Raw genomic sequence first — 55,162 nt, 5'->3', positions numbered from 1 at the left:
GCTGCGCGGGCACGAACGCCGCGATGCGGCCAGCGTGCACGAAGCCGCCCGGCTTGCCACGCGGCGCGCGGCGCAGCGCTGGTCGGGCAAGCGCCCGCAGGTGCGCGTGATCGTACCCAATTTGTAAGGAGCACGGCGCGATGCAGTGGACCAGTATCCTGGCGATCTATTTCCTGTTCTTTGTCTTCTGCGCCTTCGTGTTGCTACCCTTCGGCGTGCGCACACATGACGAAGCGGGCGTCGAGAAAGTGCCGGGACAGGCCGACAGCGCGCCGGTGGAATTCCGCGCGGGCAGGCTGGTGATGCGCGCCGCGATCCTCTCGGCGGTCGTGACCACGGTTTACGTGCTCAATTACATCAACGGATGGATTACCGTCGACGACCTCATTTTCTGGGGCCCGAGCTTCGAAAACTAATTACTGGCGCAGGCGTTCGAGAGCCTGCGCGAGTACCACGTAGAGCTTGCCCATATCGCTCGACAGCAGGGTTACGCTCATCGCGTTGCCATCGCGGGTGGACAGCATGGTCCGCAGCATCGCTTCGAAATCGTGGATGTATCGGCTGACGTGCTCACGGAAATCGTGGTCGCTGTCGTAAAGCTCGGCAATCTCGCGCGCTTCGGTGTTGTCGAGCAGGCGTACCGCGCGCCGGGTGAAGATCCCGCGGTCGCCGCGCAGATAGCTTGCCCAGGCCGTGTCGGTCACCTCGGTCGACAGCGCCTTGGCGATATCGATTGCGTTTGAATTGAGGCTTTCGGTGATCAGCGCAACGCGGCGGCTGAAGTCGTTGTCGACATTCTCCTCCGCCCGTTCACGCGCGTGCGCGATGCGGCTTTCGAGATTGCCGGTGAGCTCGTTGACCTTGGCCAGCTGGTCGCGCAGCTGGCGCGTGATTTCCCGTCCCGCTTCGCTGGAACGTTCGGTGGCCTTGTCCAGCGTGGCGATGGCCTCTTCGGTGTGTTCGCGCAGCGCCTTGTCGATGGCGGCAGCGCTTTGTTCGCCGACGGTGTCCGCGATCTTTGCGATGCGATCGGCCTGTTCGGTTTCGATAGCGGCGAGGGCGCTGCGGGCGCTGGTCTCCAGCACTTCGATCGCCTCGCGCAGTTCGCCCTGCGCGCGCTTCGATACCGCATCGCTTTCGTCGCCCAAGGCAGCCACGCTGGCGCGCAGGCGTTCGATCCCATCCACCTGAGCCGCGGCCGTCTCGCCGAAGCGAGCCTGGAAGTCGTCCACACCGGCCATTGCCTCGCGGCTACGTGCCTCGGCGTTGTCCATGCTCGCAGTGACCGCCTCTCCTGCTGTCTTCGCCTCTTCGAGGAGGCCTTTCACCTCTTCGGCGCGCCGCTCGATATCGGCGAGGCGCGATTCGCTCGCTTCCATGGCCACGGGGAGGTCATCGCGGCTGTGCTTCGCGCTGGCCTGGATCAGTTCGAGCAGGCGCACGCTGGCGTCGGTCAGGGCCGAGACCGCCATGTCCGTGCCGTCTAGCGCCTCGCGGCTCTCGATCAGCTTCGCGTTGAGCGCTTCGACCCCTTCGGAAAGAGCGCCGCGCGCTTCCTGGCCCTGGGCGGAGATAGTCTCGAAGGTCGTGCCAAGCGCGGCAATGCGTTCGCCCAGTTCGTCGCCTTCGGCGGCCATGGCCGAAAGCTGCTCGGCCTGCGCCGCGCGGCGTTCGGCGATGGCTTCGTCCAGCGCATCGAGCCGCTCCCGCAGGCGCGTCTGCGCGCTTTCCTCTGCTTCGGCGAATGCGCTCTGACGGCGCCCGGTTTCCTGATCAAACAGACGGTTGCGCTCGACCAGCTGGGCATCGACGCGTTGCGCCTCTTCGAACAGCGCTTTCAGCTTGGTCTGTGCAGACGCGAGGGCGGCTTCGTCGATCCGGGTGATCTCGGCGACCGCCTCGCTCAGCCGTTCCTGCATGGCTTCGACCTGGGAGTTCCAGGCGGTGAGGGCATGGGCTTCGCCATCGCGGATGGTCGTCGCGGCGGTTTCCGCTTCGGTGCGCACCGCATCAAGACGGCTGCGCAGGCTTTCGATTGCGGCATCGCGTTCGCGCGCGGCCGCGGCGTCGGTCTCGGCCAGTTCGGTGCGCAGGCTTTCGAAGCGCGTTCGGATCGAGGTGAGGGCTTCCACTTCGCGGCTGTCGAGGTCGCTGCGGAAGGCATCGCTTCCGGCGCGCAACTCGGCAAAGCGCTGTTCGGCCACATCGCCCAGCTTGTCCGCCTGCGCCGAGAAGGCTTCCAGAGCGGCATCGACCCGCTTGCGCAGTGAACCCACCTGCCGTTCGCTTGCCGCACCGAATTCGTTCAGGCGTTCGAAGCCGGAAATGAGGTCATCAAGCTGTGCCTGTGCCTCGCGGCCGGCGCCGCCGATCTGGTTCGACACATCCTTGGCGGAATTCGCCACCACGGGAAGGTTGTCCCGCAGTTTGTCCATGTTTTCCAACGCTGTAACGCTGACACTGGCGATGGCGTCGACCTGCTCTCCATTGGCGACAACCAGCGACTGCAAGCGGTCAGCGTGTTCGGAAAGGCGATCGGTGGCCGTGCGCCCGAGATAATCGAGCTCCTGCGTCTGCGTTGCCAGGAACTCGCGCGCGAGGCTCAGCTCGCGATTGACGGTCACGAGCCGCGTCTCGAGCTCGGCAGACTGTGCGGAGAGCGACTGCGCGACTTCGGCGTAGCGCTTTGCCTCGCGCGTGGAATTGCGCATGGCGAGCAGCCAAAGCGACACCACGAGCAGCACGGGAATAGCCCACTGCGTAACCAGGCCAGTCCATTCGGCAGGGGTGGGACGCGCAAGGATTTCGGCCTGATGGGCCCAGCCGTAGAAACCGGTCCAGCCCGCTATCGCGAGGATGGCAAGCGTCGGAACGACCCAACCAAACCGCCGTGCGGTCTGTGCATCTTCTTCCCATTCCTCTTCATAGACGAGTTCGTCCACTTCCGAGGTTTCTTTGATAACCTCTTCGGAAAAATCGATTTTCGCAGGTTCCTGGTCGGTCGAAGGATCGACAGCCTTGATAAGGGGACGCTTTCTCATAGCTGCAAAAACTACCACCAAACGCCTTGGGCTTAAACCACAATTAACCGCTTTGGTGCCAGTCTGTGGCCATGGCGTATCACTCTACCGGATTCGATGCCGCATTGGCGACCGCAGCGGGCGACGATCTGTCGCTCAAGAACGAACTGCGCGTGGCCTTTGCCGACAGCTGCGCACGCCAGCTCGATCTGCTTCGCCGCTCGCGCTGCGACGGGAACTGGGAATTGGCTGCTGGCAAACTGCACGCCATTGCTGCAAGCTTCCATGCCGACGAGCTCATTGAGCTTGCCGATGAAGCGCTGACTGCCGCACCGGGAGAGCCCACGGTTCTTAAGCGGATCGACGCGTTCGTAGGCGCGCTCGGCTGAGGGTAAACCCGCCGCAACGCTTGGCGATTGCGGCAACACGGCCCTAAAGCGGTAGGCGTCCCAACCGTTGCAACCGGAGTTCCGCGTGCGCGCCGCCCTGCTGTCCGTGCTCGATAGCCAAGCTGATACGCGCACCGTCCCCGCGCCGTACCGATCGATTGCCGGTGCGCGCCTGGTGGAACGCCAGCTCGACATGGCGCTGGCCGCCGGTTGCGAAACCATTGCCTGCCTTGCCAACACGGTCGGACGCGAGGTGATGGACCTCCAGCACCGCGCAGAGGCGGCCGGCGCGCGGTTCATTGCCCTTCGCGAAGCGCGCAAGCTGTCGGGGCTGGTGTCGGCGCAGGACGAGTTGCTGGTGCTGGCGCCCGGCGTCCTGCCCGACGAAGACGCGATCCTCAAACACCTAGCAAAGCCCTGCGTGCTGGTGTTTCCCGAGGACCCGGCGGTTGCACGTGGTTACGAGCGTATCGATGCGCACTTCGCATGGGCTGGAGCGCTGCTGGTGCGCGGCACTGCGGTCGAGCAACTCGCGCAGCTTCCCGAAGATGTCGACACGCCATCGGCACTGCTCCGCATTGCCCTCCAGTCGGGGGTGAGGACCCATCCGCTCGAAACGCGGTTGCTCGACGAGACCGTGTGGCTGCGTGACCCGTCCCCTGAGGAGCTGGCCACACGCGAACGCAGCTGGGTCGCCGGGCACGCCAATGTGGCGCCCTTTTCCGCGCCGGGCCTCGCGATAGCCGAGCGCATGGGCGCGCGGCTTGCGCAGGATACGATGGGCGGGAACCTGCCGCGCGTACTGTCGCTCTCCTCGGCGCTGGCGGGTCTTTCCGGTCTCTCGCTCGCATTGGGCGGATGGACATTGCCCGGCTTTGGCCTTGCCGGGCTCAGCGCCCTGCTGTTCGCCATGGAAGAGGTGGTCCGCCGTGTTTCAAGCGCCGGACAGGTGCGCCCACGCGTGCCAGCGCTGGCGCAGGCAATCGCGATCCTGCTCGACCCGCTGCTCCTTGTGCTGATCGCCCTCGCATCGCCTGAAGAGATGGGCTGGTTGCGCCTCTTCGTGCCCGCCGTCCTGCTGGGCTTGCTCCACCTCGGTGAACGGATCAGCGCCAGCAAATGGCGGCGCACCTACGCCGATCGCATTGCGCTGATTGCGCTCCTTATTCCGGCGGTTTTCTTCGGGGTCACGCAGCCTGTCGTGGCGGTTTTGTCGCTTGCCGTGCTGATTACGCTTTTTCTCACGGCAGAGCCGCGGGACTAACCGGCGATTAACCATGCCGATGCTACCACCGGACCATGCCGATGCCTGACGCTGCATCCCCTTCGGCCGAGGCCGACAAGGAAAGCCTTCGCGACGCGCTCGCGCGCGGGAACGCGACGCTTGCGCGCATCGGGCCGATCCTGTCGCATCTGCTCGCAACGCCCGACCATTCGTTGTTCAGCGACGAGATCGTCGCGCGCATCCGCGGCATGTGCCACCATCTGGCCTGGCAGGTCCTGCGCGCACAGGCAGAAGCCGCCGGCCAGGCCGGGCGCGAAGCCTTTGCCGACCGTCATGGCGAGGCGCTGGCGGAGCATTTCTTCGGCAGCCCGGCGCTGCTTGCCCATTGCCACGCGCTGGCGCTGGAATGGCAGCTGACTGAACGGCTCGAAGTCCAGTACGGCATCGATCCGGTGCTTTCGCCGGTTGTCCAGGAACTCATCGCGTCGGACGACAGCAGCCTTGCGAGCGCGGCTATGGCCTCGCTCACCGCGCAGGCCCGCTTCGCCCAGACCCAGCGGCGGATGGAATTGCCGCTGAGCGAGCTTCCCGGTGACCTGTTCCACTATTTGCTGATGGGTTGGCGCGCCTACAGCGGCCAGCTTCGCTCCGATGCGATGATCCGCGCCGAGGCCAAGCTGCGCAATGCCTATGACGAAGGCGCCGGGCGCCAGTCGCTGCTCGCGCGGGTCGTTGCCGGCATGGGCGGCGAGGGCCAGCGCGCGCTCGATATCGATCAGGCGGGCACGGCCCTGTTCCTTTCCGCGCTTGCGGCACGTTCGGGTCAATCGCGCGTCGCCGCAGTGCTCTCGACCCATCACCAGCAGACCGCCCGGCTAGCGCTGGGCCTCAGGGCTGCCGGGCTCGATACCGCAGCCGTGGAACGCCAGGTGCTACGCCTCAACCCGCAGGCCGTGCCCTTGCGTGAGATTGCAGGCATGCCGCTCGAAGAAGCCCGCCGGATGCTGGCCGAATCCACACCGGTAGGAGCCGCCTGATATGGCCAGCGTAGGAACCCGCTACCTGGCCAGCGCCACGGTCGATGCCGAAGGCAAGCTTGTCTCCGCTGACGAAGTTTTGGCACGCCTGCAGCACGCCTGTGGTGGTGCGATCGGTACACGCCTTGCCATCCCCGAGCTGCTTGCGCTGGTGGAGAAAGCGCAGCGTTTCGGCCTGCGGCTCGCCCGCCAGTTCGAAGCGGTCGACGGCGAGAACCGCATTACCGCCTGGGTGGAGATCACGCCCGACGCCGAGGGCAGCGACGAGGGGCGGGGCTGCTCGATCGACGTCGTGAGCTGGAATACCGAACCGCTTCCGCCGGAAAACGAGATCGAGACGGCGCGGCGGCGCGTGGAGATCAACCGCCACCTTGCCGATTGCACCGCGCGGCTCGATTCCAACCAGCGCCTGCTCTCGGTCGATACCGAGGCAAGCGACCTCGGCGAGTTTGCCGCCACGGCGCTTGCGAATGTCGGCAAGCCGTGGACGGACTTCGTGCGCCTGCCGGGCAACACGCACCAGCAACCGCTTCACTGGCGCCTGCTCGACGGGGCCAAGTGCGAGATCGACGGGTCGAGTCGCCAATGGACCGCGCATCTCGAACCGCTCGGCCAGCCGCAGCCCGGCAGCGCGGGCTTCGTGCTCTATCTCACGGCTGAAAGCCCGCTGTCGGGTTCGCCGGTGGAGGACCAGGACGAGCAGGGCGAAGGGCCTTCCTTCGGGCGCGATCTGACGCCGGTCCTGCGCCAGCCGATCAACCGCATCATCGCCAACGCCGAGACGATCCGCACCAAGCTCGCCGGACCGCTGGCGGACGAATACAGCTCCTACGCCGCCGACATCGCTACAGCTGCGCAGCACCTGCTCGCGCTGATCGACGACCTGTCCGATCTCGAAGTGGTGGAATCGGACGACTTTGCGACCGCACCCGACCGTATCGAGCTGGCCGACGTGGCTCGGCGCGCTTGCGGGATCCTAGGTGTGCGGGCGCGCGAGAAAGGAATCACGCTGGTCGCCCCGCCGGAAGGCGAAAGCCAGCTTGCGATCGCGGAATTCCGCCGCGTGCTGCAGATCCTCCTTAACCTCGTGGGCAACGCCATTAGGTATTCGCCCGAGGACAGCCAGGTCTGGATCCGGCTCGACCGGATCGGCAACCGTGCGTTGATTACCGTAGCCGACCAGGGTCACGGGCTTGAGCCCGAGCAGCAGGAGCGGGTGTTCGAGAAGTTCGAGCGCTTGGGTCGCAGCGGTGATGGCGGATCGGGTCTTGGGCTCTACATCTCGCGCCGGATTGCCCGCGCGATGGACGGCGACCTGACGGTGGAAAGCGCCAAGGGGCAAGGCGCACGCTTCACCCTTTCGGTGCCGGCAGCGGACGATTTGCGAAAGGAACCGCGCGGGGGTCCCAAAATGCCCGAATTCCGAGACGACGACTGACCGGCTCGTTCAGGGCCTAAGTCCCTCATCTTCTCAGGCTGGAATCAAAAAGGGGCGCCCGATGGACGCCCCTTTTCATTTATCACGGTATAAGCGCTTAACGCTTTTCGATCGGCACGTAGTCGCGCTCGGTCGGGCCCGTGTAGAGCTGGCGCGGGCGGCCGATGACCTGTGCGGGATCCGAGATCATCTCGTTCCACTGCGCGACCCAGCCGACGGTGCGGGCGAGGGCGAAGAGCGCGGTGAACATGGTCGTCGGGAAACCGATCGAGTTGAGAATGATGCCCGAGTAGAAGTCCACATTCGGGAACAGCTTCTTTTCCTTGAAGTAGTCGTCGTTGAGAGCGAGCTCTTCAAGGCGCAGCGCGGTTTCGAAGACCGGGTCGTTGACGTTGAGCGCTTCGAACACCTCGCGCAGGGTCTTCTGCATGACCGTCGCGCGCGGGTCGTAGTTCTTGTAGACGCGGTGACCGAAGCCCATCAGGCGGAACGGGTCGTTCTTGTCCTTGGCGCGCTCGATGTAGTGCGGGATGCGATCGGGCGAGCCGATTTCCTGCAGCATGTTGAGCGCCGCTTCGTTGGCGCCGCCGTGCGCGGGGCCCCACAGGCAGGCAATGCCGGCCGCCATACAGGCAAACGGGTTCGCTCCCGAGGAACCGGCAAGGCGCACGGTCGAGGTCGAGGCGTTCTGCTCGTGGTCGGCATGAAGGATGAAGATCCGGTCCATCGCCTTTTCGATGGCGGGGTGGATTTCGTATTCCTCGGCCGGAACGCCGAAGGTCATGCGCAGGAAGTTGCCGGTGTAGCTGAGGTCGTTCTTCGGCTGAAGGAACGGCTGACCCACGGCGTATTTGTACGCCATGGCCGCAATCGTCGGCATCTTTGCGATGAGGCGGTGCGAGCTGATCTTGCGATGCTCGGGATCCGAAATGTCGGTGCTGTCGTGGTAGAAGGCCGACAGGGCGCCGACCACGCCGCACATGATCGCCATCGGGTGCGCGTCGCGGCGGAAACCCTGGTAGAACTGGCGCAGCTGGTCGTGGACCATCGTGTGGCGGGTGATGGTGTCGTTGAAAGTCTCCAGCTCGTCCGCCGTCGGCAGTTCGCCGTTCAGCAGCAGGTAGCTGACTTCCATGAAGCTCGAATGCTCGGCCAGCTGGCCGATCGGGTAGCCGCGGTGCAGCAGGACACCGGCTTCGCCGTCAATATAGGTCAGCGCGCTTTCGCAGCTGGCGGTCGACTTGTAGCCCGGGTCGTAGGTGAACTTGCCGGTCGCGCCGTAGAGCTTGCGGATATCGACCACATCGGGGCCGACGCTGCCCTGCAGCACGGGAAATTCCTGGGTCTGTCCGCCCAGATCGAGGGTTGCCTGCTTGTCGGCCACGCGTGTCTCCTCACTCGTTCTCATCTGTGCCTGTGGGCGAGGCCTGCGCGTCGATACGCAGGAGCGACTCTTCCTTGCCCAACAGGACCAACACATCGAAAATGCCGGGCGACGTGGTTGTGCCCGTCAGCGCTGCGCGCATGGGCTGCGCGAGCTTGCCGAGACCCAGTTCGAGGGACTCCGCATACGATTTCGTACTGGCCTCCAGCGCCTCGATTGTCCAGTCATTTTGCAGGTGCAGCATTTTTGACAGGCCAGCCAGCCGGGCGCGCCCATCGTCGTCCAGCAGGCTCGCCGCCTTGTCCGTCATGGAAAGGGGGCGTGTTGCGAAAAGAAATCCTGCACCCTCAACAAGTTCATTGATGGACCTTGCGCGGGTTTTGAGCACCGGCATGGCCTCGGTGAGCAGCGTCACGTCGGCGTGATCGCCCATCTTTGCGGCCACGATTTCGGCCAGACGTGCATCGTCCGCCTCGCGGATGTAGTGGCCGTTGAGGTTTTGCAGCTTCTTGATGTCGAAGCGCGCGGGTCCCTTGCCGACGCCGTCGAGGTCAAACAGCTCGATCGCTTCGTCCTTGGAAATCTCCTCGCGGTCGCCGTGACCCCAGCCAAGGCGCAGAAGGTAGTTGAACAGCGCTTCGGGCAGCACGCCTTCTTCGTCGCGGTAGGCTTCGACACCGACCGAACCGTGACGCTTAGACATCTTCGCGCCGTCCGGGCCGTGGATCAGCGGGACATGGGCGTAGATCGGGTCGGGCCAGTCGCCCTCGATCGTGTCCATGGCGCGGATGATCGGCAGCTGGCGGAAGGCGTTGTTCAGATGGTCGTCGCCGCGGATGATGTGGGTGATGCCCATGTCGTGATCGTCGACCACCACGGCGAGCATGTAGGTCGGCGTGCCGTCGGCGCGCAGCAGGACGTAGTCGTCGATCTCCGCGTTCTTAACCGTGACCTTGCCCTGGACCTGGTCTTCGATGGTCGTTTCGCCATCGGTCGGGACCTTGAGACGGATCACGAAGGGCGCGCCGGCGGGGGCTTCGCTTTCATCGCGGTCGCGCCAGCGGCGGTCGTAGCGCATGGGCTGCTTGTTGGCGCGCTGCTCGGCGCGCATTGCCTCGAGCTCTTCGGGCGTGGCGAAGCATTTGTAGGCGTGGCCGGCCTCCAGCAGCTTGTGCGCAACTTCGGCGTGGCGATCGGCGCGGTCGGACTGGAAGATCGGCGCTTCGTCGAAATCGAGGCCGAGCCAATCGAGCCCTTCGATGATCTTGTCGATCGCATCCTGTGTGCTGCGCTTCTTGTCGGTGTCTTCGATACGCAGCAGCGCGCGGCCACCATGATGGCGCGCGAACAGCCAGTTGAACAGCGCCGTACGCGCCCCGCCAATATGCAGATAACCCGTGGGCGAGGGGGCGAAGCGGGTGACGACCTCGGCGGCCTTGCTGCCACTATCGCTTGCCATTGTCTCACGTTTCCTTTCAAACACTTGCATGGCGACACGAGGGACGCCTTCGGTACCGATGGGGGATGCGGGCGAGGAGACCCGCGAAACTGTGCCGCGCCCTTGGCGTATGCGCGGTCCAATGTCCAGTTTTGCCGGGCGGTTTGAGGGTTTTCTCGAGGCCGCCGCGTTCGATCGCGGGCCCTGGCTGGTGGTGGCCTTCGCCGCCGGGATCGGGGCCTGGTTCTATTTTGGTGCGGCGTGGCAATGGCTCCTGATCATCGCCACGAGCCTGTCGGTTGCGGCGTTGGCGGCGATCGCGTGGAAAACGCGCGATGACCGGCCGTATTCGCACGCCGCGCTCGTGTCGCTGGCGCTCGCCATTGCGCTGGGCGTAGCCTTGGTCTGGGCGCGTTCATCGATAGTCGGCGCCGAGCCGATCCCCGCACCGCGTTTCGAGCGGATCGATGCGCGTATCCTGGGCCGCGAGGAGCAGCCAGCGGAAGGCCGCGTGCGGCTCACGGTGGCGGCACGCGAGGCGGAGACCGGCCAGGCGCTCGCTTACCGGATCAATATACCGCTGGAAAACGACCAGCCCCTGTTCCGTGAAGGTGCGCGGATCCGTCTGTCCGCCCGGCTGATGCCGCCATCGCCGCCGATCGTGCCGGGCGCTTACAATTTCGCGCGGCGGGCCTGGTTCGACGGCCTTTCGGCGACGGGATCGGCGGTCGGGTCTATAGAGCTGGTTGAGCCGCCGCCACCCTCCGAACTGTCGCTTGCCTCGATCCAGCGGCGCCTCTCGGCCCATGTCCGCAGTCATGTCGACGGGACGGCCGGGGCCATTGCCGCCACGCTGGCGAGCGGAGACCGCGGTGCGATTCCGGAGGCCGATGAGGAGGCGATGCGCGATTCCGGTCTCACGCATTTGCTCTCGATCAGCGGCCTGCATGTGAGCGCGCTGATCGCGGCGGCCTATCTGCTGGTGCTCAAGACGCTTGCGCTGTGGCCCTGGCTGGTGCTGCGCGTGCGCCTGCCGCTGGTCGCCGCAGCCGCCGCGGCGCTTGCGGGCATTGGCTACACGCTGCTCACAGGCGCCGAAGTGCCAACCGTGCGCAGCTGCATCGGGGCCTTGCTGGTGCTGGTCGCGCTGGCGCTGGGCCGCGAACCGCTGTCATTGCGCATGGTTGCCATCGCAGCCGGCGTCGTGCTGGCCCTGTGGCCGGAGTCGCTGGTGGGGCCGAGCTTCCAGATGAGCTTTGCCGCGGTCCTAGCGATCGTCTCCCTCCACAACGTCCAGCGGCTGCGGGACTTTCTTGCCCCGCGTGAAGAGAGTTGGGGGCGGCGCTTGGCGCGGCGCATGGCGGTGCTGTTCCTGACCGGCATGGTCATAGAATTGGCGCTGATGCCGATCGTCCTTTTCCACTTTCACAGGGCCGGTGTTTATGGAGCGGCTGCGAACCTGATCGCCATTCCACTGGTGACCTTCGTCTCCATGCCGCTGGTCGCGCTGGCGCTGGTGCTGGACCTCGTAGGGGCGGGGGCGCCGGTGTGGTGGCTGGTGGGGCATTCGCTCGACCTGCTGATCGGTATTGCCCATCTTTTTGCCGATCTTCCGGGTTCGGTGAAGCTCGCCCCGCGCATCGGCATGGGGGCCATGGCGCTTTATCTGGCGGGCGCCTTGTGGCTGGCCTTGTGGCAGGGGCGGCCTAGGCTGTGGGGCTTGGCGCCCATTGCACTTTCTGCAGCGCTCATGGCGAGCGCGCCGGTTCCCGATATTCTCATCACTCGCGATGGGCGCGATATAGGCGTTGCCAATGAAGCCGAAGCCCTGCTGGTGTTGCGTGACAGTGAGGGTGGCTACGCGCAGGATAATCTGCTCGAGCTTGCCGGCAGCGAGGATGCACCGGTGCTGATCTCGCAATGGCAGGGGAGCCGGTGCAGCGACCAGTTTTGCACCCTGCGCCTGGAGCGCGAGGATCGCACTTGGATTGTCCTTGTCGCGCGAAATCGTGACCTTGTCGAGGAACGCGCCCTGGCCGCAGCCTGCACGCAGTCCGACATCGTCATCGCCGATCGCTATCTACCGCGCAGCTGCCAGCCCCGCTGGCTCAAGGCGGACCGAAGGTTCCTCGATCGAGAAGGGGGCACCGCGCTTTATCTATCGCAGGAACGGATAGAGACAGTGGCTCGCGACCAGGGCGCGCATGGCTGGTGGCGCGCGCGCCGCTAGCGAGGCGCGCGCCGACCGGATCAGTGGTAGCGGCGCAGCAGGCCGGCTAGCTTGCCCTGGACCTGCACGCGGCCGGGTTCGTAGATCTGCGGCTCGTAAGCGCCGTTTGCCGGATCGAGCCGCACGCGGCCCGCATCACGGCGCAGGTATTTGAGCGTCGCTTCTTCGTTATCGACGAGCGCAACCACGATTTCCCCATCGCGCGCGCTGTCCGTGCGCTTCACCAGCGCGAAGTCGCCATCGAAAATGCCCGCTTCGATCATGGAGTCGCCCGAGACTTCGAGCGCGTAGTGCTCGCCCGGTCCGAGCAGGGCTGCGGGCACCGGCATGCTGGACTGGCCTTCGATCGCCTCGATCGGGGCGCCGGCCGCGATACGGCCGTGAAGCGGCACGTCGATGATGTCATTCGCCGGTTCGGGCGCCACGGCCTTGGCCGTCAGCGCGCTTGCCATGGCATCGTTCGTGTTGGCTGCCTTGGGCGAGCCCATCACCGCGTCTTCGGGCAGCTTGACCACTTCGAGCGCGCGGGCGCGGTTGGGAAGGCGGCGGATAAAGCCGCGTTCTTCCAGCGCCGAGATCAACCGGTGGACGCCCGACTTGCTCTTGAGGTCGAGCGCTTCCTTCATTTCTTCAAAACTGGGGGAAATTCCCGTCTCCTCCAGCCGCTGCTGGATGAAGCGGATCAATTCGTGCTGCTTTGCCGTCAGCATGGTGCGAGCTCCCGTTTCGCCTGTTCACAAACCTGTGAACGAATGCGGAACAAGTAAGCAACTTTTCGAGGGGCGTCAAGCAATCCCGCCATTTTCGAGCAGGTTGCAGTGGAACAGCTGTTCCCGCTTTGCTCTCGGGGCGTCGATCAGCGGCCCAGCAACGCGCGGGTGGCGGCTTCGACATCGTCCTTGCGCATAAGGCTTTCGCCCACGAGGTAACTGCGCACGCCGGCGCGGGCCAGCCGCTGACAATCGGCATGCGTGCCAATGCCGCTTTCCCCGACCAGCAGGCTTCCTTCCGGGGCGAGCGGGGCGAGCAGCTCGGTTGTCGCCAGATCGGTGGTAAAAGTCTTCAAATCGCGGTTGTTCACGCCGATCAGCCGCGAGCGGAGCTGCGCTGCGCGTTCCAGCTCCGCGCGGTCGTGGACTTCGACCAGCACGTCCATCCCGTGTTCGATAGCGGCGGCTTCGATATCCGCCATCGCGCTGTCTTCGAGCGCGGCGACGATGATCAGGATCGCATCGGCGCCCAGCGCCCGCGCCTCGGCGACCTGCCAGGTGTCGACCATGAAATCCTTGCGCAGGACCGGCAGGTCGCAAGCCGCGCGGGCTTCGAGGAGGTAATCCTCATGGCCCTGGAAATAGGGCGCATCGGTCAGCACCGACAGGCACGCGGCACCGCCAGCGGCATAGGCGCGGGCGTGGTCCGCAGGCTGGAAATCGGCCCGGATCAGGCCCTTGGAGGGGGAAGCCTTCTTGATCTCCGCGATCAGGCCGAATCCATCGTCCTGCGCGCGTTCGAGCGCGGCGCGAAACCCGCGCGGGGCGGAGGCTTCCCGCGCGGCGGCTTCGAGATCGGCGAGGCTCCAATCAGCCTTGCGCGCGGCCACTTCCTCGCGCTTGGTCGCGCAGATTTCTTCCAGCTTGTTCATCGGGCGAGCGCAATCCAGTCGGCGAGCAACTTGGCAGCGTTTCCGCTGTCGATCGATTCCGCGGCCATCGCCGCGCCGCTCTCCCAGTCCTCGGCAACACCGGCCACCATCAGGGCGGCGGCCGAGTTGAACAGGACCGTGTTGCGATAGGCGCCCGTATCGCCCGCGAGCAGACCGGACAGAGCCTTGGCGTTGTGAGCAGGGTCGCCGCCACGGATCGCGTCCAGCGGAGCGTTTTCAAGGCCCGCCATGCCCGCATCGACCCGGCGCATCGCAAATTCGTTGCCGGTGACATCGGCAAGCTCGTTCCCGCCGGCAAGGCTCAGTTCGTCAAGGCCCTCGTCGCCCGAGACAATGAAAGTGCGCTCGGTGCCGAGGCGCGCGGTAGCCTCGCCATAGATTGAGACATAGCCGGGGCGCGCGATGCCGATCAGCTGACGTTTCACGCCGACCGGGTTCGACAGCGGCCCCATGAGGTTGAAGATCGTGCGTCGGCCGAGCTTCTTGCGGATGGGCTGGATGCGGCGCATCGCCGGGTGGTGGTTTGGCGCGAAGAGGAAGCAGATGCCGAGTTCCGCCAGCGTCTTCTCGGCCGTGCGTCCGGCGGCCTCCATGTCGAGGCCGAGAACCTCCAGCGTATCGGCAACGCCCGACAGCGAGGAGATCGCGCGGTTGCCGTGCCGTGCGACCGGCACCCCGCAAGCGGCCACGACCAGGCCGACGGCGGTCGAGACGTTGAGCGTGTGGTGCCCGTCACCGCCGGTGCCGCACACGTCGATTGCATTGTCGGGCCCTTCGACCGGGATGTAGCGTGCGCGCAGGGCGCGGGCGGCCCCGGCAATCTCGTCCGCCGTTTCGCTGCGGTCCGTCATGGCCAGCAGGAAGCGTGCGATTTCCTCGGCGCTTGCCTCGCCATCGAGGATCCAGCCGAAGACCTCTTCGGCCTCTTGTTCGCTCATGTGCGGGACGGCGAGGGGCAGGTGCTTCATGCTATGGCTTTCGTTTCGATGCCGCAGATTTCGAGGAAATTGGCGAGCAGGGCGTGGCCGTGTTCGGTGGCGATGCTTTCCGGGTGGAACTGCACCCCATGGATCGGCAGCTCGCGATGACGGAAGCCCATCACGCTGCTGCCGTCGAGACCGGGCGTTTCGCTGGTCGCGTTGATTGCCAGGCACTCGGGAATGTCCTCGACAATCAGCGAGTGATAGCGGGTCGCGGTATAAGGCGAGGGTAGGCCTGCGAAGACGCCAGTGCCGTCATGCGTTACCGGCGAGGTCTTGCCATGCATCAGCCCGCCGCGCACCACGCGACCGCCGAAATGCTGGCCGATCGACTGGTGGCCGAGGCACACGCCAAGAAGCGGCTTGCCTGCATCGGCGCAGGCCGCCACGAGGTCGAGACTGACGCCCGCCTCGTTCGGCGTGCAGGGACCGGGCGATATCAGGTAGCCGGCATGCCCGCCTGCGATGGCGTCGGCTGCGGAAATGGCGTCATTGCGCACCACCTCCACCCTGGCGCCCAGTTCCATAAGGTAATGGACGAGGTTGAAGGTGAAGCTGTCGTAATTGTCGATGACAAGGATGGAGCGTGCGTCGGTCATTCGTGGCGTCAATGAAGGGGTGGGACCGCGCTTTCAAGCAAGGAAAGCTGCGAGGCGCGAAATGTCAGGGTGACGTCACGCCGGCTTGTCAGCGAGCTTGTCCGTCGCCCGCACCAGGCCGTCGATGATGCCCGGTTCGCCCGCGCTGTGGCCTGCATCGTCCACGATCCACAGCTCCGCTTCGGGCCAGGCCTTCTTGAGCGCCCAGGCCGAGGTCGGCGGGGTGCAGATATCGTGCCGGCCCTGGACCATGATGCCGGGAATGCCGGCGAGCTTGTCGACATCGGCCAGCAGCTGGGCTTCGGTGAGGAAGAAATCCTCGAGGAAGAACTTGGCGCAGATGCGTGCGAAGGGGACCGCCTTGGACGGATCGGCAAAGCTGTCGAGCAGCGCGGGATCGGGTAGCAGGGTGGCGACATTGCCTTCCCACAGCGACCATCGCTTGGCCGCTTCCAGGCGTGTGGCCTCGTCCTCGCTGGTCAGGCGCTCGTAATAGGCTTTGACGAGGTCAGAGCGCTCGTCTTCGGGGATCAGGCCGGAGAACGCGTCCCACTCCTCGGCCATGATCTCGCTTGCACCGTAGGTGTAGAGCCAGTCTTTCTCCGTCTGCCTGGCCAGGAACACGCCTCGCAACACCAGCTCGCTGACCCGCTCGGGATATTTCTGCGCGTAGGCGAGGGCGAGGGTCGAGCCCCAGCTGCCACCAAAGGCCTGCCACTTCTCGTGGCCGCACATCTCGCGCAGCTTCTCGATATCATCGACGATGCGCCAAGTGTCGTTGTTCTCGATCTCGGCGAAGGGGGTCGACTGGCCGCAGCCGCGCTGGTCGAACAAAAGGACGTCGTAAAGTTCGGGATCCCACTGGCGGCGATGGTCGGGCGACATGCCGCCTCCCGGACCGCCGTGCAGGAACACGGCCGGTTTCGCGCCCTTTGTGCCCACGCGTTCCCAATAGAGCGAATGCCCCTCGCCGACATCGAGCATGCCGGTCTCATAAGGTTCGATCTCGGGATAGAGCGTGCGGCGGGTCTCGGTCATCAGGAGGCTTTCTTCTTCACGACCACGATAGGGCCGATGGGGGCGCCGGTATCGAGGCGGTCGGTGGCCGGGTTCCACAGCAGCGATACGTTGCCGTCGAGGAACAGGGCGTTCTTCACCTCGAGCTCGTCCTTGTAGAAGCGGGCGAGCTTGCCGAAAGAAATCGGCGCGTTGGAAATGACGAAATGCGCGCGGCCGGTGTCATCGACGCCAACCGCGTTGCGCACGAGGCGGGAAGGGCCGTCGCGGCTGATCTCGGGATGGATGGCCCCGTCGATCACCAGCATCGGGCCGGACTGCGTGCCGAACTGCGGGCGTTCGGTGACATTGGCGAGGAAGCTGTCGGTCGACCGCACAACCCATTCGCCATCGGTGCCGTAAAACACGCCGTTCGGTTTCATATGGAAATTGCCAATGCCATCGGCCGTGTTCAGCGTTTTCAGCCGCTCCGCATCGCGCACGAAATAGCCGATCGGCAGGCCCTCTTCGTCATACATGCCCGCGTTCATCGCAAAGGCGATCGTGGCCGGGTCGCTGGCGGCGGCGAAGGAGGAAAGGCTGCGGTAGGGGCGACCCTGGGGCCCAAGCTCCATTGCGATGCTGTGACGCGAAGGCACGGCAAGACAATGGGTTAGGGGAGTATCCTCAAAGATAATCGAGCGGCAGGCGCTTTCCCGTGCGCTGGCGAGCGTCGGTGTGGGCGTCGGTGTCGGGGTGGCGCTGGGAGCTTGCGACGGCGCGTTTGCCATCGGCTGCCCGTCGATCCGCGCGCGCGCGACCGGTTCGCCTTCGGGCTGGGCCTCGCAGGCTGTCAGCGCCAGCAGCGCGAGCGAGAGAGCGAGCGCCCTCACTGGCCGAACTGCGGTTCGCGCGCGAGGCGCACCGCTTCCTTTGCGGCCGCGATCAGAGCGCCGGCCTTGGCTTCGCATTCGCGCTGTTCATAGGCCGGGTCGCTGTCGGCAACGATCCCTGCGCCCGCCTGCACGTGCATGACCCCGTCCTTCACCACCGCCGTGCGCAGTACGATGCAGCTGTCGACCGAGCCATCGGGCGCAAAATAGCCGACGCCGCCGGCATAGGCGCCGCGCGTGGCCGGTTCGAGCTCGGCAATGATCTCGCAGGCGCGCACCTTGGGGGCGCCGCTGACCGTGCCCGCAGGGAAACCGGCGAACAGCGCATCGATGGCATCGCGCGAGGGATCGAGCCGTCCGGTGACGTTGCTGACGATATGCATGACGTGGCTGTAGCGCTCCACAGTGAAGCTCTCGGTGACGGTAACGGAGCCGGATTCGGCCACGCGGCCGACATCGTTGCGCCCAAGGTCGAGCAGCATCAAGTGCTCGGCCCGCTCTTTCGGGTCGGACAGGAGCTCGCTCTCGGCGAGCCGATCCTCGGCCGGCGTCGCGCCGCGCGGCCTTGTGCCGGCAATCGGTCGGATCGTCACGTCTCCGTCGCGTACCCGGACGAGGATTTCGGGGCTCGAGCCCACGATCGCAAAGCCCGGCATGTCGAGGAAGTAGAGGAAGGGCGAAGGGTTCACGCGCCTCAGCGCCCGGTAGAGCGCCATGGGCGGCAGGCTGAACGGCGAGGTGAAGCGCTGCGCGAGCACGACCTGGAAGATGTCGCCCGCCTCGATGTACTCCTTGGCTTTGAGAACCATGGCTTCGTAGTCGCTCGCCGGCATGGTGGGGGCGAGGGAAGGCTCGGGATGGTCTGGTGCATGGACCGGGCTGCCGTGTGCTGGTGCGGCAAGCTTGCGCAGGACCTCGTCGATCCGCTCACCTGCGCGTTCGATGGTCCCGTCCGTCCACACCGGCGCAATACAGAAGAGCGCATCGCTGAGCCGGTCGACGACCAGGAGGACCGTCGGCCGCACGAACAGCATATCGGGCAGCGCAAGCGGGCTTTCCTCCGGTCGGGGGAGCTTCTCGACGAGGCCGATGGTCTCGTAGCCGAAATGCCCGACCAAGCAGGCGAGGGCCGGCGGAAGCTCTTCAGGCACAAAGCAGCGGCAGGAATCGACTAGCGCGCGCAGGCTTTCGAGCGTCGATCCCTCGCAATCCTCGAAAGCATCGCGGTCGTGCTGCCAGCGGCTGTTGATCGCGGCTGTTTCGCCGGTGGCGCGGAAGACCAGGTCGGGGTCGAGCCCGATCAGGCTGTACCGCCCACGCACCTCTCCGCCTTCCACCGATTCCAGCAGGAAATCGCCGCGGCCTTCCTTGAAGAGCTTGAGCGCGGCGCCGACCGGTGTTTCGGTATCGGCAACGACTTCGCGCCAGACGAGCGCGGGTCGCCCATCCGCCAGTGCGCGGCGCGCCCGATCAACGCCCTTGAGACCCGTGTCCAAGCGCGCCTCAGTTGCCGAGGAGCTGCTTGCGAACCGCCTCGATCGCCGAGGGGTTGCGCGACACGCCGAGCTCTTCGCGCATGGCGGTGCGCAGCTGCTGGGCGTATTCCTCGCCGAGCAGGGGGCCCATCTGGCGCTTGGCCTGCGCGATCAGCGGGTTGTCTTCGTCGATATCGTCCATCGCGATGTCGTCGACACGGACCACGAAGAACCCTGCGCTGTTGGCGGCTTCGAGCTTCTTGTTGGTGCCTTCGGCCATGCTGAAGAGCAGGGCGATCGGCGGCGGGATGCGCTGTTCGCGCTGGCGGGCAAGGTCCTCGCGGGTCATGTCGATTGCCTGGGCGGGCGGCACCCGGACTTCTTCGGCCGACAGGGCTGCCGCAATGGTCTGACCCTTGTCCAGACGGCCGATCACGCGCTCTGCAGCGGCCTGTGCGGCTTTCATGCCCTCGGCGGCGCGCCAGCGGAACTCGGCCGCTTCCTCGACCTCGCTGAAGGGCGCAACGGCCGCTTCAGTGATCGCGGTCACTTCGTAGACGAGATAGGTCTGGCCGCCGTTGACCGGCGCGATTTCGGGCTCTTCCTCGTCCATCTGGAACGCGGTGGCGAGAGCCGGGGCGAGCACCTGCGGCAGAGTCTGCTGCGGGGTTTCGAACAGGCGGCCGTCGGCCAGCGCCGGAGCGGTGGTGGTGAGTTCGAGGTCAAGCTCGTCAGCCACTTCAGCGAGGGTTGCGCCGTCGGAAAGCTGTTCCTCGATCTCGGTCGCGAGATCGGCAAGGCCGCGCACGCGCTTTTCCTCGCGCAGTGTGTCGGTGATCTCGCCGCGGACCTGTGCCAGCGTGCGGGCAGCGCGCGTATCGATCGAATCGATCCGCGCGACATGCCAGCCAAGCGGGCTGCGCGCCGGGGTCGTCATGGCGCCGCGATTGGCGGCGAAATAGGCTGCGGCAACCGCCGGCGAGGCCTGCGAGGAGAGACCCTCGCGATCGACATCGGTGACGGGAGCTGCGCGCAAGCCGGCCTCACGAGCGATCTGCTCGAACGAGCCGCCTGCGATCACGCGGTCGCGGATCGAATTGGCCGCAGCTTCGGTCGGGACGATGATCTGTGTGAAATTGCGGGTTTCGCTGGCCGCGTATTGTTCGTCGTCGCGCTCGTAGCGGGCGGCGATTTCGGCCTCGGTCGGTTCGATCCGGTCACCAAGGGCTTCCGAATCGAAGGTCGCGAAGCGGATCGTGCGGCGTTCGGGGCGCACGAACAGGTCGCGGTTGTCGTCGTAATACTTGCGAACGACTGCCGCATCGGCCTCGCCTGTCGGGGCATAGGAGGCAGCCGGAAGCAGGGCGATCGAGCCTTGGCGGCGCTCGAGGAACAGCTGGGCGTAGCGTTCGGCGAGGCGGTCCGGCACGGTCGCGCCGAAGCTGGCCGGGATGAGGACTTGTTGCGAGAGCAGGCCGATCCCGAGGTCTTCGCGGACCTGCGCATCGGTGATGCGCTGGATCGCCAGCGACTGACGGTAGGTATCTTCGGAGAAGTTGCCATCCGGGCCGCGGAACGCCGGGATCATGCGAATTTCGCTGTTCACCAGGTTGTCGCCTGCCCGAATCCCGTACTGGCGGGCAAATCCCGTCAGCGCGGCGCGATCGATCAGCGCGTCGAGCGCGATGTCGAGGCCGCCTTCGCGCAGGAACGTCTGCATTGTGATGGTCGGCTGTTCCTGGCGGACGCGATCGATCGAATTGTTCGTCCCGCGTACAAGATCGGCGGTCGAGATCTTTTCATCGCCGACCACGGCCACCCGGTCTCCTCCGGCAATGCCGCCAAAGGTACCGGTGCTCGAAACATCCGCGCTGGCGAAGGCGAGGGCGATCAGGCCGAGAAAGGCAAGCGCAATGGCAAGACCGATCTTTGTCTTAAAGAAATTGCGGAAAAACTTGAACATGACTTGCGGGCGATCCCGTTGCTTTGGAGCGGACGTTCAGGCGGTGCCTGGGTCGGTTGGGGGGCTTTATCCGCCCTGCGACCCGTCGGCAACAGGTTGGAAAGGGTTTTGACGCGCGAAGAAACCTTGTCTAGCGGAGCGCATCCCAAGCCCCATATATGCGGGCCACGCTATTCACACTGATTGCAGGTACCCCCCTATGGCCGAACGGCCCTACATCGTCGGAAACTGGAAAATGAACGGCACGCGCGCCATGCTCAGCGAAGCGCGCGCGATCGACCGTGCCGCACAGCGGTACATGAAGGTCGAGGTTGCCGTCGCTCCGCCTTACACCCTGATTCACGCTGTCCACCGCGAGGCGGAGCAGATCGGCGTGGGCGCCCAGGATTGCCATGCCGGTCCCGAAGGCGCGCACACGGGCGACATTAACGCCTCGATGGTGGCCGACGCCGGCGCGAAATTCGTCATCCTCGGTCATAGCGAGCGCCGCCAGGACCATGGCGAGACGAACAAACTGATCAACGAAAAGATCGAATCGGCTCTCGAAGCCGGTCTGCGCGTCATTCTGTGCTGCGGCGAGACGCTAGAAACCCGTGACGCGGGCGATGCCGAGACTTTCGTGCTGCGCCAGCTCAAGTCGGCGCTGGCCTCGTTCGAGGATCCGGCCGAACGCCTGACCATCGCCTACGAGCCCATCTGGGCGATCGGCACCGGCCGCACGGCCACGACCGAGGATATCGCCGCCATGCACGGGGCTATCCGCGAGCTGCTCGACAAGACCTACGGCGAGGAAGTCTCTGCGCAGGTCCGCATTCTCTACGGCGGATCGGTGAAGCCGGAGAACGCCCGCGAGATCCTTTCGACCCCGGAAGTCGGCGGTGCGCTGGTGGGCGGGGCAAGCCTCACGGCCGAGAGCTTTCTCGGCATCGTAGTCGGCGCTTCGGAATCCGACGAGGCGTAATCGCTGGCCTGATCCCGGCCTACCTTGCCGTTTCGCGCTCGCGCCCCTAAATGCGCGGGAGCAACAGCCCATCCAGTTCCACGAGTATCCTCGATGTTCCTCTTCCTTACCGTCGTCCAGGCGATTGTCGCAGCCGCGCTTGTCGGCGTCATCCTGATGCAGCGCAGCGAAGGCGGCGGCCTTGGCATTGGCGGCAGCCCCTCGGGCATGCTCAGCGCGCGCGGTGCGGCTGACTTCCTGACCCGCTCGACCAAGTGGCTGGCGGTGCTGTTCGTCCTGCTGTCGATCGCGCTGGCTGCAGTTGCGGTGGACACGACCGGCGGTGACGCTATCGAATCGACGCTGGATCGCAATGTCGCGCCTGCGGCACCGGCTGATCCGCTCGGTCCGGCAACCACTGGCGAAGCCGCTCCTGCCGGGGACGATCCGCTGGCTGACGTCGCCCAATAACCCTCGCTAAATCGCTGGCCTGTGGATTGCGCTGCGCCGGCGGCGCGATTTGCATGGCTTTGCGCTTGCTCCGACTCCACGAATAAGCTTAAGGCCCAACTCCCATGGCGCGGTATATATTCATAACCGGCGGCGTGGTCTCCTCGCTTGGCAAAGGTCTCATGGCAGCATCGCTCGCTGCCCTCCTCCAGGCGCGTGGCTACAAGGTCCGCATTCGGAAATTCGACCCCTATCTCAACGTCGATCCTGGTACGATGAGCCCGTATCAGCATGGCGAGGTCTATGTGACTGACGACGGGGCGGAAACCGACCTCGACCTTGGCCACTACGAACGCTTCACCGGCGTGAGCGCCCACCAGGGCGACAACATCACCTCGGGGCGCATCTACCAGGACATCATCGCCAAGGAACGCCGCGGCGACTACCTCGGTGCGACCGTCCAGGTGGTTCCCCATGTGACCGACGAGATCAAGGCCTTCGCCCTTGCCGGACAGGACGACCATGATTTCATCCTGTGCGAGATCGGCGGCACGGTGGGCGACATCGAGGGCCTGCCTTTCATGGAAGCCATCCGTCAGCTCAGGAACGAGCTCGAACCCTGGCAGACGCTGAGCGTCCACGTGACGCTGGTGCCCTATATCGCGGCCGCGGGCGAGCTGAAGACCAAGCCGACGCAGCACTCTGTGCGCGAACTCGCCAGCCTGGGAATCAAGCCCGACGTGCTGCTGTGCCGCGCCGAGCACCCGATCCCCGATGGTGAGCGCCAGAAGATCGCCAACTTCTGTAACGTGCGCAAGGAAGCGGTCATTCCGGCGCTCGATGCGCCGTCGATCTATTCCGTCCCGCTGCAGTATCACGGCGAAGGTCTCGACACCGAAGTGCTGCGCGCCTTCGGCATCACCGACGCGCCCGAGCCCGACCTGTCGCGCTGGTATGATGTGGTCGACCGCCACTCGAACCCCGATGGCGAGGTCACCATCGGCGTGGTCGGCAAGTATGTCGGCCTTCAGGACGCCTACAAGTCCCTGAACGAAGCGCTGGTCCACGGCGGCATGGCTCACCGGGTCAAGGTCAACATCAAGTGGATCGACGCCGAGATCTTCGAAGGCGACGAAGCCGACATCGCCGCCAAGCTCGAACCGATGCACGGCATTCTCGTGCCCGGCGGCTTCGGCGAGCGCGGCAGCGAAGGCAAAATCGCCTCGGTCCGCTTTGCACGCGAACGCAAGGTGCCATTCCTCGGCATTTGCCTCGGCATGCAGATGGCCTGCATCGAGGCCGCGCGTTCGGCGGGCTTCGACGAGGCGAGCTCCACCGAGTTCGGCGAGACGAAGGAACCGGTTGTCGGCATCATTACCGAATGGATGACCGAAGAGGGGCTCCAGACCCGCGAGGCGGGCGGCGACCTTGGCGGGACCATGCGGCTTGGCGCCTATGATGCGAAGCTTGCGGCGAACAGCCACGTATCGAGCATCTATGGCGGCGACACGATGATCTCGGAACGCCACCGCCACCGCTACGAGGTGAACGGGAAATACATCGACCCGCTGGAAAAGCAGGGCCTGATCTTTTCGGGCATGTCGCCGGACGGCCTGCTGCCGGAGATCGTGGAGCGGCCTGACCACCCATGGTTCGTTGGCGTGCAGTTCCATCCCGAGCTCAAGTCCAAGCCCTTCGACCCGCATCCCTTGTTTGCCGGATTCGTCGGCGCTGCTCTCGAGCAAGCACGCCTGGTCTGATATTTCCAATACTATCTGAATACTCCCTCTATTCTTCGTGTCAGGAATAGAGGGAGAGTATTCATGCATGGTGGAATTGGAAAAGGCTTAGTAGCGCTTGTCGCGAGCGCCAGTCTCGTCATCGGCTGCAACGGCAGAGGCGGCGACGGTGGTAACGACAGCGGCGACAGTGGCGGTGATAGCGGTGGTCCGAGCATCGGGCCCATCAATCTGCCCGAGGAACTGGCGACGACGCTGCCCGAAAACTGCGCATCGCAGCCGGGATTTGCGGTCAATTCAATCACCATCAACGACGATGGGCCGATCATCCTGAATGATGGCGAGACGCACACGCTCGATGTCAGCATGGACATTACACCGCCCGACGACGGTTTCCAGACGGCCTGCCTGCTGATCCGCGATGCGGGGCTGATCCCCAATCCGATTGGTGTGGGCGTGGCGCTGGTCGCGGACAATGGAGCAGAGGCCACCAGCGATCTGCGCATCACCTGCGAGGATGGTGAAGTCAAAGGCGCCGGGCAGGGCATTCTCGGCGGCGAGCTCAATCGCAGTTCGGGCGAACGCCGCACGCGGATCTACGTGCAGCACGCACGCGACGAGCGCCAGGTGGGCAACGCAACCGTCGGTATTCAGGGGGTAAAATCCAACCGCATTCGTATCCGTTGCCGGCGGTGAAAACCCTAAGTTCCTGATATCGTTAAGGGCCGTTCTGTAATCGCTTGTAACTAGGCGACAAAATGGTTTTGCGCCCGTCGGGCGGGTTTATCTTTTGATGCATCTCGGGCAGTATGACGCTGTTTCCGCGCAGAAATGCGTGGGTTTTGAGAATAGCGCTTCGCCGAAAGCGGTGGGGCTTGTCTCGATGACGGTTGTCTTCTGCGACCCGGACGGCCGATTTCGGGACTGGGCGGCGTTATGCGTCGCGGGGGCGGAACCCAAGTTCCGCCCCCTATACGTTTCAGCCAGATTTTCTGCAGTGGCCGCGAAGGGCTCAGGCAGCCTTGCTGCCGTCGCCTTCGTCATCCTTGACGACTTCGAGCTTCTGACCGCCGATAGCGATCTTCTTCGGCTTCATGGCTTCCGGTACTTCGCGCACCAGATCGATGACCAGCAGGCCATCGGCAAGGTCGGCGTTCTCGACGCGGACGTAGTCGGCCAGCTCGAAACGGCGTTCGAAGCCGCGGTTGGCGATGCCAATGTGCAGCATCTCGCCTTCGGCCAGCTCATCGCGCTTGCGGCCGGTCACGACCAGCAGGTTCTGCTGGGCGGTGATGTCGAGATCACCGGCGCGGAATCCGGCCACCGCAAGAGTGATGCGGTAGTCGTCGTCGCCGCGGCGCTCGATGTTGAACGGGGGGTAGTTGTCGCCGCCGGCGTTGCGCGCCTGGCGTTCCATCAGGTCGAAAACACGGTCGAAACCGACGGTGGAGCGACGGAAGGGGGTAAGATCCATACGGTTCATCGAAACAAATCCTCTTGTGAGCGATTCTATCATGGCGGGGCCCGAAATCGGCACCCCGTCGCCGCTGCAACCCTTGCAGCGACCCTTAGGACATAAGCGCAGCCACGGGGCTTTCAAGTGGTCGCCGCGCACGCTAGTTTGCAGTGTGAAATTGCGAGGAAATCCATGAGCCAGCCCAAGGTCGATATCTACACCAAGTTCGGTTGCCCCTACTGCGTGCGGGCCAAGCGCCTGCTCGACCAGAAGGGGGCGGATTACACCGAATTCGACATCACCATGGGCGGCCCGAAGCGCGACGAGATGCGCGAGCGCGCGCCCAACGCGATGACCGTGCCCCAGATTTTCATTGGCGAGACGCATGTCGGCGGGTCGGACGATCTCGCCGCGCTGGAACGCGAGGGCAAGCTCGACGCGCTGCTGGAAGGCTGAATGCCCGCAATCGCCGTCTTGCAGATGACTTCGGGCATCGATCCCGAGGCCAACGCGAGCACGCTGGTGTCAGCCGTGGAAGAAGCGGCGCGTGGCGGGGCGGCGATGCTGTTCACGCCCGAGATGTCGGGACTGCTCGACCGCAACCGGACACGCGCTGCGGGCTCGATCAAGCCGGAATCCGAGGCGGTCGCTCTGGCGCAAGTCCGCGACGCGGCGGCCAAGGCAGGATTGTGGGTTTCGCTCGGGTCTTTGGCCGTCGAAACACCCGAAGGCCGCTGGGCAAACCGCGCCTTCGTCATCGCGCCCGACGGGACGATTGCGGCCCGCTACGACAAGATTCACATGTTCGATGTCGATCTCGCCAGCGGGGAAAGCTGGCGGGAATCGAACGCCTATGCGGCCGGTTCGCAGGTCGTAACGATCGAGCGTACCCCCGTCGGCAGGCTGGGCCTGTCGGTCTGCTACGATATCCGCTTTCCCGCGCTGTTCGAGGCGCTGGGCAGGGCAGGGTGCGATTGCCTTGCAATCCCGGCGGCTTTTACGGTCCCCACGGGCCGGGCGCACTGGCACGTGATGCAGCGCGCACGGGCGATCGAGGCGAGCGCTTTCGTGGTCGCGGCCGCGCAGGTCGGCGCGCATGAAGACGGGCGCGAGACCTACGGTCACAGCCTTGTCGTCGATCCCTGGGGCGAGGTGGTCCTAGACATGGGCGGTGCGGACTCCGGTCTGGGGTTCTGCGACGTCGACCTTGGCCGGATTGCCGAGGTACGCGCGCAGGTGCCGAGCCTTGCCAACAAGCGGGAAATCGCCAAATAGGCGCGTGCAATGATCGTCTACGACCTCTCCTGCAGCGACGGCCACCGCTTCGAAGGCTGGTTCGGCTCGTCCGCCGACTACGCCGACCAGAAGGAGAAGGGCCTGCTGACCTGCCCGGAATGCGGCAGCGACGCGGTGGACAAGGCTCCGATGGCTCCGGCTGTACCGGCCAAGGGCAACACGGCCGCCGAGCCGCGCAAGGAAACCGCGCAGATGGCCTCGGGCGAAATGCCGGCGGAGGTTAAGGCTGCGCTCGAAACTCTCGCCAAGGCGCAGGCAAAGGCGCTGGAAAGCAGCACCTGGGTGGGTGACAAGTTCGCCGAAAAGGCGCGCGAAATGCACTATGGCGAGGCCGATGAGGCGCCGATCCACGGCCGCGCCACCAAGGACGAGGCCGAGGACATGATGGCCGAGGGTATTGCCGTTGCGCCGCTGCTCGTGCCTGTCGCACCGCCCGACGAACTCAATTGATTGCCTCGTAATCTTCAGCCGCTATACGAAGCCCCGGCGCGCCCGTAGCTCAGTCGGATAGAGCATCAGATTCCTAATCTGGGGGCCACAGGTTCGAATCCTGTCGGGCGCACCATTCGAGGCGGTCCTGCGAGGGGCCGCCTCGAATGGTTTGGCGCTTCAGGTTCGAACGTCGTTCGGGGTCGGAGCGAAGCGAAGACGGCGGAGCCCGAAGGGCGCAGCAATCCTGTCGGGCGCACCATTCCCTCAGCGGCCAAAACGCCGGGAGACCGCGGCCAAGCAGGTTAGCAGGACGGACATCCCCGCCAGCAAGACACAGGTTCCGCCCCAGCCATAGGTGTCATAGACCCAGGTCGCGGCGAGGCTTCCCAGGCCGCCACCGATGAACATCAGGACCACATAGATCGTGGTCAGCCGCGTGCGCAGGTCCGGCTGTAGCGAAAGGAAGGTCATGCGCCCGGTCACGTCGATGCCGGGCCCAACCGTGTTCACCAGCACCAGGGGAATGAGCAGCCACCAGATGTTCGACGACAGGAACCAGAACAGGCTGATCCCCGCCAGCTGGACCAGCGCAAACACAAGCCGTGCCGTGCGCGGCCCGACCCGGTCGGACCACCTCCCCAGGCGCGGGGTCGAGAAAATGCTTACCGCGGCAATGGCTGCGAGATATCCAACGTCGTCCGTCCCATAGCCCATTTGCGGGCTTGTGAGATACAGCGCGAGCGCCAGCCACAAGGCGATGAACTGCGCGAAGTTGAGCCCCTGGATTGCGCCCGAAAGCAGGATCTCGCGGTGCTGGCGAATCAGCGGAAAGACCGAGAATACGAGTGCCAGGTACGGCGTTCGAACATCCGAGCGTTCTCCCGACTGCATGAGCCAGGGCAGGGCGATCGTCACGGCCAGCATCAGTCCGGTCGCGATCCAGTAGACCGCTCGCCAGCCGTAGACCTCTGCAACAACACCAGCGCCCACCCGGGCGACGAGGATGCCGAAGATCACGCCGGCGGTGAGTAGGGCAGTGACCTGCCCGAGCCGTTCCGGCGCAACCCGTTTCGAGGCGTAGGCGGGCAGCAGATAGGGCGCGATGGTGAAGAAGCCGAGGAGCGTCGAACCGGCGACGAAGCCTGCGAACCCCGCCGAGAAGGTCATCAACGCCAGCGATACTGTCTGCCCCGCGGCAAACAGGATGGTCAGGCGTTTGTTGGAGAAGCGGTCACCAAGCGGAAGGAGCAGCAGGATGCCGACCGCAAGCGCCAGCTGGTTTAGCGCCGGCACCAGTCCGATGCGCGCGTCCGATACTTCGAAATGCTGCGCCACATCCCCGATGATGGGGTGGATGTAATAAGCGTTGGCCGTGACCACTGCCGCCGCGACAGCGAGCGCGAATTCCTGGCCTCGCGTGAGAAGCGGCGGAGCGTTCAAGCAAGGAATCCGGCAGCGTGTGCGGTGTCGATCACGCCCTGCGCCAGCTCGACCGGGCGGTCCTCCTGGCAGAAATGGCCGCAGGTCGAGAGGGTGGTGTGCGGTTGGCCAGCTGCTCCTGCAACCCGCTCGATCAGGTGCTTTTCCGCACCCTTGGTCACCGGGTCGTCTTCGCCGAAAAGAGTGAGGAAGGGCTTGTCGTAGGCGGAAAGGGTCTTCCACGCTTCCTTGTTGTCCTCAACGCCGTCCATGCCGTCTTCGGCCGGGACGAGCTGCGGGAAAGCGCGGGCGCCCGCCTTGTAGGCCTCGGTAGGGAAGGGGGCGTCGTAGGCCGCGATTTCCTCTGCGGTCCGCGGCGTTGCCGTGGCGCGGTCGAGCAGGGGGCCGATGGCGAATTCGGGAGAGGTCTTCGCAAAATGCCGCCAGGCCGCGAATGCTTCGCTGGGTTTGCCGCCAACAGGCAAGAAGGTGTTGCTGGCCACGACGCAGGTAAAAAGGTCGGGATCGTGCGCGACCATGCGAAGCCCCAGGAGGCCGCCCCAGTCCTGGCAGAACAGCGCGGCGGGTCGCGGCTCGATCGCGTTGCGCCATTGTTTCAGCCAGTCGACATGGCGCGCGTAGGTATAGAAGCTCTGGTCGTCCGGCTTGTCGCTCTTGCCGAAACCGATGAGGTCGGGCGCAAGCACGCGGAACCCGGCATCGACCAGGATCGGGATCATCTTGCGGTAGAGGAAGGACCAGCTCGGTTCGCCATGGAAGAGCAGCACGGGCGGCGCGTCCTTCGCGCCTTCGTCGAGATAGTGCTGGCGCGCGGTCAGCCCGTCGCCGAGGTCCACCTCGAACCAGTTTTCGGCAAAGGGATAGTCGGGGATCGCGTCAAAGCGTTCGGCCGGCGTGCGCAGGATTTCCATCGGTCTCTCCTCTCGAAAGACCGGCAAATCCGGTCTTGATTCGAAACCTTAAGGCGTCTTGCGGCTAGTGTCACCCAACTGGCTGACGGGGACCGTCTCCTTGAAGGTATGGGTGACATAGGGGAACGGAATTTCGATCCCGGCGTCGTCCAGCGCCGCCTTGATGGCGCGCACGACCTTGTCCTTGCTCTCCCATCCGGCGCGCGGGGTAGAACCGGCCCACCAGCGCACGAGGAAGTCGACCGAGCTCGAATTGAATTCCTGCGCAAAAATATCGATGCCCTTGCTGGCAAGCACGTCGTCGACGTCCTCTACCGCGCGGCGGATGACATCGGCCGCGTGGTCGAGCTGGGTGTCGTAGGAAACGCCGACCACCACCTCGTGGCGGCGCTGGTCGTCATCGGTGAAGATTTCCACCGGGTTCTTGAACAGGATCGAATTGGGCACGACCGTCAGCTCGCCCGACAGCTTGCGGACATGCGTTTCGCGCAGGGTAATATGCTCCACCTTGCCGGTGATGCCTTCGCATTCGATGACATCGCCAATGCGCATTTTCTCGCGCACCATGATGAGCACGCCGGCAAGGAAATTCTCGAAGATGTCCTGGAAGGCAAAGCCGATCGCGACCGCGCCGATGCCAAGGCCTGCCAGCAGGCTGGCCGGGGTCAGATCGGGCATTACCACGATGGCGGCGATGAACAGGCCAAGCAGCCAGATGCCGAGCTTCACCAGCGTATCGATGAGGGCTTTCAGGCTGGCCCGGATCTCCGTCCGGCCGACGATCATGTCGGAAAAGCGCACCGCAAACCGCGCGAGAATCCACGTCAGGAAAACGATGAAAAGCGCAATGGCCAGGGTGGGCAGGGTCTCGATAAACCCTTCGCCCATGCCCTGCAGCTGGTCGCGCAGCGTAGCGATGTAATTCACGTGTGCGGAACTCCCTTTGCGCTGCAACGCAACACGGGCCGGGATGTTCCTGCAAGCGTTACGCGTTACCGTGTTCCTTGCGGGCGATTTCGTGCAGCCAGTCCGCGTGGCGCGGAGCGGTCTTGGTCTCGCTCCACTCGTCGAGCATCATCGGGGCGACGCGCTTGAGTTCCGCATACTGCTCGTCGGTGCCGATATCGGCGGCGAGTTCCACGCGGTGGCCGTTCGGGTCGAAGAAATAGATCGACTTGAAAATGCCGTGGTGGGTCGGCCCGAGCACATCGATACCAAGGCTTTCGATGTGCTCCTTGGCGGCCAGCAATTCGTCTTCCGATGCGACCCGAAAGGCAAGGTGCTGGACCCAGGCAGGGGTGTTCTCGTCGCGGCCCATGTCCTTCTGGTTGGGCAGCTCGAAGAAGGCGAGGATGTTGCCGTTCCCCGCGTCGAGGAAGACATGCATGTAGGGATCGTATTCGCCGGTCGAGGGCACGTGGTCTTCGGCAAAGGCAGTGGTGTAATCCATGCCCAGAACCTTGCCGTACCATTCGACGGTCTCTTTGGCGTCCTTGCAGCGGTAGGCGGCGTGGTGAACGCCGCCCAGCTTTACGGGATGACTTGCCGCTTCGCTCATTCCGCCGGCTCCGCTTCCACCTCGAGCACGCCGCGCTTGATCTGGTCGCGTTCCATGCTTTCGAACAGGGCCTTGAAGTTGCCTTCACCGAAGCCTTCGTCGCCCTTGCGCTGGATGAACTCGAAGAACACCGGACCGACCTGCGCTTCGGCAAAGATCTGCAGCAGCAGGCGGGGCTGGCCGCCCTCGGTGGTGCCGTCGAGCAGGATGCCGCGCATCTTGAGCTCGTCCACCGGCTCGCCGTGGCCCGGCAGGCGCTCGCCCAGCATTTCGTAATAGGTTTCGGGCGGAGCGGTCATGAAGGGGACGCCCAGCTCCTTGAGGTTGTCCCAGCACTGCACGAGATCGTCGCAGATCAGCGCGATGTGCTGGATGCCTTCGCCGTTGAACTCCTTGAGGAACTCTTCGATCTGGCCCTTGCCGCCTTCGCCTTCTTCGTTGAGCGGGATGCGGATCTTGCCGTCGGGCGCGGTGAGCGCCTTGGAGGTCAGGCCGGTATACTCGCCCTTGATGTCGAAGAAGCGGATTTCGCGGAAGTTGAAGAGCGTTTCGTAATAGTCCGCCCAATACTTCATGCGGCCGTTGTAGACGTTGTGGGTGAGGTGATCGATAACGTTGAAACCGGCGCCCTTGGGGAATTTCTCCACGCCCGGCAGGTACTCGAAATCGATGTCGTAGATCGACAGGCCATCACCGTTTTCGTCGGCGTAGCGGTCGATCAGGTAGACGATCGCGCCGCCGATGCCGCGGATTGCCGGAATGCGCAGTTCCATCGGGCCGGTCTCGACGGCCACGGGCTCGGCGCCGCGAGCGAGCAGTTCGTCATAGGCCGACTTTGCATCGCGGACGCGGAAACCCATGCCGCAGGCCGAGGGGCCATGTTCGCGGGCGAAGAACCACGCAGCGCTGCGCGGTTCGTAATTGAGAATGAGGTTGATCTGTCCCTGGCGCCACAGGTCCACATCCTTCGACCGGTGGCTGGCGACGCGGGTGAAGCCCATGGCTTCGAAAACCGGCTCGATCACACCCTTTTCCGGCGCGCAGAATTCGACGAATTCGAAGCCGTCGAGGCCAATGGGGTTCTCGAAGAGATCAGGCATTTCAGTCCTCATGCATGTGAATTGGTTTCTTGTGAAACTAGTTACGCTTGAAACCATGTTCTGTCAAGGATCGAACGGACGGGAGGGATGCGTAGTTCCGATTGCGCGGCGGACCGATGCTTGGCATCCTGCAGGGTGGAGGAGAGAGGCCATGATCGAAACACGAAAGGGCATAAACCACATCGCGCTGGTGTGCCGCGACATGAAGGAAACCGTCGATTTCTACACCGGTGTCCTCGGAATGCCGCTGATCAAGACGGTCGAATTGCCTGATGGCGGGCAGCATTTCTTTTTCGATTGCGGTGGTGGATCGAGCGTCGCGTTCTTCTGGTGGAAGGACGCGCCGGCCATGGCGCCCGGCATCGCCTCGGTGAAAGACTTTCCCTATGACGCGAAGACCGCGGTGGGCTCGATGAACCACCTCGCCTTTCACATGGACGAAGCCGATCTCGAAGCCTCGCTCGACAAGCTCGAGGCGGCGGGAGTCCCGCACACCCATGCTGTGGTCAACCACGACGACAGCCAGATGGGCGTTGCCAAGGACATGCACGAGGGCGTCTTCGTGCGTTCGGTCTACTTCACCGATCCCAACGGCATCATGATGGAATTCGCCGCCTTCACGAAGGATTTCACGCCCGAAGATGTCCGGCACGAACCGGCGCGGATGGACGCCTGATGCCGCGCCTTCGCGAAGTGCCGCGCGCCGAGGCGGACGAGACGGTTGTCCTCCCGCTCTACAATTTCCTCTTTGGCGAGCGTGACCCGGTGGCCGATCCCGGCACATCCACCGGCACGCCCGGCGACTGGTGGACGGTCTTCGCCAACTCTCCCGATACGCTCAAGCACGCCGCGCAAGGGTTTGCCTATTACCGCAGCCCGGACCGCAAGCTCGATCCGGTCCTGCGCGAATGGGGGCAGGCCTGGGCAGGGTGGGCGACCGGCAGCCAGTTCGTCTTCTCTCAGCACTGCAAGAGCCTCCGCGGTCTGGGCGTGAGTGAGGAGAAGATCGTCGCACTACCGCATTGGCAGGCGAGCGATGCCTTCGATGCTCGCGAGCGCCTTGTCCTTGCCTACACCGACCGCCTCGTGATGCATCACGGGCGTGTGCCAGAGGCGCTGTTCGCCAGCCTTCGCGAGGCGTTTTCGGACGAGGAAATCCTCGAGCTGACCTACATCACCTGCCTCTATTTTATGCATGGTGTGATGAGCCGGGCCCTGCGGACCGAGTTCGACGATCGTGACGACCCGATCACCGAAGTCGACGCGCCGGACGGTTTTTCGGCCGAGCGGTTCGTCCAAAGCTGAAAAGCTCGGGATTCCACGGCAGTTAGCGCTTGCGCTGCGACTCCAACTATGATTCTGTGTGCTTATGCGGCGCACGAACTCCATGGCAGCCATTCGCAAGGCAAAGGCAACGCAGCACGCTGCGCTCGCCGCGCTGCTTGCGATGGGCGGTATTGCCATTGCCGGGCCTTCGGGTCTCCTGGCGTGGAGCGAAAATTTGCGCCTGCTCGACCAGCGCCAGGCCCAGCTTGCCGAGATCGAGGCGGAGCGCGAAGCGCTGGAAAACCGCGTGGCCCTGCTGCACCCCGATGCCGCCGATCCGGACATGGTCGGCGAACTGCTGCGCAGCCAGCTGAACGTCGTCCACCCCAACGAGGTGGTCATCACCCTCGAAGACTGAGGCTGCGCGAAACCTTCGCATGCCGTAAGGGTTTTCGTATGCATTGCGCTTGCCCGTTGCGCGCGCGCGATGCCTGTGCCTATAGGCGCAACCGATATTCCTCCCCGGAAGAACAAGGACACCAGTCTTGGCCAAATCCCCCCGGAGCAAGAGCAGCAAAGCCAAATCGCCCGCTGAAGATACCGACTTCGTACTCCACTCGCTGCAAGAGGCGCTGGAGAAGGACAAGCGGTTCGATGCGAGCAAGGAGCAGATGCTCCACTTCTACGAGCAGATGCTGCTCATTCGCCGCTTCGAGGAACGGGCAGGGCAGCTTTACGGCCTCGGCCTGATCGGCGGGTTCTGCCATCTCTACATTGGCCAGGAAGCGGTCGCGATCGGCCTGCAGTCGGCACTCGACGGTGACAAGGATAGCGTCATCACCGGCTACCGCGATCATGGCCACATGCTCGCCTATGGCATCGATCCCAAGGTTATCATGGCCGAGCTGACCGGCCGTGAAGCCGGGATCTCGAAGGGCAAGGGCGGGTCGATGCACATGTTCTCGACCGAGCATAAGTTCTACGGCGGCCACGGCATCGTCGGCGCGCAGGTTTCGCTCGGCGGCGGGCTTGCGCTCGCGCACCAGTACAACAACGACGGCGGTCTGTGCCTTGCCTATTTCGGTGACGGCGCGGCGAACCAGGGCCAGGTCTACGAGACCTTCAACATGGCCAGCCTGTGGAAACTGCCGATCGTGTTCGTGGTGGAGAACAACCAGTACGCGATGGGCACCAGCACCGCGCGCTCCTCTGCGGAAACCGAATTCCACCGCCGCGGCACGGCCTTCCGCATCCCGGGCATGGACGTGAACGGCATGGACGTTCTCGAAGTGCGGCAGGCGGCCGAAATCGCCTTCAAGCACGTGCGCGACGGCAAGGGCCCGGTGCTGATGGAGTGCAACACCTACCGCTACCGCGGCCACTCCATGTCCGACCCCGCCAAGTACCGTACGCGCGAGGAAGTGCAGGACGTGCGCGAGCACAAGGATCCGATCGAGGGTCTCAAGAAGGTGCTGCTCGAAAACGGCTGCACCGAAGACGAACTCAAGGCCATCGACAAGGACATCCGCAAGACCGTGACCGAAGCGGCCGATTTCGCTGAAAGCTCGCCCGAACCGGAGGCAAGCGAACTCTACACCGATGTTCTGGTGGAGGAGTACTGAGCCATGGCTATCGAACTCAAGATGCCCGCGCTGTCGCCCACGATGGAGGAGGGCACCCTCGCGAAATGGCTGAAGTCGGAAGGCGACGAGATCGTTGCCGGCGACATCATCGCCGAGATCGAAACCGACAAAGCGACGATGGAATTCGAAGCCGTCGACGAGGGCACACTCGGCAAGATCATGGTCGAGGAAGGCACCGAGGGCGTAAAGGTCGGCACGGTCATCGCCATGCTGGCGGGCGAGGGCGAGGATGTCTCGGCCGCAGCCGAGGCCGCTCCGGTCGAAGACGTTCCGGGCGAAGGCAAGGACGTTGGCCGTCCCGACAGCTCTGGCGAGGGCAGCGAAGCGGAAATCGCCAAGCCTGCGCGCAAGGTCGACGTGAAGGACCCCGACGTACCAGAAGGCACCAATTTCATCTCCACGACTGTGCGCGAAGCGCTGCGCGACGGCATGGCCGAAGAGATGCGCCGCGACGAGCGCGTCTTCGTGATGGGCGAGGAAGTCGCCCAGTACCAGGGCGCCTACAAGGTTACCCAGGGCCTGCTCGATGAATTCGGCGCCAAGCGCGTGATCGACACCCCGATCACCGAATACGGCTTTGCCGGTATCGGCACGGGCGCGGCGATGGGCGGCCTTCGCCCGATCGTTGAGTTCATGACCTTCAACTTCGCCATGCAGGCGATCGACCACATCATCAACTCGGCGGCCAAGACCAACTACATGTCGGGCGGCCAGATGCGCTGTCCGGTCGTGTTCCGCGGCCCCAACGGCGCAGCAAGCCGTGTCGGTGCGCAGCACAGTCAGAACTACGGTCCGTGGTACGCCAGCGTCCCCGGCCTGATCGTCATCGCGCCCTACGACGCGGCCGACGCCAAGGGCCTGATGAAGGCAGCCATCCGCTGCGAAGACCCGGTGGTCTTCCTGGAGAACGAGCTCGTCTACGGCCGCAGCTTCGATGTGCCGGACGTTGACGACTATGTCCTGCCGATCGGCAAGGCACGCATCATGCGCGAAGGTTCGGATGTTACCATCGTCGCCTATTCGATCGCTGTTGGCCTTGCTCTGGAAGCCGCTGAAGAGCTGGCTGGCGAGGGCATCGATGCCGAAGTCATCGACCTGCGCACGCTGCGTCCGCTCGACAAGGACGCGATCCTGACCTCGCTAGCGAAGACGAACCGTCTCGTGATCGCGGAAGAGGGCTGGCCGACCTGTTCGATCGCTTCGGAAGTCATGGCGATCTGCATGGAGGATGGCTTCGACCATCTCGATGCACCAGTCACCCGCGTGTGCGACGAAGACGTCCCGCTGCCTTACGCTGCGAATCTGGAAAAGCTCGCGCTGATCGACACGCCGCGCATCGTGAAGGCGGCGAAGAAGGTCTGCTACAAGGACTAAGCCTCAGGTATCGAGCAGGAAAATCGGTCGCGTGAAGGTGATGGGGACATCGTTGAACCCCATGAAGCCCATCACGCTGCGTACGTTGTAGGTGGTGACGATCTGGTACTCGATCGCGCCATCGACGCGCTGGGTACCCGGCTGCGTCACGGTCGCGGTGAAGCGCGCGCTCTCCAGCGCGTAGGGCATCGACGTGGCAATCGTCGCAGCCTGGGTCTGGATAGTCGCAATCGTGATCTCGTTTTCCTTCTGGTACTCGATCACGGCGTAGCGCGAGGTGTCGGCGCTGACGTTGCGCAGCGCGTTGTAGGCCTGCATGCCGAGGCCAACCTGCAGCACGCCCAGGAACGCACCGAAGATTACCGGCACGAGAATGGCGAATTCGACCATCGTCGCGCCGCGGGTGTCACGGACCAGTTGGCGAAGGAAATGAGTCATCCGATCTGCACCGTCCTTACGACCGAATAGTTGAACGGCGAGCCGAAGGCGACTTTGGCCCACACAGGCGTGTAGGTGTCGGTTAGCGAGATTTGTACATACTTCGAGAATTCGGCGGTGCAGCCGCTGGTGTCATCGACGTATGCCAGATCGGTTCCGCAGCGGAATTTTTCGGCAATAGTCACGTTGCTATCGCCGAGGCCGGTGGACGTCTTCACGATGGCTTTCAGGGTATCGCGCTCAGCGGAATCGGCGGGTGGCGAGGCGAGGGCGATCTGCGAGGCTTCTGCGGCCGCGTTCTGCAGCTCAACCTGACGCGAGATGATCATGCCTGCTTCAAACGCGCCGATGCCCATCAGGACAAGGGCAGGGGCGACGAAGGCCGTCTCGATGACGACCGCGCCCATGCTGTCGCGAAGGAGTTCCGTAATCTTGCGCATCAGGTCACCAGACGGATGGAGATGGTGTTGCCTCCGATATCGAAGGAGGTCGCGCCGGTCGGCACGCAGAAGCTGTCGAGATCGTTCGTTCCGGTAAACTCCAGCTGGCCGGCCGCGAGCATCATGCACTGGCCCGATACCGAGGAGTTGCCGTTAAACTTGGCCTTGCGGCCGGGCATGTAGAGAATGCCTTCCAGCTGCATATCCGCGCCGCCGTTGATCTTGACATCGGCCGTCGAGTTTGGATCGAAGATGAGCATGCCGGCCATTCTCGCGGCGTCTTCGGCTGCGACGCTGTAGGTGTTGATGAGCCTGCTTTCGGAAATGCCGCTCATGCGTACGACCGATTGGGCATTGAGCTTGAAGCGTTCCGAACCCGAACCGCTCAGCACCAGCATCACATCGTCGCCCGTGACGGTGTGGTTCTGCCCGAAATCCAGCACCCCGGTAATCGTGTAGACGCCCGGATTGAAGAAGGTGTCGCAGCTGATGGTGACGTTGTTGTAGGTGCCGGGATTAAGGGTTGCCGAAGTCGTCTCGACCACTTCGGTGTCGTAGCCACCGGACTGCGAAACGCCCGTATATGTGTAGGAGATGGTCGTGGTCTTCATCTCGTAAATTTCCTGGTTCTTTGAACCGGAAACCGGCCAGTTACGGCCTGTCCACTCGGACGTTTCGCTGATTACCCGGGTTTCGCCCTCGCTCGCGTCATTCGCGACAGTCTGGCTGCCGAGGTCGGTGTCCTGCGAGGTGTCAGCTGCGGCACCCGAATAGCTAACCTGAGTTTTTGCGTTGTTCTGGTTCTTGCCCTGCCAGTAGGTGTAGGCGACGTCGTCGGTCTGGACGACATTGGCCGTAGTCGTTGTCGATCCGTTCGGAGTCTGGACCGTCTGCGTCGTCGTCACACAGCCGTAGGTCTGCGGCGACGTGCTCTGCGGCGGGGTGAGGCCATCATACGGATTGCTGAGGTTATTGATATATTCGCGGATCGTGCCGTTGCCCGCGAGACCGGACTCGATCCCGCCGGCAGCGATGATATCGCCGAGCGTCACGCTGGGATTACCATTTTTCACGATGGCCGTGCTCGAGGTCGACAGTGTGCCTGCGCCGCAGGTGACAGTGCCCGACGCCGTACCGCCAATCGTCAGCGCGCCCGATGCCGAAGTGTCAAGCGCGAGGAGGCACGTCGTCCAATTGGTTGCTGCCTCAAACGTCGCCTGGGCGTTCGCAGTGATCGTGGTCGGCTTGCTGATGACGACCTGCGAAAACGGCAGGTTGACGGTCACGGTTGAGGTTACCGTCACGCTGTTCTGCGTGCCGCCGTTGTAATCGGCAAGCGCGACGACGGGCGAGGTGGTCTTGCCCGAGAGCGCACCGAGGTTTGCGCTGAATTCCTGGTCCGCGCGTGTTTGATAGGTCGCCTGCGTCGCCGTTTCGGCGCGGGCCCAGGCGCCGGCAATGGCGCCCTGGTCGACCGCATACTGCAGTTCGCGCTTCCACATGTACCACTGGGTCATGTCGACAGCCATGCCCGAGCTTCCGATCAGCACCGGCATACCCAGCGCCATCAGGATCATGGCGTTGCCGTTGGTGTCGCTCTTCAGGTTGCCGAAGAGATTGCAGATCCGCTTGGTCAGCATGGTGTCCTCACAGGGTTTTGTTCCACGCTGCATTAGCCAAGCGGCATTACTCGATAGGAAATTTGCATGGTTAGCGAGCGGTAGGCGCGTATGGTTAACGCCCCGTTTGGACTTTGCGCAAAGCCGCAGCTTGACAGGGATTTGGAGGGAGGCTCTTGCACGGGCGATGGCTGACGATCTCGTTCACGAATTGCCCGAAGCAACCCGTTTGGCGCTGGCGAGCGCTGGGGGAAACCGGACCCAGTGGCTCACCTTTTTTGCACTCGATGCGCGAGTCGGTGGTTATGTCCTCGGGGCTCAGGAACCCCTGCTGGCACAAATGCGCATCGCCTGGTGGCGCGATGAACTGGCGAAGGCCCCCTCGATGCGTCCGCAGGGCGACCAGCTGCTCGATGCGATTGGTTCGGAAACGGAAGGATTGCGTGAACTCCTCGACGGGTGGGAGGCTCTCTTGGCTGAGGCGCCATTGGGCCGCGAGGGCCTCGAGCCCTTCGTGTCCGGCCGCGCGACAGCAGTGCAGGGCCTTGCACGCCGGTTGAGCGTGAAACACCTCGAAGGAGCCGGAACGGCTGCGCGACTGTGGGCGCTCGCCGACCTCGCATTCCGACTGCCTGATGAAAGTGATCGCCAGCTCGCGCTGGATATGGCCGAAGGGCTCACGATGCGATCGCCCGCTTTGCCAAAGCCTTTGCGTCCGCTGGCAGTCCTAGCCGGATTGTCGCGCCGGGCACTTGCTCGTGGCGGAGCGCCTCTAGTGGGCGACCGGTCCAGTCCGTTCGTTGCCTTGCGCTTGGGGCTCTTTGGCCGCTAAGGCTATGTCCTTGCGGGAAAAGGAGTTTGTCCATGAACCGGATCGTCCTGGGTGCGCTGGCCACATTGGCCTTGCTGGGTCTGGGGACATTCTGGTGGCAGGGCAGGGCGCAGGTCGAGCAAGGCGCTCCTCCGCCCGAGGTTGCTCCGACAGAAGAACCGCTGCCCGAGGTTCCCGAATCCGACCCCGGCGACCTGGTTGGCCCCGCACCGCCCGAGGCCAGCGAGCTAACCAAGGAGCAGCGCCGCTTCTTCCGCTATGACCGCAACCGCGACTGGCGCATCACACGCACCGAAATGCTCTCCACCCGGTCCGACGCATTCCGCAAGCTGGACAAGGACGGCAACAACCTCCTCGATTTCGAGGAATGGGCCGTAGCTACGGTCGACAAGTTCGAAGGCGCCGACAGCGATGGCGACAACGAGCTGACGCCGGCAGAGTTCGCCACGACCGCGCCGAAACCCCGCAAGGCTAGGCGCTGCGCCTGCTAGCTCAGGCGGGGACGGTTTCCATCGCCGAAAGCCAGGCGCCGAAGTCTTCCTTGGCCCTGTTCGTGTACGCCTCCTTGCGGACCTTCTTGCTCACGTCGTGCAAGGGCGGGAACAGGCCGAAATTGACGTTCATGGGCTGGAAGGTGTCCGCTTCAGCATCGCCTGTGATGTGCGAGAGCAGCGCGCCAAAAGCGCTGGTGCGCGGCGGCGGTGCCCAGTCGTGTCCCGCTATCTCGGCTGCCGCCATCATGCCCGCCATGAGGCCGACGGCGGAGCTTTCGACATAGCCTTCGCAGCCCGTGATCTGGCCTGCAAAGCGGATATGATCGCCGCCCTTGAGGCGCAGCTGCCGGTCGAGCACCAGCGGCGAATTGATGAAGGTGTTTCGGTGCAGGCCGCCCAGGCGCGCGAATTCGGCGTTTTCCAGGCCCGGGATTGTGCGGAAGAGCTCGACCTGCGCGCCGTATTTCAGCTTGGTCTGGAAGCCGACCATGTTCCACAGCGTGCCGAGCTTGTTGTCCTGGCGCAGTTGCACCACGGCATAGGGCCAGCGGCCCTGCGGGTGCTCTTCGGTGGTGTCGTAAGGGTTGTCTAGGCCGACGCCCTTCATCGGCCCGTAGCGCAGCGTTTCGACCCCGCGCGCGGCCATAACCTCGATGGGCATGCAGCCGTCGAAATAGGGCGTGTCCGCTTCCCACTCCTTGAATTCGGTCTTGTCGCCATCGATCAGGCCCTGGTGGAAGACGAGGTACTGCTCCTTGGTCATGGGGCAGTTGATATAATCGCCGTCCTCGTTGCTCGCCTCGGTTCGCTTGTTCCAGCGCGACTGGATCCAGCACTTCGACATATCGATGCTGTCGCGGTGCACGATCGGCGCGATGGCATCGAAGAAGGCGAGGCGGTCCTGCCCGGTCGCCCCGACGATGCTCTCGGCCAGCGCCTGCGCGGTCAGCGGTCCTGTGGCAACGATGGTCGGGCCGGAGGAGGGCAGGGCGTCAAACCGCTCGCGCACGACGGTGATGTTGGGATGCTCTTCGAGCGTGCGCTGGACTTCAGCCGAGAAGACATCGCGGTCCACCGCCATGGCCGAACCGGCGGGTACACGCGCCACTTCGCCCGCGCGCATTATCAGGCTGTCGAGCCGGCGCATTTCATGATGCAGCAGGCCAACGGCGTTCTTCGTATCGTCATCGCTGCGAAAGCTGTTCGAACAGACGAGTTCGGCTAGGCCATCGGTCTGGTGGGCAGGCGTCATTTCGCCGCTGCCGCGCATTTCCGACAGGCGGACCTTGAAGCCGCGGCGGGCGAGCTGCCACGCGGCTTCGCTCCCGGCAAGACCGCCGCCGATGATCTGGATGTCATGGGTCATGCCGCGCCTAATAGGGATGCAGCGGGGATGCGTCGAGAGGCGTGGTTGACAGGAGGATTGGCGGACATAGGGCATTCGCCCATGAAACGTCTTTTCCTGACCCTGTCGGCAGCCCTTGTCCTGGCCCAGCCCATGCCTCTTTCGGCGGCCGAGCCGACCGTGTGCGAGGCCGAGACCTGCTACACGGCAGACGAGGCGAGGGCAGAGCTCGAAACGCTCTACACTATGATGCGCGATGCGCATTTCGACATGTTCGCCCGTGTGCCTGAGGCGGAATACCGCACGCGCTTCGAGCAACTGAAGGCCGAGATCGATGGTTCGGTATCGAAGGCGCGCCTTCTCACGCTGCTCCAGCAAACGCTGGCCATCGGCAATGTCGGCCACGCGCGTACCATGGCCCCGCTGCTGGAAGTGTTCGGTGAGCTGCAGTCGGGCGGGTCTTTCTTCCCGCTCTCGGTAATCGTGCGCGATGGCGAAGTGCTGCTCGACCAATGGGCGGATGACACGAACCGGTTTCCTCCAGGATCCGCGATTATTGCGATGGATGGTGAGCCGATCGGGAAATGGCTCGCGCGATTGCGAACCCATGTTTCGGCCGACAACGAGCGGCTGTTTCATTCGCAGCTCGAGCAGCTCTTCCCGCTGCTCCTAAAGGTTGAGGCCGAGCCGAAACCCTCCTTGCAGCTTGAGGTGCGCTGGCCCGACGGCCGCGTTGCAAGAGGCGCGCTGCTTGCCACGGATTACGGGACCTATGTCACCAGGCGCGATGCCCGCCCACCTGTGCGGCCTGCGCGGGACAGCAATGCCCGAATATACCGTATGCTCGAGGAGAATATCGCCTATCTCCAGCCCGGCCCGTTCTACAATGTGCCAAGCGATGAAGGCGCAACTGCTGGCGGCTACACGGTCGCGCCCGTAGAGGCATTCTACACCGAAGCTTTCGACAGCTTTGCCAAGGCCGGCGCGCGGGAGCTTATCATCGATTTGCGGGGCAATCCGGGCGGCGACAACTCGTTCTCCGATCCCCTTGTCGCGCGTTTTGCCGATCGCGATTTTGCCTTTGCCTCGACGTTCACCCTGAAGGCCAGCGCCGCAACGAAAGCCCGGCATGCCGACAACCCCGCAACCGATGAACTGGGCCGGCGCCTTCGCGCCGGCGAGGCTGCGACGCCCAACGGCGAGTTATACGAGGTCGAACTGCCGCGCGTGCAGCCGCGAACGGAAAACCGCTTCGACGGCCCCGTTTATGTGCTGATCGACCGTAACAGCTACTCGAACGCGGCGGTGATGGCCGCGCTGGTGAAGGACTATGGCTTCGGAACCATAATCGGCGAGGAAACGGCCGACCTGCCGACGACCTACGGCTCGGTAGAGAAGTTCACGCTGCCTTTGACAGGTGCGGAAATAGACTATCCCAAGAGCTTTATCGTCCGCCCGAGCGGCGCGATCTCGGCGCGCGGCGTCGTTCCCGACATCGAGCTTGCCCCGCAGCCTCTCGGCGTTGTCGAAGACAGAACGCTGGAGAACGCGGCGGCGCTGGTGGTTTCGCGGCGCGAAGACGGGTAACCTCTGCGCTTTCCAACGAAAGGCGACACATGCCCAAGGCCGCGCTTGCCAAACACCGTCCATGGCTGCTCGCCGCGCTGATCGCGGGGGTCAGCTATTTCTTCGTGTCGGACGATCCGATCGGCGGCGTTTGGCTGATGCTGTGGAAGGGGGCGGGTGTCGCGTTCCTGGCCGTTTACGCCGCGTTTCGCGGAGTCGGAACGGACGGGCTGCTCATTGCAGCTGTGCTGCTCTTTGGCGCTATGGGCGATGTTGCGCTGGAGGTCAGCTTCCTGGTCGGCGGCGGCCTGTTTGCGGTGGGCCATCTGATCGCCATCGCGCTTTACCTGCGCAACCGGCGGGAGAGCACGACAGGCAGCCAGCGGCTTGCCGCCATCGGCCTGGTAGTGCTCACGCCCCTCATCGCTGGGCTGATGACGTATCCGCTCACAAACTGGACGCTGGCGACGGCCTATTCGGGCCTCGTAGGCGCGATGGCGGCGGCCGCGTGGATGAGCCGGTTCGGGCGCTATCGTGTCGGGGTGGGGGCGGTACTGTTCGTGATCAGCGACCTGCTGATTTTCGCGCGGGAGGCATCGGTCCTGCCCGATCTCGTTACGGGATGGCTGATCTGGCCGCTCTATTTTGGTGGGCAGTTCCTGATCGCGGTCGGGGTGGTGCAAACGCTCCGTAAGGACCGCAACTTGCCAGTCGCCTAGCCATCCCAGGCCGCGATGGTCGTTCGGTGGAGTTCGCGCCGGTAGCCGTCGTAGCCGCCGGTCGCTTTATGCAGCAGCGCGCGGTTGTCCCACAGGACCAGCATGTCGGGCTCCCAGACGTGGCGGTAGACGAATTCGTCGCGACCCTGCCATGCGGCTAGTTCTTGCAGGAGTGCGAAGCCCTCGGCGGCCTCCATTCCGTCAATGCCGATGATATAGCCGAGCGTGGAATAGAGGCATTCCATCCCAGTTTCGGGATGCCGCTGAACGAGCGGGTGGGTTTGTGTGGCGCGGGCACTTTCGTCCGGACGAATCGCCATCGAGCGGCTCGTGTCCTTCTCACCGTACGTGCCTTCGGGCGCATAGGCGAGCTGAGCGCTGTGGATCGCGGTGAGGCCCCGCAGCTGCTCTTTTCGTTCTTCGGGCAGCGCGTCAAAGGCCGCCGCCTGATCGGCATAGAGCGTGTCCCCGCCCATGGGCGGGATCTCGACCGCCATCAGGCAGGTGCCTGCGGGAGGACGCTCGAGAAAGCTCCAGTCGCTGTGCCAGTTCTCGGCGAACAGCGGGCTTTCCTCGTCCGCTTCGCGCAGGATCGCCGCGATATGGGTGCGGCCTGCTATCGGGTCGAAGAACGGGTCTTCTCCGAAACCGCCCATCGCGAGGGTAAAGGCTTCGAGTGCGTCGTCATCCATCCGCTGGCCGGGGAAGGCGAGGACCTTATTGTCCAGCCAGATGGCGCGGATTTCGGCGGCAAGCTCAGCGGAGATGGGCTGCGTAAGGTCGAGCCCGGTCACGCGCGCGCCGCACGCCTGACCGGAAGGCTCGACCGTCAGGCTCATCCGCCCGGTTCCCCGTCGATGTTCTTGTCCGAATGCGCGGTGGTGTAGGGCTCGGTCTTGTCGAGCCCGCCGCGATCGGCGATTTCGTCCGCCACCGCCTCTTCAGCCGCGTTCTCCGGCTCTTCCGTCTCGTCGATGCGTGCCGCGCCGACGATCTGTTCGCCCTTGGCGACATTGAAGATGCGCACGCCCGAAGAACCGCGGCCGGAAATCGAGAAACCTTCGTGGTTCTCGAAACCGCCTTCCACCAGGTGGCGGAACTGCAGCGGCAGGCGGATCAGCTTGGCCTGATCGGTCACCAGCATGAGCTGCATTCCGTGGCGGACCGGGAAGCTGGCCACGACCGGACCGTTGCGATCCGGATTGCTGGTCGGCTCGCCGATATTGGTCAGACCCTGGCCGCCGCGGCCGGTCGTGCGGTATTCGTAGGCCGAGGAGATCTTGCCATAGCCATTGGCGGTCAACGTCAGAATGAACTCTTCCGCTTCGGCCATTTCGGCGACCTTGTCGGCTTGGAGCGTGGGCGCGTTTTCGTTGTTCTTCCAATCCGCCGCGCGCAGATACTGGTCGCGCACTTCGGTGTCGCGTTCGCCCGCGTCGAGGACCGCCATCGAGACGACTTTTTCGCCGTCCTTCAGCTTCATCCCGCGCACACCGATACCGGTGCGGCTCTTGGTTTCGCGCGCATCGCTGGCGGCAAAGCGAATGGCCTTGCCTGCATCGGAGGCGAGGAAGACTTCCTGGTCTTCGGTCAGCAGGCGCACGCCGATCAGGCGGTCGCCGCTGCCTTCGACGAAGCCCATGGCGTATTTGCCGTTGCTGGGCACGTTGGTGAAGGCATCCATCGAATTGCGGCGGACCATGCCCTGTTCGGTCGCGAAGACGATGTTGAGGTTCGACCATTCGGCCTCGTCCTCGGGCAAGGGAAGCACGTTCGTCACGCGCTCATCATCGCCGAGCGGCAGCAGGTTGACCATCGGACGGCCCTTGGTCTGCGGACCGCCCTCAGGCAACTTCCAGACCTTGAGGCGATAGACGCGGCCGGTGTTGGTGAAGAACAGCACCGGATTGTGCGTCGAGGTGACGAACATCTCGACCACGGCGTCTTCATCCTTGGTCGCCATGCCGCTGCGGCCCTTGCCACCGCGCGCCTGCGCACGGAAGGCGTCGAGCGGGGTGCGCTTGATGTAGCCGCCGTGCGTGACGGTCACGACCATCTCTTCGCGCTCGATCAGGTCTTCGTCCTCGATCCCGTCCCATGCGGGTGCGATCTCGGTGATGCGCGGCGTGGCGTAGGTCGCGCGGATTTCCTCGAGCTCTCCGCGCATCACGCCGTAAAGCTTCACGCGGTCGGCGAGGATCGAGAGGTATTCCTCGATCGCGAGGCTGAGTTCCTTGAGCTCGTCGCCGATCTCGTCACGGCCCAGCGCGGTGAGGCGGTGGAGGCGCAGGTCGAGGATGGCCTTCACTTGCCGTTCCGACAGGCGGTAGGTGCCGCCGGTCTGCTCGTCGGTGGGCTCGATCGCTTCGACCAGCGCGATATACTGCGCGATGTCCCCGATGGGCCATTCCTTGGCGAGCAGCTTGGCGCGGGCATCGGCCGGGTTTGACGATCCGCGGATCATCGCCACGACCTCGTCGAGGTTCGAGACCGCGACCACGAGGCCGAGCAAGATATGCGCCCGTTCGCGCGCCTTGTTCAGTTCGAACTTGGTGCGCCGGGTGATGACCTCTTCGCGGAAGCCGATGAAGGCCTGGATGAAGTCACGCAGGGTAAGGACTTCGGGGCGGCCGCCGCGGATTGCGAGCATGTTGGCCGGGAAGCTGGCCTGCGCCGGGCTGTAGCGCCAGATCTGGTTGAGGACGACTTCGGGCGAGGCATCGCGTTTCAGGTCGACGACCACGCGCACGCCTTCGCGGCTCGATTCGTCGCGGATGTCGGAAATGCCCTCGATCCGCTTTTCCTTCGCCGCTTCGGCGATCTTTTCGACGAGGCCGCTCTTGCCGACCTGGTAAGGGATCGAGGTGAGGACGATCGACTGGCGATTTCCCTTGGTCTCGACCTCGTGGCGGGCGCGCATCAACACCGAACCACGACCGGTGGTGTAGGCGGCGCGTGCACCCGACTTCCCGAGGATAAGCGGTGCCGTCGGGAAATCCGGCCCCGGAATGATCTCGAACAGTTCTTCCGACGTGATCGCCGGGTTCTCGATGAAGGCAAGGCAACCGTCGATCACTTCGCCGAGGTTATGCGGCGGGATGTTGGTCGCCATGCCGACCGCGATACCGCCAGCGCCATTCACCAGCAGGTTGGGGAAGCGGGCGGGAAGTACCGAGGGTTCCTGCCGCGAGCCGTCGTAGTTGTCGGTGAAGTCGACCGTGTCCTTGTCGAGATCGTCGAGCAGCGCGTTGGCCACGCGGGCCAGGCGCGCTTCGGTGTAGCGCATCGAGGCCGGCGGATCGGGGTCCATCGAACCGAAGTTCCCCTGGCCATCGACCAGCGGCACGCGCAGCGACCACTCCTGCGTCATGCGAGCGAGTGCATCGTAGATCGCAGCGTCGCCGTGCGGGTGGTAGTTACCCATCACGTCGCCGACGATCTTCGCGCTCTTACGATAGGGGCGGCCGGCGACGAAGCCGCCTTCCTGGCTGGCGAAAAGGATGCGGCGATGCACCGGCTTCAGGCCGTCGCGCACATCGGGCAGGGCGCGGCTGACGATCACGCTCATCGCGTAATCGAGGTAGCTGGTCTTCATCTCATCGACGATGTCGATGCGCGCGTAATCGTCTCCACCGGAGGCGGGGGTATCCAGAATGTCGGTGTCGTCGGACAAAACGTGAATTTCCGTACTGCGAACTGCTTATGTTCTGTGAAGGGCAAACTTAGGCGAACAGGGGGGGGAGCGCTACCTTGGCGGGGAACCAAAGCCCCGTTTCGAGCGCTTTTTCCACATATGGGTACTGTCTGTGCGGATGGTAACCATGAACGCCGGGGCGGCGCTGCATTCAATCCTCGTTCAGCCCCGTGGCCCTAGTAAGATTTGCAATGAGCGCCGACTAGCGGCATGGGCCGGACAGCACATGGAATCCGGCGCGCTAAGCGCTCAGCCCCTTTCCACTCTTGGGAGTTTTACCAGATGATTTTCACTCGCCTTGCCCGCAAGAACGGCGCGGCCTCGAGCTTCGCAATGGCCATTGCCCTTGCGACCGGTGCCGCCGTTGGCGCAACCGCCGCTCTCGAAGCCCCGGCTTCGGCGCAGAAGCGTCCGAAATACTCGAAGGGCTTTATCGCAGCCTATACCCCGCTGCAGACTGCTGTCTCGGCCGAAACGCCGGACGCGGCTGCAATCAAGGCGGCCATCCCGGCCGTGATTGCTGCAATCGAGAACGAAGACGACCGCTATGCCGCTGGCGGCGCGATTGTCGGCGCAAGCCAGAAGACCAACGACCTGGGCCTCGCGCTCCAGGGTCTGGAACTGATGCTGCAGAGCGGCAAGGTCGCTCCCGAGCAGGTCGGCATGTTCAACATGCAGGCCGGCCAGATCGCCTACAACCGCCAGGAATACAGCAAGTCGCGCGCCTTCCTGCAGGCTGCCCTCGACGCAGGCTACACGGAAAACAACCCGGAAGGCATCATCGCGGAAAGCTATTTCGCGGAAGATCGTGACGCGGAAGGTCTCGCCTACCTCTCGGGCGTGGTCGACGCGCGCAAGGCTGCCGGGCAGGCAGTCGACGAAGCCTGGCTGCAGCGCGGCCTCGCCGTTGCCTATCGCGGTTCGATGAAGGACGAAGTCAACAAGTTCGCCAAGTGGTATGTCACCGACTACCCGAGCGAGACCAGCTGGCGCGATGCGATTGCGATCCTGCTGAACACCGGTGGCTATGAGAACCCCGAGATTCTCGACCTCCTGCGTCTCGGCCGCCGCCTCGGCACGCTGAACGACGGCCGCCTGTACATGGAATATGTCGACGCTGCCGACTACCGCCGCCTGCCGGCCGAAGTCGTCTCGGTCATCGACGAAGGCAAGCAGAAGGGCTTCCTTCCCGCCGACGATCCCTATGTGAACGACACGCGCAACCAGGCCTCGGAACGTGTTGCAGCCGACCGTGCCGACATGGACAACCTGCTTGGTGACGCACGCGCTTCGGGTGCGACCATCCGCACGGTGATGGCTGCGGGCGACGCGCTGCTGAGCCTCAACCGTCCGGCCGAAGCCGAGGAGTTCTATCTGAAGGCTGCCGGCATGCCCGGTGCGGAAACCCCGATGGCCCTCACGCGCCTCGGCATTGCCCAGCTCGAGCAGGGCAAGTTTGCTGACGCCGTAGCCACCTTCGGCCGCGTCGAAGGTCCGCGCGGTGCGATTGCCGACCTGTGGGCGATCCACGCAGCACAGGCCGGCGAAGGCACCGCTGCCATGTAAGCAGCGGGCTTCGGCCTCGAAATTGGAAGAGGGCGCGGACTTCGGTTCGCGCCCTTTTTCGTATGAGCTTTCGTGTTAGCGCAGGCGTTTGACGAAGCTCTGGCCGTTGGAGCGGCGTTCGACCGAGAAATTGGGGATCGTCTCGATCAGGTCCGTCAGGCGCGCAAAGCCGTAATTGCGTGTGTCGAAGCTCGACCGGTTGCCGGCGCGCTGGCCGACTTCCGACAGCTTGGCGAAGCCGTTCTCGTCGCGCTTGCTGGCGGCGTAGGCGTCGAACAAGAGGTCGAGCAGCTCCTGGTCGAGGACGTTCGACTCCTTGCTTGGCCCGCTTTTGCCGTTCTCTTCCTTTTCCGCCCGGATCAGCGCGTTCACATCGATGAAACGCGTGCAGGCCTGACGGAAGGCTTCGGGCGTCTTCGCCCCGCCGAAGCCGTAGACCGGGAAACCATCCTGCCGGATGCGCATGGCGAGCGGCATGAAGTCGCTGTCGGAACTCATGATGCCGAAACCATGGACCCGCCCGCGGTAGAGCAGGTCCATCGCATCGATGGTCATCTTCATGTCGGTGGCGTTCTTGCCCTTGGTCATGTCGAACTGCTGCTGCGGTTCGATGCCATAGCGGTGCATCAGGTCGATCCAGCCCTTGAGACTGGTCTTGCGCCAATTGCCATAGGCCCTTCGGATGTTCACCTGGCCTAGCTCTGCAAGCACGGTCAGCACTGGGTCGATCCCCGCAGGGCTCGCGTTATCGGAATCGATCAGGAGGGCGATGTTGCGCTGTTCGAAGTCTGCCATAGGCGCGCTACATGGGCGCGCGGGCAGGGCGGGGCAAGGCTCTTCTGGGAGCGGTCAGTCTTCGGGCAGGAAGGCGCCGCTTTCCTCGTCGAGCGAATAGAGGATGCCTTCGTAGATCGAGAAATGCGCGCCGCGCAGCTTGAGGTGCCCCGCCTTTTCCTTATCGGCGAGCCACGGGAAAGAGCGAAGGTTATCAAGGCTTTGCCGGATGGCTGCGAATTCCATCGCCAGTTCCGCCTTGCGCCCCTCGGTGCCGTATTTACGCGCAATCGGTTCACGCACTTCGGACAGGAGGTCGATCCAGTTGGCAACGAAGCCGCCTTCGCCGGGTTCGGCCTTGGCAAAGCTTTGCGTAAGCGCCGCCTTGCACCCGCCGCAGCGGCCGTGGCCCATGACCACAATCTGCTTCACCTCGAGCATCTGGACGGCGAACTCCACCGCAGCCGAAACGCCATGATGGCCTGGCGTTGTCTCGAACGGAGGGACGAGCGCAGCGACATTGCGCACCACGAAAATATCGCCCGGATCGACGTCAAAAATCTGCGCAGGGTCCACGCGGCTGTCGGAACAGCCGATCACCATCAGCTTGGGGTGCTGGCCCTCCATCGCGGTTTCCTTGAACCGCGCGCGCTGGCGCGGAAAGGTGTTCTCGCGAAAGCGTTGGTAGCCTTTCAGGAGCTCGGCATACTCGGGCATTAGAAACGCTCTCCGCGGATGACCTGCACGTCCCACATCGACAGGAGCAGGCCGTGGCTGGTCAGGATCGGCGCGATGTCTTTCGCCAGCGCCATTGCCTTGTCCTCGGGCGCGATGGTGAGCACCAGGACCTTGTCCGTGCCCATCACGCGCTCTTCGCGCCAGTGACCGTCGCGGCCCTTGCCCGATTGCACCGGGGTGACGGTCCAGCCGGTGATCTCCGCGCGGTCGATGGCGTCGGTCACACGGCGCACCAGCGCTGCATCGGTGAGGATTTCGATCCGCTTGCGGGTTACTGTCTCGATCATGGCGCGATCCCTCCCTGGCCGCCGATCATGGACGCAAAGGCGCTGATAAGTCCAATATTGATCAGCACGTTAAAGGGGAAAGTTATGGACAGCGACATCGTCAAGTAGATGCCCGGATCCGCTTCGGGCAGGGCCAGGCGCATGGCAGCCGGCACCGCGATGTAACTGGCGCTTGCGCACAGCACGCCAAGCGCTGCGGCGGACCCGACATCGAGGCCGACAAGGGTGCCAAGGATCGTGCCGGCCGCGCCGTTCACCAGCGGCAGGAAGATGGCAATGGCCGCCAGGCGCCAGGTGACCGCGCGCGAATCCATCATGCGGCGCGCGGCGATAAGACCCATGTCGAGCAGGAAGAGGCACAAAACGCCCTTGAAGCCAGCCTCGAAGAAGGGGCTCACATCGGCAAAACCGTCCTTGCCGCCGACAAGGCCGATGGCAAAGGCGCCCAGCAGGAGCACGACCGAGGAGTTGAAGAACACCTCGTGCAGCATCTCTTTCATCGACTGGCCATCGTCGCTGCCGAAGCCGCGTGCGAGCAACAGGCCGGCAAGGATGGCCGGGCTTTCCATCGTCGCCATGACCGCGACCATGTAGCCGGCCGACGGCTTGCCCTGGAATTCGAGGATTTCGACCGCCGTGACGAAAGTAACCACGCTGATCGAGCCGTAATGGGCGGCAACGGCGCCAGCGTTGATCCTGTCGAGCTTGCCGAAGCTGCGGATCAGCCAGAAGGCGAAGATGGGCAGGATGAAACCGGCCGCGATACCTGCGATCAGCGCGACCGCCACGGTGATACTGAAGCCGGATTCGGACACCGCCACACCGCCTTTGAGGCCGATGGCAGCCATGAGGTAGAGTGACATGCCCTTGGCGATGGCTTCGGGAATCGCGAGGTCGGACCGCGCAAAGGCCGCAAGCAGGCCGAGTACGAAGAAGAGAACGACCGGCGAGGTGAAGGTCTGCAGTGTCGTAGCGTCCATGCGCCGCGCGTAGCGCGCCGCCTTTCGCGCGGCAAGTGGGCGGCGAATAGCTATGCGGCTTGCCCACAGGGGGGAGGGAGCCTAGATGGGCCGCGACATGAACGATCTCTCCTCCCCGCCGAAGCCCGAGGGCGACCGCCCGAAGATGCAGCGCAAGCCCGACTGGATCCGCGTGAAGGCGCCGGTCAGCAAGGGTTATCAGGAAACGCGCAAGCTGATGCGCGAACTCAACCTCCATACGGTGTGCGAGGAAGCGGCCTGTCCGAATATCGGCGAATGCTGGACCAAGAAGCACGCCACGGTGATGATCCTTGGCGATACCTGCACGCGCGCCTGCCGGTTCTGTAACATCAAGACGGGCATGCCGATGCCGGTCGACCCGCTCGAGCCGGAACACACCGCTGCCGCGGCCGCCGCGATGGGCCTCGAGCATATCGTGATCACCAGCGTCGACCGCGACGATCTTCCCGACCGCGGGGCCGGCCAGTTCGTCAAGGTCATCAACGCGCTGCGCCGCGAAACGCCGAACACCACGATCGAAATCCTCACCCCCGACTTCAAGGGCCGGATGAAGCAGTCGATCGCCGAGATCTGCGAAGCGGGTCCGGACGTGTTCAATCACAACCTCGAAACCGTTCCGCGCCTCTACCCCACGATCCGTCCGGGCGCGCGCTACTACGCTTCGCTGCGCCTGCTGGAAGAGGTCAAGGCGCACAATCCGCTGATCTTCACCAAGTCGGGCATCATGCTCGGTCTCGGCGAAGCGCGCCTCGAAGTGCACCAGGTGATGGACGACATGCGCAGCGCGGATATCGATTTCATCACCATGGGCCAGTATCTCCAGCCCACGCCCAAGCACGCCAAGGTCGAGGAGTTCGTCACGCCCAAGCAGTTTGCCGCCTATGGCGCGATTGCCCGGGCCAAGGGCTTCCTCCAGGTCGCATCGAGCCCGCTGACGCGTTCGAGCTACCATGCCGGCGACGATTTTGCCGAAATGCGCGCCGCGCGCGAAGCGAAGCTGGCCAAGCAGGGCGCCTAATGCCCGGCATTCGCGAGAAACGCCGCCTGCCCTACAGCCAGGAGCAGATGTTCGACCTCGTCGCGGACGTGGGCAATTACGCCAAGTTCCTGCCCTGGGTGATCGCAACGCGCGTCAAGAGCGACAGCGAGGACGAGATGATCGCCGACATGCTTGTCGGCTTCAAGGCAATCCGCGAAAAGTTCACTTCCAAGGTGCTCAAGAAGCGTCCCGAGCATATCGAGGTCATCTATGTCGACGGGCCCCTGCGGGATCTCGACAACAACTGGACCTTCACGCCCACCGAGGACGGCGGGTGCGAGATCGATTTCTGTGTCGATTTCACCTTCCGGAACGCCGTGTTCGAACGGCTAGCAGGCCAGTATTTCGACCGCGCCTTTCGCAAGATGGTGCAGGCTTTCGAAGACCGCGCGGACGAGCTCTACGGGCGCGAAAACGCGGCGGCCAATCTCTAGGGAAGCAGCAGCTCCAGCGCGCATATCGTTGCTTCGCGGCGGATGTCGGCGCGCGAGGTTGGTTCGAAGCGTTTCAGTTCGCCTTCCGGATCCCCCTCCGAGCCGCGCAGGACACGGGCGAATACCACTGTTCCCACGGGTTTGAGGTCAGTCCCGCCGCCCGGACCCGCCACGCCGCTGATCGCCACCGCAACATCGGCGTTCGAGCGTTCAAGCGCGCCCTTGGCCATTGCCCAGGCGCAGGCAATCGAGACGGCCCCGAAGGTCTCGATAATGTCGAGCGGCACGCCGAGGTTTTCCTGCTTCGCTTCGTTCGAATAAGTCACATATCCGCGATCGAGCACGGCCGAGGATCCCGGCACTTCAGTTATCGCTGCTGCGACAAGGCCGCCGGTGCAGCTTTCGGCCAGCACGACCTTGCGGCCAGCCGCGGTGTTTTCCTCGACCACGCGTTTGGCCAGCGCATCGATGTCTTCGGGGAGGAGGGCTTCGAGGGGCATGGGGTTCCTCAGTTGGACAGCACGGTTGCGACGGCCTGCGCCGCGATCCCTTCGCCGCGGCCGGCAAAGCCCAGCCGTTCGGTCGTGGTGGCCTTTACCGATACCGCGCCAATGTCAACGCCAAGCAGCTCGGCAATCCGCGTGCGCATGGCTTCGCGGTGGGGGCCGATCTTGGGCGCTTCGCAGATGATGGTGAGGTCGATATTGCCCACGCGGTAGCCGGCTTCGCCGACCAGCTTCGCGGCATGGGCCAGGAAGCGCTCGCTGCTCGCGCCTTTCCATTGCGGGTCGCCGGGCGGGAAATGGCTGCCGATATCGCCATTGGCAATCGCGCCGAGCAGCGCGTCGACAATCGCGTGGAGCGCGACATCCGCGTCGCTGTGCCCAGCAAGGCCCTTGTCGTGCTCGATGCGGATGCCGCCTAGCCACAGCTCTTCGCCGGCTGCCAGGCGGTGCACATCGTAGCCCATGCCCATGCGCACGGGGGGAAGCTCGGTCATGAAATCCTCCGCAAAGGTGAGTTTGGCGAGGCGTTCGTCGCCCGCGACATGCGCCACTGCTCCGCCGGCCGCCCTTAGCACTTGCGCGTCATCGCCAGCTTCGGCGTCGCCCTGCCAATTGGCATGCGCAGCGCGGATTTCGTCGTAGCGGAAGGCTTGCGGTGTCTGCACCCGCCGCAACTCCTCGCGCGGGGCGGTGCCGATCATCAGGCCATTCTCATCGCGCGAAAGGCTGTCGACGACAGGGAGGACGGGAATTGCGCCGGGATGACTGTCCAGCGCGCCCAGAAGGCGCTCAATAACAGCTTGTGGCAGGTTCGGGCGCGCCGCATCGTGGATCAGGACCCGCTCGGCCGATCCGACCGCGTCGAGTGCGCGCGCGACCGATTCCTGACGGGTCGCACCGCCCACCACGAGGGCATAGCCTTCGAGCCCGGCGAGCGCGGCACGCGCAGGTTCTTCGCCGTTCTCCGGGATAGCGATGACCAGCGGAGCGGCTCCAGCAGCCAGAAGCGTGTCGACCGAATGGCGCAAGACCGGCTTGCCTCGCCAGAGCGCGAATTGCTTGGGGAGCGGTTGCCCGGCGCGCAGGCCCTTGCCGGCCGCAACAATCACGGCGGCGAAAGGGGGAAGGGGAGCTTTGTCCTGCATACGAAGGCAGCGCGCTAGCCGCTTGCCGTTTGCGCTGCAACGCACTATGTGCCTGCCCAATTATTAGGCAATCCATTCCGTCATGAGCACGCACCCTCTCCCTCCGGTCCCGCCGAAGCCCATTATGGTCGGCGATGTCGAGATCGACACACCCGTCGTCCTCGCGCCGATGACTGGCGTAACCGACCTG

The 55,162-nt window shown here is 64.2% G+C and carries 56 protein-coding genes and 1 tRNA gene (2 of these 57 running past the window's edge); 28 read left to right on the top strand and 29 right to left on the bottom strand.

Translation table 11 applies throughout. From position 1 onward, the window contains the following. Together KUV82_RS08565 and KUV82_RS08560 are read left to right on the top strand one after the other, a co-directional pair. Positions 1-127, top strand: the final stretch of a protein-coding gene (locus KUV82_RS08565) for a ribonuclease J (protein WP_219953884.1). The gene continues 1,523 nt to the left of window position 1, outside the view; only the last 127 of its 1,650 coding nucleotides appear in the window; the start codon falls outside the window, past its left edge; it ends in the stop codon at positions 125-127. 13 nt (positions 128-140) lie between these two features. Beyond that, positions 141-416 carry a DUF1467 family protein gene (locus tag KUV82_RS08560; RefSeq protein ID WP_219953883.1) on the top strand — a complete coding sequence of 92 codons (276 nt, stop codon included), beginning with the start codon at positions 141-143 and terminating at the stop codon, positions 414-416. On the opposite strand, the gene KUV82_RS08555 is transcribed toward KUV82_RS08560, so the two are convergent. Then, positions 417-3,041: an ATPase gene (locus tag KUV82_RS08555; protein ID WP_219953882.1), complete on the bottom strand. Its 2,625-nt coding sequence runs from the start codon at positions 3,039-3,041 to the stop codon at positions 417-419. A gap of 71 nt (positions 3,042-3,112) precedes the next feature. Between KUV82_RS08555 and KUV82_RS08550 the strand changes: the two genes are divergently transcribed. From KUV82_RS08550 to KUV82_RS08535, 4 genes are all read left to right on the top strand, one after another. Further along, positions 3,113-3,409 (top strand): Hpt domain-containing protein, encoded by a 297-nt coding sequence (locus KUV82_RS08550; RefSeq protein ID WP_219953881.1) that lies wholly within the window; start codon positions 3,113-3,115, stop codon positions 3,407-3,409. A gap of 85 nt (positions 3,410-3,494) precedes the next feature. Then, a complete protein-coding gene (locus tag KUV82_RS08545) occupies positions 3,495-4,673 on the top strand; it encodes a hypothetical protein (RefSeq protein ID WP_219953880.1) in 1,179 nt (392 codons plus the stop codon). 41 nt (positions 4,674-4,714) lie between these two features. Further along, positions 4,715-5,671 carry a hypothetical protein gene (locus KUV82_RS08540; protein ID WP_219953879.1) on the top strand — a complete coding sequence of 319 codons (957 nt, stop codon included), beginning with the start codon at positions 4,715-4,717 and terminating at the stop codon, positions 5,669-5,671. Position 5,672: 1 nt separating this feature from the next. Further along, complete coding sequence (locus tag KUV82_RS08535) at positions 5,673-7,109, top strand: sensor histidine kinase (RefSeq protein ID WP_219953878.1); 1,437 nt, start codon at positions 5,673-5,675, stop codon at positions 7,107-7,109. 97 nt (positions 7,110-7,206) lie between these two features. Here the strand turns inward: KUV82_RS08535 and KUV82_RS08530 are convergent, their stop codons facing one another. Together KUV82_RS08530 and gltX are read right to left on the bottom strand one after the other, a co-directional pair. Beyond that, positions 7,207-8,493, bottom strand: a complete 1,287-nt coding sequence (locus KUV82_RS08530) for a citrate synthase (RefSeq protein ID WP_219953877.1) — start codon at positions 8,491-8,493, stop codon at positions 7,207-7,209. A gap of 10 nt (positions 8,494-8,503) precedes the next feature. Continuing rightward, positions 8,504-9,952, bottom strand: a complete 1,449-nt coding sequence (gene gltX / locus KUV82_RS08525) for a glutamate--tRNA ligase (protein ID WP_219953876.1) — start codon at positions 9,950-9,952, stop codon at positions 8,504-8,506. 121 nt (positions 9,953-10,073) lie between these two features. Between gltX and KUV82_RS08520 the strand changes: the two genes are divergently transcribed. Further along, positions 10,074-12,161, top strand: coding sequence for a ComEC/Rec2 family competence protein (locus KUV82_RS08520; RefSeq protein ID WP_258319692.1), 2,088 nt, complete (start codon positions 10,074-10,076; stop codon positions 12,159-12,161). Positions 12,162-12,181: 20 nt separating this feature from the next. On the opposite strand, the gene lexA is transcribed toward KUV82_RS08520, so the two are convergent. From lexA to KUV82_RS08480, 8 genes are all read right to left on the bottom strand, one after another. Then, positions 12,182-12,871: a transcriptional repressor LexA gene (gene lexA / locus KUV82_RS08515; RefSeq protein WP_219953874.1), complete on the bottom strand. Its 690-nt coding sequence runs from the start codon at positions 12,869-12,871 to the stop codon at positions 12,182-12,184. A gap of 146 nt (positions 12,872-13,017) precedes the next feature. Beyond that, positions 13,018-13,803 (bottom strand): indole-3-glycerol phosphate synthase TrpC, encoded by a 786-nt coding sequence (trpC, locus tag KUV82_RS08510; protein ID WP_219953873.1) that lies wholly within the window; start codon positions 13,801-13,803, stop codon positions 13,018-13,020. Beyond that, positions 13,800-14,792, bottom strand: a complete 993-nt coding sequence (trpD, locus tag KUV82_RS08505; protein WP_219953872.1) for an anthranilate phosphoribosyltransferase — start codon at positions 14,790-14,792, stop codon at positions 13,800-13,802. Before trpD ends, trpC begins: the two co-directional genes overlap by 4 nt. Then, a complete protein-coding gene (locus KUV82_RS08500) occupies positions 14,789-15,403 on the bottom strand; it encodes an anthranilate synthase component II (RefSeq protein WP_219953871.1) in 615 nt (204 codons plus the stop codon). Before KUV82_RS08500 ends, trpD begins: the two co-directional genes overlap by 4 nt. A gap of 75 nt (positions 15,404-15,478) precedes the next feature. Then, positions 15,479-16,441 (bottom strand): prolyl aminopeptidase, encoded by a 963-nt coding sequence (pip, locus tag KUV82_RS08495; RefSeq protein ID WP_219953870.1) that lies wholly within the window; start codon positions 16,439-16,441, stop codon positions 15,479-15,481. Then, positions 16,441-17,292, bottom strand: coding sequence for a phosphodiester glycosidase family protein (locus tag KUV82_RS08490; protein ID WP_258319691.1), 852 nt, complete (start codon positions 17,290-17,292; stop codon positions 16,441-16,443). Before KUV82_RS08490 ends, pip begins: the two co-directional genes overlap by 1 nt. Continuing rightward, complete coding sequence (gene trpE / locus KUV82_RS08485) at positions 17,289-18,788, bottom strand: anthranilate synthase component I (protein WP_219953868.1); 1,500 nt, start codon at positions 18,786-18,788, stop codon at positions 17,289-17,291. Before trpE ends, KUV82_RS08490 begins: the two co-directional genes overlap by 4 nt. 7 nt (positions 18,789-18,795) lie before the next feature. Beyond that, positions 18,796-20,730: a peptidylprolyl isomerase gene (locus KUV82_RS08480; protein WP_219953867.1), complete on the bottom strand. Its 1,935-nt coding sequence runs from the start codon at positions 20,728-20,730 to the stop codon at positions 18,796-18,798. Positions 20,731-20,929: 199 nt separating this feature from the next. On the opposite strand from KUV82_RS08480, the gene tpiA reads away from it, so the two are divergent. The 4 genes from tpiA to KUV82_RS08460 all read left to right on the top strand — a co-directional run bounded on the left by tpiA (position 20,930) and on the right by KUV82_RS08460 (position 24,555). Beyond that, complete coding sequence (gene tpiA / locus KUV82_RS08475) at positions 20,930-21,691, top strand: triose-phosphate isomerase (protein WP_219953866.1); 762 nt, start codon at positions 20,930-20,932, stop codon at positions 21,689-21,691. A 93-nt stretch (positions 21,692-21,784) separates the two neighbouring features. Next, entirely contained in the window at positions 21,785-22,141 is a 357-nt protein-coding gene (gene secG / locus KUV82_RS08470; protein WP_219953865.1) for a preprotein translocase subunit SecG, read from the top strand. Positions 22,142-22,245: 104 nt separating this feature from the next. Next, positions 22,246-23,880 (top strand): CTP synthase, encoded by a 1,635-nt coding sequence (locus KUV82_RS08465; protein ID WP_219953864.1) that lies wholly within the window; start codon positions 22,246-22,248, stop codon positions 23,878-23,880. A 63-nt stretch (positions 23,881-23,943) separates the two neighbouring features. Beyond that, positions 23,944-24,555 carry a hypothetical protein gene (locus KUV82_RS08460; RefSeq protein WP_219953863.1) on the top strand — a complete coding sequence of 204 codons (612 nt, stop codon included), beginning with the start codon at positions 23,944-23,946 and terminating at the stop codon, positions 24,553-24,555. A 316-nt stretch (positions 24,556-24,871) separates the two neighbouring features. On the opposite strand, the gene KUV82_RS08455 is transcribed toward KUV82_RS08460, so the two are convergent. After that, on the bottom strand, positions 24,872-25,342 hold the full coding sequence (locus KUV82_RS08455) for an Hsp20 family protein (RefSeq protein ID WP_219953862.1): 471 nt from the start codon (positions 25,340-25,342) through the stop codon (positions 24,872-24,874). Between the two features lie 165 nt (positions 25,343-25,507). On the opposite strand from KUV82_RS08455, the gene grxC reads away from it, so the two are divergent. The 4 genes from grxC to KUV82_RS08435 all read left to right on the top strand — a co-directional run bounded on the left by grxC (position 25,508) and on the right by KUV82_RS08435 (position 27,176). Then, positions 25,508-25,771: a glutaredoxin 3 gene (gene grxC, locus KUV82_RS08450; RefSeq protein ID WP_219953861.1), complete on the top strand. Its 264-nt coding sequence runs from the start codon at positions 25,508-25,510 to the stop codon at positions 25,769-25,771. Next, the gene (locus KUV82_RS08445) at positions 25,772-26,590 is read left to right on the top strand and encodes a carbon-nitrogen hydrolase family protein (RefSeq protein ID WP_219953860.1); all 819 of its coding nucleotides are present in this window, start codon (positions 25,772-25,774) and stop codon (positions 26,588-26,590) included. Between the two features lie 9 nt (positions 26,591-26,599). After that, positions 26,600-27,061 (top strand): DUF1178 family protein, encoded by a 462-nt coding sequence (locus KUV82_RS08440; RefSeq protein WP_219953859.1) that lies wholly within the window; start codon positions 26,600-26,602, stop codon positions 27,059-27,061. Between the two features lie 38 nt (positions 27,062-27,099). Continuing rightward, positions 27,100-27,176, top strand: a tRNA-Arg gene (locus KUV82_RS08435). A 131-nt stretch (positions 27,177-27,307) separates the two neighbouring features. On the opposite strand, the gene KUV82_RS08430 is transcribed toward KUV82_RS08435, so the two are convergent. The 5 genes from KUV82_RS08430 to hppD are packed head-to-tail and all read right to left on the bottom strand — an operon-like array spanning position 27,308 to position 32,052. Then, on the bottom strand, positions 27,308-28,483 hold the full coding sequence (locus tag KUV82_RS08430; protein ID WP_219953858.1) for an MFS transporter: 1,176 nt from the start codon (positions 28,481-28,483) through the stop codon (positions 27,308-27,310). Continuing rightward, positions 28,480-29,394, bottom strand: a complete 915-nt coding sequence (locus KUV82_RS08425; protein ID WP_219953857.1) for a haloalkane dehalogenase — start codon at positions 29,392-29,394, stop codon at positions 28,480-28,482. Before KUV82_RS08425 ends, KUV82_RS08430 begins: the two co-directional genes overlap by 4 nt. Positions 29,395-29,442: 48 nt before the next feature. Further along, the gene (locus KUV82_RS08420; RefSeq protein ID WP_258319690.1) at positions 29,443-30,321 is read right to left on the bottom strand and encodes a mechanosensitive ion channel family protein; all 879 of its coding nucleotides are present in this window, start codon (positions 30,319-30,321) and stop codon (positions 29,443-29,445) included. Between the two features lie 58 nt (positions 30,322-30,379). Then, on the bottom strand, positions 30,380-30,952 hold the full coding sequence (locus KUV82_RS08415; protein WP_219953856.1) for a VOC family protein: 573 nt from the start codon (positions 30,950-30,952) through the stop codon (positions 30,380-30,382). Continuing rightward, complete coding sequence (gene hppD, locus KUV82_RS08410; RefSeq protein WP_219953855.1) at positions 30,949-32,052, bottom strand: 4-hydroxyphenylpyruvate dioxygenase; 1,104 nt, start codon at positions 32,050-32,052, stop codon at positions 30,949-30,951. The genes KUV82_RS08415 and hppD overlap by 4 nt, the downstream gene beginning before the upstream one ends. Before the next feature lie 151 nt (positions 32,053-32,203). On the opposite strand from hppD, the gene KUV82_RS08405 reads away from it, so the two are divergent. From KUV82_RS08405 to KUV82_RS08385, 5 genes are all read left to right on the top strand, one after another. After that, positions 32,204-32,728, top strand: coding sequence for a VOC family protein (locus KUV82_RS08405; RefSeq protein ID WP_219953854.1), 525 nt, complete (start codon positions 32,204-32,206; stop codon positions 32,726-32,728). Next, positions 32,728-33,357 carry a carboxymuconolactone decarboxylase family protein gene (locus tag KUV82_RS08400; protein WP_219953853.1) on the top strand — a complete coding sequence of 210 codons (630 nt, stop codon included), beginning with the start codon at positions 32,728-32,730 and terminating at the stop codon, positions 33,355-33,357. The genes KUV82_RS08405 and KUV82_RS08400 overlap by 1 nt, the downstream gene beginning before the upstream one ends. A gap of 82 nt (positions 33,358-33,439) precedes the next feature. Continuing rightward, complete coding sequence (locus KUV82_RS08395) at positions 33,440-33,736, top strand: FtsB family cell division protein (RefSeq protein WP_258319689.1); 297 nt, start codon at positions 33,440-33,442, stop codon at positions 33,734-33,736. A 127-nt stretch (positions 33,737-33,863) separates the two neighbouring features. Next, on the top strand, positions 33,864-34,940 hold the full coding sequence (pdhA, locus tag KUV82_RS08390; RefSeq protein ID WP_219953851.1) for a pyruvate dehydrogenase (acetyl-transferring) E1 component subunit alpha: 1,077 nt from the start codon (positions 33,864-33,866) through the stop codon (positions 34,938-34,940). Positions 34,941-34,943: 3 nt separating this feature from the next. Further along, positions 34,944-36,335 (top strand): pyruvate dehydrogenase complex E1 component subunit beta, encoded by a 1,392-nt coding sequence (locus KUV82_RS08385; protein ID WP_219953850.1) that lies wholly within the window; start codon positions 34,944-34,946, stop codon positions 36,333-36,335. Positions 36,336-36,338: 3 nt separating this feature from the next. Here the strand turns inward: KUV82_RS08385 and KUV82_RS08380 are convergent, their stop codons facing one another. Genes KUV82_RS08380 through KUV82_RS08370 form a run of 3 tightly spaced genes read right to left on the bottom strand, consistent with a single transcriptional unit; the run spans position 36,339 to position 38,853 of the window. Beyond that, a complete protein-coding gene (locus KUV82_RS08380; RefSeq protein ID WP_219953849.1) occupies positions 36,339-36,773 on the bottom strand; it encodes a TadE/TadG family type IV pilus assembly protein in 435 nt (144 codons plus the stop codon). Continuing rightward, positions 36,770-37,213 carry a TadE/TadG family type IV pilus assembly protein gene (locus KUV82_RS08375; protein ID WP_219953848.1) on the bottom strand — a complete coding sequence of 148 codons (444 nt, stop codon included), beginning with the start codon at positions 37,211-37,213 and terminating at the stop codon, positions 36,770-36,772. The genes KUV82_RS08380 and KUV82_RS08375 overlap by 4 nt, the downstream gene beginning before the upstream one ends. Then, positions 37,213-38,853, bottom strand: coding sequence for a TadE/TadG family type IV pilus assembly protein (locus KUV82_RS08370; RefSeq protein ID WP_219953847.1), 1,641 nt, complete (start codon positions 38,851-38,853; stop codon positions 37,213-37,215). Before KUV82_RS08370 ends, KUV82_RS08375 begins: the two co-directional genes overlap by 1 nt. Before the next feature lie 166 nt (positions 38,854-39,019). Between KUV82_RS08370 and KUV82_RS08365 the strand changes: the two genes are divergently transcribed. Together KUV82_RS08365 and KUV82_RS08360 are read left to right on the top strand one after the other, a co-directional pair. Next, positions 39,020-39,664 (top strand): hypothetical protein, encoded by a 645-nt coding sequence (locus KUV82_RS08365; protein WP_219953846.1) that lies wholly within the window; start codon positions 39,020-39,022, stop codon positions 39,662-39,664. Positions 39,665-39,696: 32 nt separating this feature from the next. Next, the gene (locus KUV82_RS08360) at positions 39,697-40,155 is read left to right on the top strand and encodes an EF-hand domain-containing protein (protein WP_219953845.1); all 459 of its coding nucleotides are present in this window, start codon (positions 39,697-39,699) and stop codon (positions 40,153-40,155) included. Position 40,156: 1 nt separating this feature from the next. On the opposite strand, the gene trmFO is transcribed toward KUV82_RS08360, so the two are convergent. Further along, positions 40,157-41,524, bottom strand: coding sequence for a methylenetetrahydrofolate--tRNA-(uracil(54)-C(5))-methyltransferase (FADH(2)-oxidizing) TrmFO (trmFO, locus tag KUV82_RS08355; RefSeq protein ID WP_219953844.1), 1,368 nt, complete (start codon positions 41,522-41,524; stop codon positions 40,157-40,159). Between the two features lie 81 nt (positions 41,525-41,605). On the opposite strand from trmFO, the gene KUV82_RS08350 reads away from it, so the two are divergent. Beyond that, positions 41,606-43,090, top strand: coding sequence for a S41 family peptidase (locus KUV82_RS08350; RefSeq protein ID WP_219953843.1), 1,485 nt, complete (start codon positions 41,606-41,608; stop codon positions 43,088-43,090). A 29-nt stretch (positions 43,091-43,119) separates the two neighbouring features. Next, a complete protein-coding gene (locus KUV82_RS08345) occupies positions 43,120-43,788 on the top strand; it encodes a lysoplasmalogenase (protein WP_219953842.1) in 669 nt (222 codons plus the stop codon). Here KUV82_RS08345 and KUV82_RS08340 read toward each other — a convergent pair. Then, on the bottom strand, positions 43,785-44,627 hold the full coding sequence (locus tag KUV82_RS08340) for a TauD/TfdA dioxygenase family protein (protein ID WP_219953841.1): 843 nt from the start codon (positions 44,625-44,627) through the stop codon (positions 43,785-43,787). The two genes, KUV82_RS08345 and KUV82_RS08340, sit on opposite strands and share 4 nt — an antisense overlap. Beyond that, the gene (gyrA, locus tag KUV82_RS08335; RefSeq protein WP_219953840.1) at positions 44,624-47,461 is read right to left on the bottom strand and encodes a DNA gyrase subunit A; all 2,838 of its coding nucleotides are present in this window, start codon (positions 47,459-47,461) and stop codon (positions 44,624-44,626) included. Before gyrA ends, KUV82_RS08340 begins: the two co-directional genes overlap by 4 nt. A 303-nt stretch (positions 47,462-47,764) precedes the next feature. Here gyrA and KUV82_RS08330 point away from each other — a divergent pair, with 303 nt between their 5' ends. Continuing rightward, a complete protein-coding gene (locus KUV82_RS08330; protein WP_219953839.1) occupies positions 47,765-49,048 on the top strand; it encodes a hypothetical protein in 1,284 nt (427 codons plus the stop codon). 75 nt (positions 49,049-49,123) lie between these two features. On the opposite strand, the gene KUV82_RS08325 is transcribed toward KUV82_RS08330, so the two are convergent. From KUV82_RS08325 to KUV82_RS08310, 4 genes are read right to left on the bottom strand one after another with little or no spacing between them, the layout of a single operon-like run. Then, positions 49,124-49,843, bottom strand: a complete 720-nt coding sequence (locus KUV82_RS08325; RefSeq protein ID WP_219953838.1) for an NYN domain-containing protein — start codon at positions 49,841-49,843, stop codon at positions 49,124-49,126. Between the two features lie 54 nt (positions 49,844-49,897). After that, complete coding sequence (locus tag KUV82_RS08320; RefSeq protein ID WP_219953837.1) at positions 49,898-50,539, bottom strand: carbonic anhydrase; 642 nt, start codon at positions 50,537-50,539, stop codon at positions 49,898-49,900. Continuing rightward, positions 50,539-50,847 carry a P-II family nitrogen regulator gene (locus KUV82_RS08315; RefSeq protein ID WP_219953836.1) on the bottom strand — a complete coding sequence of 103 codons (309 nt, stop codon included), beginning with the start codon at positions 50,845-50,847 and terminating at the stop codon, positions 50,539-50,541. Before KUV82_RS08315 ends, KUV82_RS08320 begins: the two co-directional genes overlap by 1 nt. Then, positions 50,844-51,827, bottom strand: a complete 984-nt coding sequence (locus tag KUV82_RS08310; RefSeq protein ID WP_219953835.1) for a sodium-dependent bicarbonate transport family permease — start codon at positions 51,825-51,827, stop codon at positions 50,844-50,846. The genes KUV82_RS08315 and KUV82_RS08310 overlap by 4 nt, the downstream gene beginning before the upstream one ends. 97 nt (positions 51,828-51,924) lie before the next feature. On the opposite strand from KUV82_RS08310, the gene lipA reads away from it, so the two are divergent. Then, a complete protein-coding gene (lipA, locus tag KUV82_RS08305) occupies positions 51,925-52,866 on the top strand; it encodes a lipoyl synthase (RefSeq protein WP_219953834.1) in 942 nt (313 codons plus the stop codon). Next, entirely contained in the window at positions 52,866-53,321 is a 456-nt protein-coding gene (locus KUV82_RS08300; protein WP_219953833.1) for a type II toxin-antitoxin system RatA family toxin, read from the top strand. Before lipA ends, KUV82_RS08300 begins: the two co-directional genes overlap by 1 nt. On the opposite strand, the gene KUV82_RS08295 is transcribed toward KUV82_RS08300, so the two are convergent. Then, positions 53,318-53,821, bottom strand: a complete 504-nt coding sequence (locus KUV82_RS08295; protein ID WP_219953832.1) for a CinA family protein — start codon at positions 53,819-53,821, stop codon at positions 53,318-53,320. The two genes, KUV82_RS08300 and KUV82_RS08295, sit on opposite strands and share 4 nt — an antisense overlap. 8 nt (positions 53,822-53,829) lie before the next feature. Beyond that, complete coding sequence (locus tag KUV82_RS08290) at positions 53,830-54,972, bottom strand: bifunctional 2-C-methyl-D-erythritol 4-phosphate cytidylyltransferase/2-C-methyl-D-erythritol 2,4-cyclodiphosphate synthase (protein ID WP_219953831.1); 1,143 nt, start codon at positions 54,970-54,972, stop codon at positions 53,830-53,832. Between the two features lie 82 nt (positions 54,973-55,054). On the opposite strand from KUV82_RS08290, the gene dusB reads away from it, so the two are divergent. Continuing rightward, on the top strand, positions 55,055-55,162 hold the 5' portion of the coding sequence (gene dusB, locus KUV82_RS08285; protein ID WP_219953830.1) for a tRNA dihydrouridine synthase DusB. Its footprint extends 912 nt past the window's final position; only the first 108 of its 1,020 coding nucleotides appear in the window; the start codon lies at positions 55,055-55,057; its stop codon lies beyond the right edge, outside the window.

The organism is Qipengyuania flava, from assembly GCF_019448255.1.
Taxonomy (GTDB): Bacteria; Pseudomonadota; Alphaproteobacteria; order Sphingomonadales; family Sphingomonadaceae; genus Qipengyuania; species Qipengyuania flava_A.
This window is presented reverse-complemented; position numbering and strand designations above follow the sequence as displayed.

Bases quoted from the DNA above. Each gene is read 5' to 3' on its own strand.
- KUV82_RS08560 (WP_219953883.1), top strand. From the start codon at position 141: ATGCAGTGGACCAGTATCCTGGCGATCTATTTCCTGTTCTTTGTCTTC.
- KUV82_RS08555 (WP_219953882.1), bottom strand. From the start codon at position 3,041: ATGAGAAAGCGTCCCCTTATCAAGGCTGTCGATCCTTCGACCGACCAG.
- KUV82_RS08550 (WP_219953881.1), top strand. From the start codon at position 3,113: ATGGCGTATCACTCTACCGGATTCGATGCCGCATTGGCGACCGCAGCG.
- KUV82_RS08540 (WP_219953879.1), top strand. From the start codon at position 4,715: ATGCCTGACGCTGCATCCCCTTCGGCCGAGGCCGACAAGGAAAGCCTT.
- KUV82_RS08535 (WP_219953878.1), top strand. From the start codon at position 5,673: ATGGCCAGCGTAGGAACCCGCTACCTGGCCAGCGCCACGGTCGATGCC.
- gltX (WP_219953876.1), bottom strand. From the start codon at position 9,952: ATGGCAAGCGATAGTGGCAGCAAGGCCGCCGAGGTCGTCACCCGCTTC.
- KUV82_RS08520 (WP_258319692.1), top strand. From the start codon at position 10,074: ATGTCCAGTTTTGCCGGGCGGTTTGAGGGTTTTCTCGAGGCCGCCGCG.
- lexA (WP_219953874.1), bottom strand. From the start codon at position 12,871: ATGCTGACGGCAAAGCAGCACGAATTGATCCGCTTCATCCAGCAGCGG.
- trpC (WP_219953873.1), bottom strand. From the start codon at position 13,803: ATGAACAAGCTGGAAGAAATCTGCGCGACCAAGCGCGAGGAAGTGGCC.
- trpD (WP_219953872.1), bottom strand. From the start codon at position 14,792: ATGAAGCACCTGCCCCTCGCCGTCCCGCACATGAGCGAACAAGAGGCC.
- KUV82_RS08500 (WP_219953871.1), bottom strand. From the start codon at position 15,403: ATGACCGACGCACGCTCCATCCTTGTCATCGACAATTACGACAGCTTC.
- pip (WP_219953870.1), bottom strand. From the start codon at position 16,441: ATGACCGAGACCCGCCGCACGCTCTATCCCGAGATCGAACCTTATGAG.
- KUV82_RS08480 (WP_219953867.1), bottom strand. From the start codon at position 20,730: ATGTTCAAGTTTTTCCGCAATTTCTTTAAGACAAAGATCGGTCTTGCC.
- tpiA (WP_219953866.1), top strand. From the start codon at position 20,930: ATGGCCGAACGGCCCTACATCGTCGGAAACTGGAAAATGAACGGCACG.
- secG (WP_219953865.1), top strand. From the start codon at position 21,785: ATGTTCCTCTTCCTTACCGTCGTCCAGGCGATTGTCGCAGCCGCGCTT.
- KUV82_RS08465 (WP_219953864.1), top strand. From the start codon at position 22,246: ATGGCGCGGTATATATTCATAACCGGCGGCGTGGTCTCCTCGCTTGGC.
- KUV82_RS08460 (WP_219953863.1), top strand. From the start codon at position 23,944: ATGCATGGTGGAATTGGAAAAGGCTTAGTAGCGCTTGTCGCGAGCGCC.
- KUV82_RS08455 (WP_219953862.1), bottom strand. From the start codon at position 25,342: ATGAACCGTATGGATCTTACCCCCTTCCGTCGCTCCACCGTCGGTTTC.
- grxC (WP_219953861.1), top strand. From the start codon at position 25,508: ATGAGCCAGCCCAAGGTCGATATCTACACCAAGTTCGGTTGCCCCTAC.
- KUV82_RS08445 (WP_219953860.1), top strand. From the start codon at position 25,772: ATGCCCGCAATCGCCGTCTTGCAGATGACTTCGGGCATCGATCCCGAG.
- KUV82_RS08440 (WP_219953859.1), top strand. From the start codon at position 26,600: ATGATCGTCTACGACCTCTCCTGCAGCGACGGCCACCGCTTCGAAGGC.
- KUV82_RS08425 (WP_219953857.1), bottom strand. From the start codon at position 29,394: ATGGAAATCCTGCGCACGCCGGCCGAACGCTTTGACGCGATCCCCGAC.
- KUV82_RS08415 (WP_219953856.1), bottom strand. From the start codon at position 30,952: ATGAGCGAAGCGGCAAGTCATCCCGTAAAGCTGGGCGGCGTTCACCAC.
- hppD (WP_219953855.1), bottom strand. From the start codon at position 32,052: ATGCCTGATCTCTTCGAGAACCCCATTGGCCTCGACGGCTTCGAATTC.
- KUV82_RS08405 (WP_219953854.1), top strand. From the start codon at position 32,204: ATGATCGAAACACGAAAGGGCATAAACCACATCGCGCTGGTGTGCCGC.
- KUV82_RS08400 (WP_219953853.1), top strand. From the start codon at position 32,728: ATGCCGCGCCTTCGCGAAGTGCCGCGCGCCGAGGCGGACGAGACGGTT.
- KUV82_RS08395 (WP_258319689.1), top strand. From the start codon at position 33,440: ATGGCAGCCATTCGCAAGGCAAAGGCAACGCAGCACGCTGCGCTCGCC.
- KUV82_RS08385 (WP_219953850.1), top strand. From the start codon at position 34,944: ATGGCTATCGAACTCAAGATGCCCGCGCTGTCGCCCACGATGGAGGAG.
- KUV82_RS08380 (WP_219953849.1), bottom strand. From the start codon at position 36,773: ATGACTCATTTCCTTCGCCAACTGGTCCGTGACACCCGCGGCGCGACG.
- KUV82_RS08375 (WP_219953848.1), bottom strand. From the start codon at position 37,213: ATGCGCAAGATTACGGAACTCCTTCGCGACAGCATGGGCGCGGTCGTC.
- KUV82_RS08370 (WP_219953847.1), bottom strand. From the start codon at position 38,853: ATGCTGACCAAGCGGATCTGCAATCTCTTCGGCAACCTGAAGAGCGAC.
- KUV82_RS08365 (WP_219953846.1), top strand. From the start codon at position 39,020: ATGGCTGACGATCTCGTTCACGAATTGCCCGAAGCAACCCGTTTGGCG.
- KUV82_RS08360 (WP_219953845.1), top strand. From the start codon at position 39,697: ATGAACCGGATCGTCCTGGGTGCGCTGGCCACATTGGCCTTGCTGGGT.
- trmFO (WP_219953844.1), bottom strand. From the start codon at position 41,524: ATGACCCATGACATCCAGATCATCGGCGGCGGTCTTGCCGGGAGCGAA.
- KUV82_RS08350 (WP_219953843.1), top strand. From the start codon at position 41,606: ATGAAACGTCTTTTCCTGACCCTGTCGGCAGCCCTTGTCCTGGCCCAG.
- KUV82_RS08345 (WP_219953842.1), top strand. From the start codon at position 43,120: ATGCCCAAGGCCGCGCTTGCCAAACACCGTCCATGGCTGCTCGCCGCG.
- KUV82_RS08340 (WP_219953841.1), bottom strand. From the start codon at position 44,627: ATGAGCCTGACGGTCGAGCCTTCCGGTCAGGCGTGCGGCGCGCGCGTG.
- KUV82_RS08330 (WP_219953839.1), top strand. From the start codon at position 47,765: ATGATTTTCACTCGCCTTGCCCGCAAGAACGGCGCGGCCTCGAGCTTC.
- KUV82_RS08325 (WP_219953838.1), bottom strand. From the start codon at position 49,843: ATGGCAGACTTCGAACAGCGCAACATCGCCCTCCTGATCGATTCCGAT.
- KUV82_RS08320 (WP_219953837.1), bottom strand. From the start codon at position 50,539: ATGCCCGAGTATGCCGAGCTCCTGAAAGGCTACCAACGCTTTCGCGAG.
- KUV82_RS08315 (WP_219953836.1), bottom strand. From the start codon at position 50,847: ATGATCGAGACAGTAACCCGCAAGCGGATCGAAATCCTCACCGATGCA.
- KUV82_RS08310 (WP_219953835.1), bottom strand. From the start codon at position 51,827: ATGGACGCTACGACACTGCAGACCTTCACCTCGCCGGTCGTTCTCTTC.
- lipA (WP_219953834.1), top strand. From the start codon at position 51,925: ATGAACGATCTCTCCTCCCCGCCGAAGCCCGAGGGCGACCGCCCGAAG.
- KUV82_RS08300 (WP_219953833.1), top strand. From the start codon at position 52,866: ATGCCCGGCATTCGCGAGAAACGCCGCCTGCCCTACAGCCAGGAGCAG.
- KUV82_RS08295 (WP_219953832.1), bottom strand. From the start codon at position 53,821: ATGCCCCTCGAAGCCCTCCTCCCCGAAGACATCGATGCGCTGGCCAAA.
- KUV82_RS08290 (WP_219953831.1), bottom strand. From the start codon at position 54,972: ATGCAGGACAAAGCTCCCCTTCCCCCTTTCGCCGCCGTGATTGTTGCG.